The following is a 57671-nucleotide window of genomic DNA, read 5'->3' as shown; positions in this document are numbered from 1 at the left end:
GGGCCTCTCGTCTCGCTCAGCGCCTACCTGTTCATGACGGTCCTTTCGGTGCTCAAGCCCTGGGGCCTCACCCGCCGCGGCCAGAAGCAGCATGACCAGAGGCAGCGTGATCAGAAGCAGCGTGAGCAAATGCGGCGTGCTTCTGCCCACAAACGGGTGGACGCCGAGGACGTACGTCGGACAGCCTGACCCGGGTGTCGACACCTTCCCTCTCCGCGCTCCCCATCCGCCGGCTCACCCCCCGCGATCTGACGTCCTGCGCCGATCTGTCCGAGGACCGGGGCTGGCCCCGTGAAGAACACAAATGGGGCCTCCTGCTGTCGGCCGGTACGGGCTACGGCATCGACGACCCCGACGGCAACGGCCTCATCGGTGTGTACGTAGTGACCCGGTACGGCCCGCTGGAACGCCCCGGCCTTGAGGCGATCGGCATGGTCCTCGTCGCCGAGCGGTACGCACGCCGGGGCATCGGCCGCCGTCTGATGCGGCACGCCATCGAGCAGGCGGCCACTGTCCCGCTGACGCTCCACGCCACACCCAACGGCCGTCCCCTCTACGAACAGCTCGGCTTCAAGGCGATCGGCCGTGCCGAGATGGTCAGCGGACACTTCACGCCCTCGGGTCCGCTACCCGACATCGCCACCCGTCCGGCCACCGCGGAGGACCTGACCGCCATCCTCCGCCTCGACACCGCGGTCTTCGGCCACGACCGGACGCACATCATCACCAGGCTCCCCGCCTTCACCGACCAGCTCCGCGTCGCGGAGGCCGCCGGCGAGATCATCGGGTACGCGGGTGCCTGGCCGAACATGGACACCCATGTCGTCGGCCCGCTCATCGCCCGGGACACGGCGGCCGCGAAGGCGCTCATCGCCTCCCTCGCCGCTCACACCGACCGCCCGCTGCGCACCGACATCGACGTACGGCACGAAGAGCTGCTGGCCTGGGTGAAGGCGAGCGGCCTCGAAGCCGTCGCCTTCAACGCGGTGATGGCCTACGGCACGCCCGAGCTGCCCGGCGACTGGACCCGCCGCTTCGCACCGCTGACGGTCGCCGCGGGCTGACACGGTCATGGGGCACGGGGCCAGCCTGGGACGACCCTGGAATCCCGCCGCCTCCGTAAGCGCGCGTTACGCGAGGACCTTCACGGCCTCCGTCGCGAACCCGTGGTCCTGCTCGGGCGCACCGCCGCCGACGCCGATCGCACCGATCAGACGGCCGTCGCGGTGGACCGGCACGCCACCCGCGATGAAGAGCAGCGGCCGGTCGAGAGCGGTGGGCAGGGTGTGGAAGAGGCCACCGGGCTGCACGGCGTCGACCAGATCGGCCGTCGGGGCGTTCAGCTGGAGGGCGGTGTACGCCTTGCGGGTGCTGGTCTCGCCGGAGATCAGCACGGCCCTGTCGTCACGCCGGAAGGCGAGAAGGTGGCCGCCCGCGTCCAGGACGGTGACGCTGACCGTGACATCGGCGGCCTCGGCGGCGCGGCGAGCCGCGGTGACGAGCGCTTCCGCGTCCTCGATGGTGAGCGGGGCGACGACCGTGGTGGTGCTCATGAGAGGTGCTCCTTGCGGGTGGTTCCGTTGAGTCGGGGGAGAGGTCAGTGGTGGACGGGCGTGGCCTTCTCGACGGGCGCCCCGCCGGTCACGACGAGGCTCGGGGCTGCCGCGGTGGCGCGGCGCTCCAGCGCGGCCGAGAGGATGGCCAGGACGAGGGCGGATGCCGCGAGGGCCGCGCCGACCCAGTTCGGGGCGGTGTAGCCGAGGCCGGCGGCGATGACGATGCCGCCGAGCCAGGCCGAGAGCGCGTTGCCGAGGTTGAAGGCGCCGATGTTGACGGCCGAGGCGAGGGTGGGGGCACCGGAGGCCTGGTCGAGGACGCGCTTTTGCAGCGGCGGGACGGTCGCGAAGCCCAGCGCGCCGATCAGGACGATGGTCACGGCGGCCGCGATCTTGTTCTGTGCGGTGAGCGTGAAGAGGGAGAGCACGACGGCCAGGGCGCCCAGGGAGACGTAGAGCAGCGGCATCAGCGCGCGGTCCGCGAGCTTCCCGCCGACCAGGTTGCCGGCGACCATGCCGAGACCGAACAGGACGAGCAGCCAGGTGACGGAGGAGTCCGCGTAACCGGCGACGTCCGTCATCATCGGGGCCAGGTAGGTGACGGCGGCGAAGACCCCGCCGAAGCCGAGGACGGTCATCGCCATGGCCAGCAGCACCTGTACGTTGCGGAAGGCGGCCAGTTCATGGCGGAGCCGTACGCCTTCGGGCTTGGGCAGGTCCGGAACGAGCTTGGCGACGCCCGCCAGACCGAGGACGCCGAGCGCCGCGACGAGAGCGAAGGTCGTCCGCCAGCCGAGCGTCTGCCCGACGAAGGTGCCGAGCGGCACACCCACCACGTTGGCCACGGTCAGGCCCGTGAACATCATCGCGATCGCGCCGGCCTTCTTCTCGGGGACCACCAGCTCGGCCGCGACGACCGAGCCGATCCCGAAGAAGGCACCGTGGGCGAGGGAGGCGATGACACGGCCCGCCAGCATCACGCCGAAGACGGGGGCTACGGCGGAGAGCAGATTGCCCGCGATGAACAGGCCCATCAGCAGCATCAGCATCCGCTTGCGCGAGATCTTGGTGCCGAGGGCTGTCATCAGCGGGGCACCCAGGACGACACCTAGGGCGTAGCCGGTGACGAGGAAGCCGGCCGTGGGGATGGAGACGCCGAAGTCACCCGCGACCTCGGGGAGCAGCCCCATGATCACGAACTCGGTGGTTCCGATTCCGAAGGCCCCGATCGCGAGGGCCAGGAGCGCGAGAGGCATGGATCTACCTTCCAAACGATTGCAGGTGCGCTTAGCGTGCGTCCACAATAGTTGCAGGCGCGGGTTACTTGCAAACGCTGGATATTGCGTATGTGGCCTATCCTGGTCGTAGTCACTCCGGGACGGAGGCACCAAGAGCCATGACAGCGACGGATCCCGCACTCACCGCCCTTTCGCAGGGTTGGTGCGCCCTCTCCCTGCTTCACGGGCAGATCGAGACCCACATCGAGCGCGCCCTTCAGGCCAAGCACGGCTTGAGCGTGCGCGAGTACTCCCTGCTCGACGTCCTCAGCCGCCAGCACGACGGCGAGGGCGGCCACCTTCAGATGAAGCAGGTCGCGGATGCCGTGGTGCTGAGCCAGAGCGCCACCACACGGCTGGTCACCCGCCTCGAGGACCGCGGACTGCTCTCGCGCTACCTGTGCCCCACCGACCGTCGCGGCATCTACACGGACGTGAGCGAGGCCGGCGCCACGCTTCTCGGCGAAGCGCGCCCCACCAATGACGCGGCTCTGCGCGAGGCACTCGACGAGGCGGCGCGGAATCCCGAACTCGCTCCGCTGGTCAGGGCCGTCGAAACGCTGCGCGTTCCCGCCTAGGCTGCTGCCATGGGAGACCTTGAGATACGCCCTGCCGTCGCCGCCGACCTGCCTGCCATCGTGGAGATGCTCGCCGACGACCCACTGGGAGCCTCACGCGAGTCGCCTGACGACCTCACCCCGTACGTGACCGCGTTCCAGCGCTTGGCCGATGACCCGAACCAGCATCTGGTTGTCGCCGCGCGCGAGGGGCGCGTAGTCGGCACGCTCCAGCTCACCATCATTCCCGGGCTCTCTCGTCAGGGCGCCACACGGTCGCTCATCGAGGGCGTCCGCGTGCATGCCGATGAGCGCGGCAGTGGGCTCGGGAAGCGGTTCATGGAGTGGGCCGTCGAGGAATCCCGGCGCCAGGGCTGCCAGTTGGTGCAGCTGACCTCCGACACCTCCCGCGCCGACGCCCACCGCTTTTACGAGCGACTCGGGTTCACCGCGTCCCATCTGGGCTTCAAGCTCCAGCTCTGAGGCGGCTCTTGACGGGGAGCCCAGCCCTTGGGTCATGGGGGGCATTCCACGCGAAACAAGCCTTCTTGTTCCACGTGAAACAAGCCTCCCTGTTTCACGTGAAACATGCCCCGTGTTTCACGTGAAACGTGCCCCCCTCGTCGCTAGCTCCTAAAAGGCGCGCCACCCCTGCGGGTCCACCCCGCCAGGAACCGGCGCGTCCTCGTCGTAGGGCCGCCGTGTGAGGACGAACGATCCCACGTCGAGGTGGCTCACCGAGCCGTCCGTCCGCCGCACCGCCCGCAGCGGCTCCCCTGCGTAGTAGCCATCGAGCCCCGTCCACGTGCCGTCCCCGTTGGCCCGGAACCGTGCCGCTCGGCCCGCCCCAGCCAGCGGGCCCAGTTCGACACCACCGTCCGCCGACAGCCGAAGAGCGAGAACCTGCGTGCCCCAGTACCAGGGCCCGGTCAACTCCAAGACCTTCGCGTCGATTTCCGCGAGAGGCCGCCACGGCTCGGGAATGCGCGGCTCGGCCTCCGCCACGATCTTCACCAGATCCGCGGCCAGAGCCACGATCGGTGGTCCCGAGGTGCAGTTGGCGAGGGCGACCGCGGCCACCCCCTCGCGCTCGCTCACCCACAGGCCGGCCAGGAACCCCGGGAGTGATCCCGTGTGGCCTGCCAGGCTCAGCCCCTCCCACCGCAGCAGGTCCATTCCCAGGCCGTACGTCGAGTCCCAGCTCCCCGCCTGCGAGGGCGCTGAGGGCGTCCGCATCTCCCGTAGGGTCTCCGCGCCGAGGACCCGCTCATCACCCTTCGCGAGGAAACACGCGAACCGCGCCAGGTCCGCCGTCGTGGACCACAGCTGACCTGCCGGAGCCATCAGCCCCAAGTCCTCGACGGGCTCCGGCATCATCACGTCCGCCCAGGGGTGCACGGCCCACCCGCCCGCATGCGGGTCCCGGGGCTGCGCGCTCGTGCGGGTGAGCCCGAGCGGCTCCAGCACCTCGCGGCGCAGCACCTCCTCCCACGGCTCGCCCCTCATCGCCTCCACCAGTGAACCGAGCAACGTATAGCCAGGGTTGGAGTAGTGGAAGCGGCGGCCGACCGGATGTCTGAAGGGTTGATCACCGAGAACATCGGTGATGTCCGGGCGCGTCGTCCCCGGGGTGCGCTCCCACCACTCACCAGGCGTCTCGGCCGCCAACCCACCGGTGTGCGAGAGGAGTTCGGCGATCGTGGCCTCCCCCGCGCCCGTGCCCGGCAGATGCTTCTCAAGGGGGTCCCCCAAGTCCAGCAGACCCTCGTCCCGCAGCCGCATCACCAGGACGGCGGTGAAGGTCTTCGTGATGGAGCCGATGCGGTACTGGACGTTCTCGTCCGGCGCGTGTCCGTCCACCATGCTGCGGCCGGCAGTCCACACCACCTCGCCGTCCCGGGCCACCGAGGCCACCACCGAGGGGGCCCGGCCTTCCGCCTGAGCGGTCGCGACGCGGTGCAACAGGGCTCGACGGGTGGAGGGGAGCAATTCTTCATGGGGTTTCGTCATGGGCCCTACTCCACCTGGAAGGCGCCTGCACGTCGAGCGAATTCGAGTGTGTCCGCCACCCGAGTGATTGCTCTAGCGCGCACTCCAAGTCCTAGCGTCCCCCACATGATCACGAAGCAGCAGAAGCTCGGCACCCCGTTCGGTGCCCACAGCACCGCCGACGACGTCCTCGCGGGTATCGACCTCACGGGTACCACCGCCCTGGTCACGGGCGGCTACTCGGGCCTCGGCCTGGCGGCCACCCGCGCTCTCGCCCGCGCGGGCGCCCACGTCGTCGTCCCCGCCCGCCGGCCCGACCTCGCCGAGGACGCCCTGCGTGACGTCCCCCGGACAGAGGTCCACGCCCTCGACCTGGCCGATCTGGACAGCGTGCGCGTCTTCGCGGAGCGTTGGCTGGAGACGGGCCGTACCCTCGGCATCCTCATCAACGGCGCGGGCGTCATGGCCTGCCCGGAGACGCGTGTCGGCCCCGGCTGGGAGGCGCACTTCGCCATCAACCATCTCGGCCACTTCGCCCTTACCCAGCGCCTGCGCCCGGCCTTCGCCCCCGGTGGAGCCCGGGTAGTGGCCGTGGCCTCCTCCGGGCACTTCCTGTCCGGCATCCGATGGGATGACATCCACTTCCGGACCGGTTACGACCGATGGCTGGCCTACGCGCAGTCCAAGACCGCGAACGCCCTCTTCGCCCTGCACCTCGACCGCCTGGGAGCCGAGCACGGCCTGCGCGCCTTCGCCGTGCACCCCGGCAGCATCCTCACACCCCTGCAACGCCATATCCCCCGCGAGGAGTGGCTGGACCAGGGCTGGACCACGGAGGACGGCTCACCGGCCGACGGTTTCAAAACGCCGGAGCAGGGCGCGGCGACAGCGGTCTGGGCGGCGACTTCACCCCTGTTGAACGGCTGTGGAGGCGCGTACTGCCAGGACTGCGATGTCGCCGAACCGGCCACCACTGACGACATGCTCGTCGGTGGGGTGAAGCCGTGGGCCAGGGACCCCGAAGCGGCGTCCAGGCTCTGGGACCTCTCCTGCGAACTGACCGGGCTCAGCGCCTTTTGACGACGCGTACGCCGTCCTGTGGCGAGGCGAGTCGCGACTTCCTGAGCAAGGATCTGGCACTTTCGGGTCGCTGACTCAGGGGTGTCTCAGGGTCGTTTCGGGGTTCGTTCAGGGGCGGGGCCGCGGCAGAGCGTCAACCCGCAGCGGCGGTCAGGGCGTCCTCCCGAATGCCGCATCCGATGAGAGACGGAGAGCCTTCATGGCCGCGCACGCCTTACCTCGCACTCTGGTCGTCCTGGCACTGGCGGGAGCGGTCGCCGCGACAGCCGCCGTCCCTGCCACCGCTGCACCACCTACCGCCTCACACCACCCCACTCACTCCGCGACGCAGGACGCCCTCCATGCGATCACCCGTACGGGAACCCCGGGAGCCCTGGCCCGGGTCGACCGCCCGAACGAGGTCTGGCACGGCACTTCCGGCGTGGCCGATCTGCGCACCGGCCGCCCGCGCCTGCCGCAGGACCGGTTCCGCGCCGGCAGCCTGGCAAAGCCCTTCATCGCCACCGTCCTGCTCCAGCTCACCGCAGAGCCCGAGTACGGCCTGACGCTCGACGACACGGTGGACAAGTGGCTGCCCGGCCTGGTGCGCGGCAACGCCAACGACGGGAGCCGGATCACCCTGCGCCAGCTGCTCCAGCACACCAGCGGGCTCTACGACTACATCGACGATCCCGGATTCCGCGCCAAGTTCACCGGCGATGCGTTTTTCGCCCACCGGTACGAGGGGGCCACGCCGGAGGAGCTGGTGCGGGTCGGGCTCGCTCACGAGCCGGACTTCAAACCCGGTCGCGAGTGGTCCTACTCCAATACCAACTACATCCTGGCCGGCATGGTCATCGAGAAGGCCACCGGCAACAGCTACGCCTCCGAAGTGGAGCGGCGCATCATCAAGCCCCTCGGCCTGCGCGGGACGTCTCTCCCCGGCACGTCGTCGACGGTGCCCGGCCCGCATGGGCGGCATTACTCCAAGCTCTTCGTGGACGGCCCCGCCGCTCGGTTCCACGACGTCACCGACTTCAACCCCTCGGTCTCCGGAGCATCGGGCGAGATCATCTCGACCACCCGCGACCTGAACGTCTTCATCCGTGCCCTCCTGCGTGGCGAGCTGCTTCCCCCCGCCCAGCAGAAGGAGATGTTCACCGGCCGCGACCTGGGAGACGGCAGGTCGTACGGCCTAGGGATCAGGTCGCAGACGCTCAAAGCCTGCGGCGTGAAGGTGTGGGGGCACTCAGGCGACACCTTTGGCTCCTCGACCCGGACAGCGGCCACCGCCGACGGCGAGCATGTCATCACGCTCAACCGGAACAGCGAATGGGGCGACCACGCACTCGAGCAGGCGGCCATCGAAGCGGAGTTCTGCGGATCTCGGCACCGTTGATATGAGGCGACGGTTCGCACCTACTTGGCGTCACCGATGCTCGCGACCGCCCGGAATTGCTCGGACAGTGCTCATGATCACGCGGAATTCGTTACTACCCCGGGAACGGCCTCTGTAGAGTCCGCGATTTTGACCCAGGATCAGGTCTGCGCCATGTCCACGAACCGCGAGTAGTGACCCTGGAACGCCACCGTGATCGTCGCCGTCGGGCCGTTACGGTGCTTGCCCACGATGATGTCCGCCTCGCCCGCGCGGGGCGACTCCTTCTCGTACGCGTCCTCGCGGTGCAGCAGGATCACCATGTCCGCGTCCTGCTCGATCGAGCCGGATTCACGCAGGTCGGAGACCATCGGCTTCTTGTCCGTACGCTGCTCGGGGCCACGGTTCAGCTGCGAGAGGGCGATCACCGGCAGCTCCAGCTCCTTGGCCAGGAGCTTCAGGTTTCGCGACATGTCCGAGACTTCCTGCTGCCGGCTCTCGGCCCGCTTGGAGCCGCCCGACTGCATCAGCTGGAGGTAGTCGATGACGACGAGCTTCAGGTCATTGCGCTGCTTGAGGCGACGGCACTTGGCGCGGATCTCCATCATCGACAGGTTCGGGGAGTCGTCGATGTAGAGCGGCGCGGCCGAGACGTCCGGCATACGGCGGGCGAGCCGCGTCCAGTCCTCGTCCGTCATCGTGCCGGACCGCATGTGGTGCAGGGCCACGCGCGCCTCGGCGGACAGCAGACGCATCGCGATCTCGTTGCGCCCCATTTCGAGCGAGAAGATCACGCTCGGCATGTTGTGCTTGATCGAACAGGCCCGCGCGAAGTCCAGCGCCAGCGTCGACTTACCCATCGCGGGACGGGCCGCGATGATGATCATCTGGCCCGGGTGCAGGCCGTTGGTGAGCTGGTCGAGGTCGGTGAAGCCGGTCGGCACACCGGTCATCTCCCCTGACCGCGAGCCGATCGCCTCGATCTCGTCGAGGGCGCCCTCCATGATGTCGCCGAGCGGCAGATAGTCCTCGGTGGTCCGCTGCTCGGTGACCGCGTAGATCTCCGCCTGGGCGCTGTTGACGATCTCGTCGACGTCGCCGTCGGCCGCGTACCCCATCTGGGTGATGCGGGTGCCTGCCTCGACGAGGCGGCGCAGCACCGCGCGCTCGTGGACGATCTCCGCGTAGTACTCGGCGTTCGCCGCGGTCGGGACCGTCTGGACCAGTGTGTGCAGATACGATGCGCCGCCGACCTTGGTGATCTCGCCGCGCTTGGTCAGCTCGGCCGCCACGGTGATCGGGTCGGCGGGCTCGCCCTTCGCATACAGGTCGAGGATCGAGGCGTAGATCGTCTCGTGCGCGGGCCGGTAGAAGTCGTGGCCCTTGAGCACCTCGACGACATCGGCGATGGCGTCCTTGGAGAGCAGCATGCCGCCGAGCACGGACTGCTCCGCGTCGAGGTCCTGCGGGGGGACGCGCTCGAAGGACGAGCCTCCGCCGTCCCAGCCGCCCTCGCGGCCTCGCTCGTGCTGCTCGTCACGGCCCCGACCTCCGTCGCGGCGCTGACGGGAGACGGGCAGACGGTCACTGGGACCGCTGTCGGCCCAGGGGTCGTCCAAAGGCTCGGAAATACTCACCGGGCCACCTCCTCCCGTCCGCCGCGCGGACCTCGCCGTGCCCCTCTTTCCTACGGCACGACACTGACAAATAAGGGGGCCCAACTCCGGTTCTGACGCGTCGGTTTTGCAGGGTTTCCGAGGTCGTACGACGAGGCGGGCGCCGGACCACGGTAGGCCTGTGGGCACCGTCAGCCAATCTGGTTATCCACAGGTGGTGTGGATGACGGGCCCGATGCTGTGGAGAACTCCGCCAAACCTGTGCACGGGCCGGTGGACAGTCCTGTGAACAAGCACTCAGCCGCCGCATGACACCGCCTGTGACCTGCGTCTTTCCCATCCACCGGCTGTGCAGAAGAAAAACTTTTCCCATGGGGCCAAGATCACGACAAACGGCACCCCACCGAGCGTCCGACGCGACCCGAAGTAAGGGTCACTAGAAGCTTGCATCTCTTACCTGTGGAAGATTAGATTGATGCCCATGACACAGGCTTCCGCCGCACCCAAGGCCGACCGACGCAGACATGACCGAGAGATCATCGCGCTCGCTCTCCCCGCCTTCGGCGCACTGGTGGCCGAGCCCCTCTTCGTGATGGCCGACAGCGCCATCGTCGGCCACCTCGGCACCGCGCAACTGGCCGGGCTCGGCGTCGCCTCGGGCCTTCTCGCCACCGCGGTGAGCATCTTCGTCTTCCTCGCCTACGCCACCACCGCCGCGGTCGCCCGCAGAGTGGGAGCCGACGACCTTCCGGCCGCCATCCGCCAGGGCATGGACGGCATCTGGCTCGCGCTGATCCTGGGCGCCGCCGTCATCGCCGTCTTCCTGCCCGCCGCACCGTCGCTCGTGGACGTCTTCGGCGCCTCGGACGCCGCCGCCGGTTACGCGGTCACATACCTGCGGATCTCCTCGCTCGGCATCCCCGCCATGCTCGTCGTCCTCGCCGCCACCGGCGTACTGCGCGGCCTCCAGAACACCCGGACACCGCTCTACGTCGCCCTTGGCGGCTTCGTCGCCAACGGCCTCCTCAATGTCGGCCTGGTCTACGGCGCCGGCTTCGGTATCGCGGGTTCCGCCTGGGGCACCGTCATTGCCCAATGCGGCATGGCTGCGGTCTACCTCTTCGTCGTCGTACGCGGTGCCCGGCGGCACGGTGCCTCGCTGCGCCCCGACGCCGCCGGCATCCGGGCCTGCGCCCAGGCGGGGGCACCGCTCCTGGTCCGTACGCTCTCGCTACGGGCCATCCTGATGATCGCGACAGCCGTGGCCGCGCGTCTCGGTGACGCCGAGGTGGCCGCCCACCAGATCGTGCTCTCCCTGTGGAATTTTCTCGCCTTCGCACTGGACGCCATCGCCATCGCCGGGCAAGCGATCATCGCCCGCTACCTCGGAGGCAACGACCCGTCCGGGGCCCGTGCTGTCTGTCGGCGCATGGTGCAGTGGGGCATCGCCTCGGGAGTCGTGCTCGGCCTGCTGGTCGTCCTCGCACGGCCCCTGTTCATCCCGCTCTTCACCGGTGACCCCAGCGTCCAGGACACCGCGCTGCCCGCTCTCGTGGTCGTGGCGCTCGCCCAGCCGATCTGCGGCATCGTCTTCGTACTCGACGGTGTCCTGATGGGCGCGGGCGACGGGCCCTATCTCGCGTGGGCGATGCTGATCACGCTGGCGGCCTTCACCCCGGTCGCCCTGCTGGTGCCGGCCCTCGGGGGCGGGCTGACCGCCGTATGGGGGGCGATGACGGTGATGATGATGGTGCGGATGGTGACCCTGTGGCTGCGCTCCCGCTCCGGCCGCTGGATCGTCACGGGCGCCACGCGCTGAGCGGCGTTCCTCCATGTTTCACGTGAAACAGGGAACCAAGGGGGGACCAGGAGGGCAGGAGCACAGGCTCCACGGCAAAGGGGCCGCACCCGATGGGTGCGGCCCCTTCACTCAGTCCAGCCAAGCGGAACGCTTAGGCGGAGACGACCTCGACGTTGACCTTCGCGGCAACCTCGGGGTGCAGACGCACGGACGTCGCGTGGGCGCCCAGCGTCTTGATCGGCGAGCCCAGCTCGACGCGGCGCTTGTCGATCTTCGGACCACCGGCAGCCTCGATCGCCGAAGCGACGTCAGCCGGGGTGACGGAACCGAAGAGACGACCGGCGTCGCCGGAGCGGACGGCCAGACGGACCTTGACGCCCTCGAGCTGGGCCTTGATCTCGTTGGCCTGCTCGATCGTCGCGATCTCGTGGATCTTGCGAGCACGACGGATCTGCTCGACGTCCTTCTCGCCGCCCTTGGTCCAGCGGATCGCGAAGTTCCGCGGGATCAGGTAGTTGCGGGCGTAGCCGTCCTTGACGTCTACGACCTCGCCGGCGGCACCGAGGCCGGAGACCTCGTGGGTGAGGATGATCTTCATTAGTCGGTCACCCTTCCCTTATCGCGCGGTGGACGTGTAGGGCAGCAGCGCCATCTCACGGCTGTTCTTCACGGCCGTGGCGACGTCACGCTGGTGCTGCGTGCAGTTGCCGGTCACGCGGCGGGCACGGATCTTGCCGCGGTCGGAAATGAACTTCCGCAGCATGTTCGTGTCCTTGTAGTCCACGTACGTGACCTTGTCCTTGCAGAAAGCGCAGACCTTCTTCTTAGGCTTGCGCACAGGCGGCTTCGCCATGGTGTTTCTCCTGTGTGATCAAGAAGTGGGGGTACGACCCACCCTCGGCCCGGAGGCCTGAAAGCCCTGAGGCTTAGAAGGGGGGCTCGTCCGAGTAGCCGCCACCGGAGCCGCCGGAGCTTCCGCCCCAGCCGCCTCCGCCGCCGCCCTGCTGCTGGCCGCCGCCGGCCGGCGCACCGGTCGCCCAGGGGTCGTCGGCGGGAGCCCCGCCGCCACCCTGCTGCTGACCGCCGCCGGAGCCACCGCCCCAGCCGCCGCCCTGCTGGCCGCCACCGCCGCCGCCGTAACCGCCCTGGCCACCTCGGCCGGTGGTCTTGGTGACCTTGGCCGTGGCGTTCTTCAGGCTGGCGCCGACTTCCTCGACGTCCAGCTCGTAGACCGTGCGCTTGACGCCCTCACGGTCCTCGTAGGACCGCTGCTTCAACCGGCCCTGCACGATGACGCGCATGCCTCGCTGGAGCGACTCCGCGACGTTCTCCGCCGCCTGACGCCAGACCGAGCAGGTCAGGAACAGGCCTTCGCCGTCCTTCCACTCATTGGTCTGCTTGTCAAAGATGCGGGGGGTGGACGCGACACGGAACTTCGCGACCGCCGCACCGGAAGGGGTGAAGCGCAGCTCGGGGTCGTCGACAAGATTGCCGACGACCGTGATGACGGTCTCGCCTGCCATGGGGGAACCTCTCGGCGGGTTTGCTGCTGGCTGCTTGTTGCTGCTACTCGATTCCCGGGTGCCGCTGAGCTAGAAAGCTCAGTGCATCTCGGGACGGAGGACCTTGGTCCGGAGGACCGACTCGTTCAGGTTCATCTGTCGGTCGAGCTCCTTGACGACCGCAGGCTCGGCCTGGAGGTCGATGACCGAGTAGATGCCCTCGGGCTTCTTCTTGATCTCGTAGGACAGACGACGACGGCCCCAGGTGTCGACCTTCTCGACCTTTCCGTTGCCCTCACGGACGACGGAGAGGAAGTTCTCGATCAGCGGGGAGACAGCGCGCTCCTCGAGATCGGGGTCGAGGATGACCATCACTTCGTAGTGACGCATGTGGAACCCACCTCCTTTGGACTCAGCGGCCACGGTCGTTCCGTGGCAGGAGGGTCGTGATGCGTACGCAACCGTATCGGCCGCCACTGACAATCGGCTTCCGCGAACGGAAGCTCCTGCCGTGGCCCGGGCAGACACGGGTGCAGACGGTACAGACTACCCGCACCGAGGCTTCCGGTTGAAATCCGGCGGCGGACGGGCAGAATCTGTACACATCGGGTGTGTATGGCGCTACGATGCGCCGCTTTCCGCAGGAGGTGCCTCACATGGCACAGACGATGCGACACAACACCACTACCTCGCTCCTCGCCTCGGACGGCAAGGCCCATCCGCTCCAGGACACGCTGGTCGGCGTGACGCTGGTGCTGGGTGCGATCGCCTTCGTGACGGCGATGTTCCACAACCTCCATCTGCTCAGCTCGTGGACGGGCCTGGTCGGGATCATCACCGGTGCGTACGGCCAGTTCATCTCGGTCACGACCCGAGAGCGCTTCGGCCTGATCCTGGGCATGGGCGCCTCAGCGATCGGGTTCTTCCTGGGCATGGCGCACGGCGGGCTCTTCGGCGGAATCGTCGGCTGACCGCCGCACGGCACCTCGTCCCGGTCCGGGGCCAGGGACCGGGCCAGGGACCGGGCCAGGGGCAGGGCCAGGGGCAGGGCCGAGGGCGTAGGTTCCGTACGGCCAGACGGGGCGCTCGCAGGGCGCAGTAGGCTTCGGCGCGAGAGCCGGAGCCCCTGAACCCATGGGGACACACCAGCCCGAGGAGCGCCCCGAATGAGTCTGACCCTGAGGACCATCAGCCGCGAGCAGCATCTGGCGTACATCCAGACACTGCCGTCGGCGAGTCATTGCCAGGTCCCGGCATGGGCTGACGTGAAGAGCGAATGGCGCTCGGAGAACCTGGGCTGGTTCGACGACACGACCGGCCAGCTGGTCGGCGCCGGCCTGGTGCTCTACCGACAGCTGCCCAAGTTGAAGCGGTACCTCGCGTACCTTCCCGAGGGCCCGGTCATCAACTGGTACGCCCCGAACCTCGACGAGTGGCTCCAGCCGATGCTGGCGCACCTCAAGCAGCAGGGCGCCTTCTCCGTGAAGATGGGCCCGCCCGTCGTGATCCGCCGCTGGGACGCTCCGGCGATCAAGGCAGGCATCCAGAACCCGGACGTGAAGCGGCTGCGGGACGTTGAGGCGACGTTCATCGAGCCGCGTGCCTTCGAGGTCTCCGACCGGCTGCGCCGCATGGGCTGGCAGCAGGGCGAGGACGGCGGCGCCGGCTTCGGTGACGTGCAGCCCCGCTTCGTCTTCCAGGTGCCGCTGGCCAACCGCTCTCTGGACGAGGTCCAGAAGGGCTTCAACCAGCTGTGGCGGCGCAACATCAAGAAGGCCGAGAAGGCGGGCGTCGAGGTCGTCCAGGGCGGCTACCAGGACCTTGCCGAGTGGCAGCGCCTCTACGAGATCACGGCCGTGCGCGACAAGTTCCGCCCGCGCCCGCTCGGCTACTTCCAGCAGATGTGGCAGGCCCTCAACTCGGAGGACCCCAACCGCATGCGGCTGTACTTCGCCCGGCACAACGGCGTGAACCTGTCGGCCGCCACGATGCTCGTCGTCGGCGGGCACGTCTGGTACTCCTACGGCGCCTCGGACAACATCGGGCGCGAGGTCAGGCCCTCGAACGCGATGCAGTGGCGGATGCTCCGCGACGCGTACGCCATGGGGGCCACGGTCTACGACCTGCGCGGCATCTCCGACTCCCTGGACGAGACGGACCACCTCTTCGGTCTGATCCAGTTCAAGGTGGGTACCGGCGGCGAGGCCGCCGAGTACATCGGCGAGTGGGACTTCCCGCTCAACAAGCTGCTGCACAAGGCCCTCGACATCTACATGTCGCGCCGCTGATCCCGCACAATTCGTTTCATCACTCTGATACACCGCAGACACGAGAAAGGTTCCGGGATCCAGCCATGGCGCTCACGCTCTATGTCGACACCGCGCGCTGGCGGGCACATCACAAGCACGTGCTGGAGCAGTTCCCGGGCATCGTCCCGGTCTGCAAGGGCAACGGCTACGGCTTCGGTCATGAGCGCCTGGCCGAGGAAGCCACGCGTTTCGGCTCCGACATCCTCGCCGTGGGCACCACCTACGAGGCGGCCCGGATCAAGGACTGGTTCAGCGGCGACCTGCTGGTCCTGACCCCCTTCCGGCGGGGCGAGGAGCCCGTGCCGCTGCCCGACCGCGTGGTCCGCTCCGTGTCGTCGCTGGACGGCGTGCACGGCCTGGTGGGCGCCCGCGTCGTCATCGAGGTCATGTCCTCGATGAAGCGCCACGGCATCAGCGAGCAGGAGCTTCCGCAGCTGCACGCCGCCATCGAGGACGTACGGCTGGAGGGCTTCGCGCTCCACCTGCCGCTGGACCGCACCGACGGCTCCGACGCCGTCGAGGAGGTCATCGGCTGGATGGACCGGCTGCGCGCCGCCCGCCTGCCGTTGCACACGATGTTCGTCAGCCACCTCAAGGCACACGAACTCGCCCGTCTCCAGCAGCAGTTCCCGCAGACCCGCTTCCGGGCACGCATCGGCACGAACCTCTGGCTCGGCGACCACGAGGCCACCGAGTACCGCGGCGCCGTCCTGGACGTCACCGCCGTCGCCAAGGGCGACCGCTTCGGCTACCGCCAGCAGAAGGTCGCGTCCGACGGCTGGCTGGTCGTGGTCGCCGGCGGCACCTCGCACGGCGTCGGCCTGGAGGCCCCGAAGGCGCTGCACGGCATGATGCCGCGGGCCAAGGGCGTCGCCCGCGCGGGCCTCGCGACCGTCAACCGCAACCTCTCGCCGTTCGTCTGGGCGGGCAAGCAGCGCTGGTTCGCGGAGCCGCCGCACATGCAGGTCTCCATCCTCTTCGTGCCCTCCGACGCACCGGAGCCCAAGGTCGGCGAGGAACTGGTAGCCCATCTGCGGCACACCACCACGCAGTTCGACCGCATGGTGGACCGCTAGCCCTAGCGGAAGGGCCGGACGCGACGCGTGTCGTGTCCGGCCCTTCCGTCGTCAGCGGGTCCGTGAGCAGGCCTGTTCGCTCAGGGCGAAACCCCGTCGGTGGCCGTCCCCCACTTCACGTACGGCCCCTCACTGGAGTGCGCCACGGGCCGCCCGGGGAGTGCCGCCGTCCCCAGAACGAAGACATCCTCGGCCCCGTCCAGAACACCGCCCGCGGGGTCGTCGTCCCCGCCCCGTCGCACCACGTCCCGCTCCGGCATCAGGATGTCGCGTACGACCACGGCGCACAGGTACAGCGTCCCCAGCAGGTGGACGACGATGGCTCCTTGGTAGCCCTCGGTGGGCAGTCCCTTGTGAGCGTCACCGCTCGTCGTGTACGCCAGGTACATCCAGATCCCGAGGAAGTACGCGACCTCGCACACCTGCCAGATCAGGAAGTCCCGCCAGCGCGGCCTCGCGAGCGCGGCGAGGGGAATCAGCCACAGGACGTACTGCGGTGAGTACACCTTGTTGGTGAGGATGAAGGCGGCGACCACCAGGAAGGCCAGCTGCGCGAAGCGCGGACGGCGTGGCGCGGTGAGCCCGAGCGCGCCGATGCCCAGACAGGCGAGGAACATCAGCGCCATCGCCAGGGTGTTGACGGTGTCGGTGGCCAGCGGGGAGTCCATGCGCTGGTTGAGGATCAGCCAGAAGGAGCCGAAGTCGACGCCGCGTTCCTTGCTGAACGTGTAGAACTTCGACCAGCCGTCGCCCGCCAGCAGTATCACCGGGAGGTTGACGGCGAGCCAGGTGACCGCCGTGCCGAGCAGCCCGATCCCGAACTCCCGCCCCCGGCCCGCCCGCCAGCACAGGATCAGCAGCGGTCCGAGCAGCAGCACGGGGTAGAGCTTGGCGGCTGTCGCGAGCCCCAGGAGGACACCGAAGGCGAGGACGCGCGCGCGGGACCACATGAGCATCGCGGCGGCCGTCAGGGCGACGGCCAGCAGGTCCCAGTTGATGGTGGCCGTCAGGGCGAAGGCCGGTGCGAGAGCGACGAGCAGCGCGTCCCAGGGGCGGCGCCGGTGTGTGCGGGCGACGCAGACGGCGGCGACCGCTGTGCAGGCCATCAGTATCCCCGCGTTGACCATCCAGTAGATCTTCTCCTGGTGCTGCATGGATCCGCTGCCCGGCGTCACCCAGGAGGCCATCTCCATGAACATCCCGGTCAGGACCGGGTATTCGAGGTACTCCATGGTGCCGGGCAGCTTGTCGAAGTACGGCACGAGACCGTCCGCGAAACCGCGGCCCTGGTAGAGGTGCGGGATGTCCGAGTAGCAGGCGTGCGTGTACTGCGAACTCGCGCCGACGAACCACGCGCCGTTGTAGCACGGCATCTTCTGGACCATTCCGAGCGCGAACATCCCGATCGCAACGAGCGCGATGATGCGTACGGGAGACCACCAGGTCGAGGCGGACAGCGCTCTGCGGCCGAGCGGACCGCCGAGCAGCTCGCTGCCGGCCCGGGCGACCTCGTCCTCCTTCGTCGGCCGCACCGCGGGCGGTTCCTGCGGGGTCACGGGCTCGTGCACGCGCGTGCTCGGCGTCTCTGCGCCGGGGGCGGCGCTGCGGTCTGCACTAGGCATGCCCGCCATCCTGCCGTACGCGACTGAGAACACGGAGAGGGCCGCCACACCGGTCGGTGTGGCGGCCCTCGTTTCACGTGAAACATCCGGTCGGCTCAGCCCGTCGGGCCGCCGAAGATCCCTCCGCCGTTCTGGTTCCCGTTGCTGTTGCCGGGCGGGTCAGCCGTGGGAGGCGGTGATTCCCCGCCCGGACCACCGTCGGCGCCACCGTCCTCGGAACCGCCGTTGGCGCCACCGTCGGCGTTGTTGCACTCCCAGTCCCACTGGGAGCAGGACTCCTCGGGCTCGGGTGACTGCGTCGTGGGAGGCTTCGTCGTCTCCGTCTCCGTGGGTGTCGGCGACGACGGCTCGTCCTCCGGCTCCTCGGTCACCGTCGGGCTCGGCGCCGGAGGCGGCGTCTCACCGACGACCCTGCCGATCGGGTCCGGCTCGGGGAAGGCCATCACGCGCTCGCCCCGGAGCGCCTTCGACATGTAGTCCTGCCAGATCTTCGCCGGGAACGAGGCGCCGTGGATCTTCTCCTCGCCGCCCGTGCCGAACATCTCCAGGAACTCGCGCTTCTTGTTGGCCTCGTTGTCGTCGAGCCGGTACATGCTGATGGCCGTCGACAGCTGCGGGGTGTAGCCGACGAACCAGGCGGACTTGTTGCCGTCGGTCGTACCCGTCTTGCCCGCGACCGGACGGCTGCCCAGCTGGGCCGAGGTGCCGGTGCCCTTCTCGACGACGGTCCGCAGCACGTCGGTGACGTTGTCGGCGACCGCCGACGAGAACGCCCGCTTGGTCTTCTTCGGATGCGTGTAGACCGAGTCGCCCTCGTGCACGACCTCGGTGACCGAGTACGGATCGTTCTGCTTGCCGCTGGCGGCGAACGTGGAGTACGCCCCGGCCATCCGGATCGCGCTCGGCGAGGAGGTGCCGAGCGAGAAGGACGGGTAGTTGGAGCTGGCCATGGAGTTGTCGTCCTTGAGGCCGGCGAGCATCGCCGCCTCCTTCACCTTGCTCAGGCCGACGTCCATGCCGAGCTGCACATAGGCCGAGTTGACCGACTCCCTCATCGCCTCACGAAGGTCGATCTGGTAGGTCGGCGGGTTGTAGGACTGGTCCCCGTCGTTCTTCTGGTTCCACTGCTTGCCGTCGCGGTCGGTCCAGACCGTCCTGTTGTAGTTCTTGATCTTGAGTTCGTTCTTGCCGCTGTACAGGCTCTTCGGGTTGACGACCGTGCGCTGGGCCTCGCTCTGGATCTCCGGCCCGCCGGGATCGCGCACGCCGTACTTGAAGGCGGCGGCCAGCACGAACGGCTTGTACGTCGAACCCACCTGGGCGCCGGTCTGGTCGGCGTTGTTGGTGAAGTGCTTCGTCGCGTCGACACCGCCGTAGATCGCCCTGATCGCCCCGTCCTTGGGATCCACCGACGCCCCGCCGAACTGGACGTGCGTGTCCTTCTCGGGACGCAGCTTCGGGTTGATCTTGTCCTTGCGGACCTTGTTCACGGCCTTCTCGAGCTCGTCGACCTTCTTCCTCTGGAAGGTCGTGTGGATCTCGTAGCCGCCCTGCTGAAGCTGCTCGGCGGTGATGTCCGTGTTGCGGATGACGTACGCCTTCGCCAGGTCCACGAGGTAACCGGTCTGACCGGCCAGCTGGGTGTTGGACCGCGGGTTCTCCAGCTTCGGAAAGTCCCGGTACTTGTTCCGGTCCTCGGCGGTGAGGCGGCCGTCCTTGACCTCCTCGTCGAGGATCCACTCCCACCGCTTCTTGGCACGCGCGCGGTTGTCTTCCGGGCTGGCCGCAGGGTCGATCTCGGGGTAACCGGCCGGGTCGTAGTACGTGGCGCCCTTGAGCACCGTCGCGAGAAGCGCGCACTCGCTCGGGTCCAGCTCCCTGGCTTCCTTGTCGAAGTACGCCCGCGCCGCCGCCTGGATGCCGTAGGCCCCACGGCCGTAGTAAGCGGTGTTGAGGTAGCCGGCCATGACCTTTTCCTTGGGTTCGGTCCGGCCGACCTTTATGGAGATGAAGAGTTCTTTGAACTTCCGGCTGAACGTCTGGGACTGGTCGCCCAGGCGCGCGTTCTTCACATACTGCTGGGTGATCGTGGAGCCACCCTGGGTCTGCCCGCCCTTGGCCATGTTGACCACGGCACGCGCGATGCCCATCGGGTCGACGCCCTTGTCGCTCTCGAACGTCTTGTTCTCCGCCGACATGACGGCGAAGCGCATCTCCTTGGGGATGTCGTCGTAGTCGATGATCTGGCGGTTGCGCTCACCGCCGGTGGCGACCATCTGCTTGCCGTCGGCCCAGTAGTAGACGTTGTTCTGGGCCTCGGCCGCCTTGTTGACGTCCGGCACCTCCACCAGCGCGTACGCGATGCCGGCGACCGCCATCAGACTGCCGACGAAGCTGAGGAAGAGGCCGCTGACCAGGCGCCACGACGGAATCCAGCGCCGCGCGCCACGCCTGCCCGCGCGCGGGTAGTCGATGAACCGCTTCTTGCCGGACGGTTCGGGGCCACGGCCCCTGCCGCGCCCGGCACCACCCGAACCCCCGGAACCGCCCCCACCACGGCGCCCGCCACCACCGGCGCGCCCGCCGCCGGCGGCCTCGGCGGATCTGCGGCGACCGCCGCCCGCGCCGACCGAGCCGCTGCGCTGCGCGGCACGACGAGCCTCGGCCCGGCCGCCGTAGGGCCTGCCCTCCTCGTCCGGGGCACCGGATCCCTGCGCCCCATAGGAGGTCCCATGAGAGGTCCCATGGGAGGGCCCATATGAGGAAGAGGACGGTTCAGTGGCATCTCGCGGCGCCGCACGGCGGCCCGACGGCGCCCCTGGGGCGCCACGCCTGGCCGCGGCGCGTCCGCCGCCCTGCGGCTGCGGCGGTTTGCGACGGTGCTCGCTCATCGAACGATTACTCCTCGGGCAGGCGCAGCTGTCCGCGCCTGGAAACGGCGGCTGGTTTCCGGTCCCCCCGAAGTACGGATGCGCGCGATCCGGCGCTCACCCGCACTACACCGGGGACGACGACGCTCCCTGGCGTCACTTGGTTCCCGGCGGCATGCATGGCGCACAGACTACGCACCGTCAAAACCCTCTTAGAGCCGAAGTTCACCCCAAATCAGGCAACTTACTTCCTACGAATCGGTGATGTGACGCCGTTCACCGTGCCCCCTCTTGTCTCAACCCGATCACCGTTCTATCGTCTCGATGTATCGAGTCGATACATCAGCTCGGCATAAAGGCCGTACTGAGGGGACCTCGGCAGACGGGAGGCGAAGATGAGCAGGCGCTCCGGCATCCTGGAATTCGCCGTCCTCGGCCTCCTCAGAGAGTCTCCGATGCACGGCTATGAGCTGCGGAAACGGCTCAATACGTCGCTGGGGGTGTTCCGCGCCTTCAGCTACGGAACGCTCTACCCCTGCCTCAAGACGCTGCTCGCCAACGGCTGGCTGATCGAGGAGGAGGGCAGCACCTCCGAGGACGCCCTCGCGGCTCCGCTCACCGGGCGACGCGCCAAGATCGTCTACCGGTTGACGGCGGAAGGCAAAGAGCACTTCGAGGACCTGCTCTCGCAGACCGGCCCCGACGCGTACGAGGACGAGCACTTCGCGGCCCGCTTCGCCTTCTTCGGACAGACCTCACGGGACGTACGCATGCGGGTGCTGGAGGGCCGCCGCAGCCGCCTCGAGGAGCGTCTGGAGAAGATGCGCGCCTCCCTGGCCCGTACCCGGGAGCGCCTGGACGACTACACGCTTGAGCTACAGCGGCACGGCATGGAGTCCGTGGAGCGCGAAGTGCGCTGGCTGAACGAGCTCATCGAGAGCGAGCGAGCGGGACGGGACCAGCAACGGCCCGCCCCCGGAAGCTCCGCTCAGCAGAACAGCACATCTGGGGAGTCGGCGGGCCTGCCCCGGCGGCGGGACAACGACCCGCCGCCGGATCCGTCCGATGACCCCGCCAAGTGAGACCCAGCGTTCCGCGGGGTTTCAACCGGAATACCGAGAACACACAGGGAGCAACCGGAATGGGTTCGGTTCGCGTAGCCATCGTCGGCGTGGGCAACTGCGCCGCCTCGCTGGTCCAGGGCGTCGAGTACTACAAGGACGCCGACCCGGACGCCAAGGTCCCGGGCCTGATGCACGTCCAGTTCGGCGACTACCACGTCGGTGACGTCGAGTTCGTCGCCGCCTTCGACGTCGACGCGAAGAAGGTCGGCCTCGACCTCGCGGACGCGATCGGCGCCAGCGAGAACAACACCATCAAGATCTGCGACGTGCCGAACACCGGCGTGCAGGTCCAGCGTGGCCACACCCTCGACGGCCTGGGCCTGTACTACCGCCAGACCATCGAGGAGTCCGCCGAGGCCCCGGTCGACATCGTCCAGGTCCTCAAGGACCGCGAGGTCGACGTCCTCGTCTGCTACCTGCCGGTCGGGTCCGAGGACGCCGCGAAGTTCTACGCGCAGTGCGCCATCGACGCCAAGGTCGCGTTCGTCAACGCCCTGCCGGTCTTCATCGCCGGCACCAAGGAGTGGGCGGACAAGTTCACCGAGGCCGGCGTCCCGATCGTCGGCGACGACATCAAGTCGCAGGTCGGCGCCACCATCACGCACCGCGTCATGGCGAAGCTGTTCGAGGACCGCGGGGTCCGTCTTGAGCGCACGATGCAGCTCAACGTCGGCGGCAACATGGACTTCAAGAACATGCTCGAGCGCGACCGCCTCGAGTCCAAGAAGATCTCGAAGACGCAGGCCGTCACCTCGCAGATCCCCGACCGCGAGATGGGCGAGAAGAACGTCCACATCGGCCCGTCGGACTACGTCGCGTGGCTCGACGACCGCAAGTGGGCGTACGTCCGCCTCGAGGGCCGCGCCTTCGGCGACGTCCCGCTGAACCTGGAGTACAAGCTCGAGGTCTGGGACTCCCCGAACTCGGCGGGTGTCATCATCGACGCCCTGCGCGCCGCGAAGATCGCCAAGGACCGCGGTATCGGCGGCCCGATCCTCTCCGCGTCCTCGTACTTCATGAAGTCCCCGCCGGTGCAGTACTTCGACGACGAGGCCTACGAGAACGTCGAGAAGTTCATCAAGGGCGAGGTCGAGCGCTAAGCGCCCTCTCCTTGTGGTGTGTTGAGGGTCCCCGGGCATTTCGCCCGGGGACCCTCCTCGTATGTGAAGGTGGGGGCCATGGCTGTCGTCGGTGACCTGCGAGTCCTCCTGCGTCTGCGGGATTTCCGGCGACTGCTCGCCGTACGGCTGATCTCCCAGAGCGCGGACGGCGTCTACCAGGTCGCGCTCGCCACATACGTCGTCTTCTCACCGGAGAAACAGACCTCGCCCGGGGCGATCGCCTCCGCGATGGCGGTACTGCTCCTTCCGTACTCGCTGATCGGCCCCTTCGCGGGCGTTCTCCTGGACCGCTGGCAGCGCCGGCAGGTCTTCCTCCACGGGAACCTCCTGCGCGCCGTGCTGGCGGCGCTGACCGCCCTGCTGATGCTCGGCGGCGTCCCCGACTGGCTCTTCTACGCCTCAGCGCTCTGCGTCACGGCCGTCAACCGCTTCGTCCTCGCCGGTCTTTCGGCCGCGCTGCCGCGGGTGGTGGACGCCGACCGCCTGGTCATCGCCAACTCCCTCTCGCCGACCGCGGGGACGCTCGCCGCGACTATGGGCGGTGGCCTCGCATTCGTCGTCCGCCTGTCGGGGTCGGACTCGGACGCGGCGGTGGTCCTCCTCGGGTCCGCCCTGTACCTCTGCGCGGCGCTCGCCTCGCTCCGCATGACCCGCGAACTGCTCGGTCCGGACCTCGACTCGGTGCGGCCCCGGCTCGGGGAGGCGCTGGCCGGCACCGCGCGCGGCCTGGCAGGGGGAGTACGGCACCTGTCGGAGCGTCCCGCGGCGGCCCGCGCGCTGGCCGCGATGACGGTGCTCCGGTTCTGCTACGGCGCGCTGACGGTCATGGTCCTGATGCTGTGCCGGTACGCCTGGACGTCGTCGGAGTCCGAGGGGCTCGCGCTGCTCGGGCTCGCCGTGGGCATCTCCGGGGCCGGGTTCTTCGCCGCGGCCGTGGTGACGCCGTCGGCGGTCGGGCGGTTCGGAGCGGGCGGATGGATCGCCGCCTGCGCGGGTACGGCGGCGGTGCTCGAACCGGCCCTCGCCCTCTCCTTCGCACCGGTCCCGCTGTTGGTCGCCGCGTTCGTGCTCGGTCTGACGACCCAGGGCGCGAAGATCGCCACGGACACGGTGGTGCAGTCGGCGGTGGACGACGGCTTCCGTGGCCGGATCTTCTCCCTCTACGACGTGCTGTTCAACGTCGCCTTCGTGGGTGCGGCGGCAGTAGCAGCCCTGATGCTGCCGCCTGACGGCCGATCCGTTCCGCTGGTCGTCACCGTGGCATTGCTCTACGCAGCAATTGCAGTGGTTATGGCCCGTTTTGACGTGCAGTAAGTGTCACATCAGTGCCACAGAGCCGCTCTGGGCTTCAGAGATGTCAGTGGACCCCGATAACTTACGGGCGTCTTATCCGGCCATCGCGCTCTCGTTCGAGGGGACCCTCAAAAGTGACCACTCCGCCGCCCCAGGGCCAAGCTCCGTACCCGCCCCAGGGCCAGAACCCGTACGGCCAGCCCCCGGCCGGTGCGCCGTACCCCCCTCAGCCGGGCCAGCAGGGCGTCCCGCAGCAGCCTTACCCGGCGTACAACCAGGGCGGGCCGGTTCCTCCGCCGGCTGCTCCGAGCCGGGGCGGCCGCGCCAAGAAGTTCGTCCTGCGCATCGTCGGCTTCATTCTCGTCGCCATCCTCATAGCCGTCGGCAAGTGGTACTTCGGACAGAGCGATGCCGAGACGACCTCCGTGGGCAGTTGCATGCACAACAAGGGCACACAGGGCGTTCCCGACCTGGAAGAGGTCGACTGCTCCTCGAGCGACGCCGAATTCAAGGTGGTCGAGAAGTTCGACGGCACCAGCGACAGCACCAAGTGCGAGACCGTCAAGACCTCCGAGATCGCCTACTACCAGCAGGGCAAGGGTCACAACCTGGTGCTCTGCCTGAAGAAGACGAAGTAGGGGACAGCCGAGGGGCGCTGCTTCACGGTTTCACGTGAAACAGCGCCCCTCGGCGTATACCGGTCAGGTGGTGTGTTTCACGTGAAACACACCTGACGACCGGCTCTCAGTCCTGCGCCTCCCACCACTCCTTGAGCGCCGCCACCGCCGCGTCCCGCTCCATCGGGCCGTTCTCCAGCCGCAGTTCCAGCAGGAACTTGTAGGCCTTGCCGATGGCCGGTCCAGGGCCGATGTCCAGGACCTTCATGATGTCGTTGCCGTCCAGGTCGGGGCGGATCGAGTCCAGCTCCTCCTGTTCCTGGAGGCGGGCGATGCGCTCCTCCAGGCCGTCGTACGCGCGCGACAGGGCGTTCGCCTTGCGCTTGTTGCGCGTCGTGCAGTCCGAGCGGGTCAGCTTGTGCAGGCGCTCCAGGAGGGGGCCCGCGTCGCGCACGTAGCGGCGTACGGCCGAGTCCGTCCACTCGCCCGTGCCGTAGCCGTGGAAGCGCAGGTGGAGTTCGACGAGGCGCGAGACGTCCTTCACCAGCTCGTTGGAGTACTTGAGCGCGGTCATGCGCTTCTTGACCATCTTGGCGCCCACCACCTCGTGGTGGTGGAAGGAGACCCGGCCGTCGCTCTCGAAGCGCCGCGTCTTCGGCTTGCCGATGTCGTGCAGCAGCGCCGCGAGCCGCAGGGTCAGGTCGGGGCCGTCCGTCTCCAGCGCCATCGCCTGCTCCAGGACGATCAGCGAGTGGTCGTAGACGTCCTTGTGCCGGTGGTGCTCGTCCCGCTCCAGACGCAGCGCAGGAAGCTCCGGGAGGACGCGTTCGGCGAGCCCCGTGTCGACGAGCAGGGCGAGGCCCTTGCGCGGGTACGCGGAGAGGATCAGCTTGTTCAGCTCGTCCCGTACGCGCTCCGCGGACACGATGTCGATGCGCTCGGCCATCGCCTTCATCGCGGCGACCACCTCGGGCGCCACCTCGAAGTCCAGCTGCGCGGCGAACCGCGCTGCCCGCATCATCCGCAGCGGGTCGTCCGAGAAGGACTCCTCGGGGGTACCGGGAGTGCGCAGGACACGCTCGGACAGGTCCTCAAGGCCGCCGTGCGGGTCGACGAACTCCTTCTCGGGGAGCGCCACGGCCATCGCGTTCACGGTGAAGTCACGGCGGACGAGGTCTTCCTCGATGGAGTCGCCGTAGGAGACCTCGGGCTTGCGCGAGGTCCTGTCGTACGCCTCCGACCGGTACGTCGTGACCTCGATCTGGTAGCCCTCCTTCTGGCAGCCGACCGTCCCGAAGGCGATCCCGACCTCCCACACCGCGTCGGCCCACGGCCGGACGATCTTCAGTACGTCCTCGGGGAGGGCGTCGGTCGTGAAGTCCAGGTCGTTGCCGAGCCGGCCGAGGAGTGCGTCCCTGACCGAGCCACCGACCAGGGCGAGAGAGAACCCGGCCTCCTGGAAACGGCGGGCGAGGTCGTCCGCGACAGGGGACACGCGCAGCAGTTCGCTGACCGCGCGGCGCTGCACCTGGCTCAGTGCGCTGGGATTGTCTTCGTTGGCGTTCGGCACAACAGAAAAGGGTACGTGCCCCGGGCGCCGGGAGCCGACCCGATTCCCGCGCGCCCGCTCACGGCCCGTGACGCCGTCCACCCACGACCCGTGACGCCGCCCGCCCACAGCCCGTGACGCCCGTCACCCACGACCCGTCGCACCGCCCCGGCCGGGTCTTCCGATCCCGTGGAGCAGTCCGCGGCACTTCGCCCCAGCGCGCATCGTTACCATGCGTGGACGCACAACCGACGACCACTGACGACGAGGGACGGGCGAACGCGTGGCCGAGGCGGCAGACTTCCCGGGGACAAGCCCCTCACCTGCCCGCCGGTGGCTGCGGCGCACCGCCGCACTGCTGGTGGGCACTCCTTTGCTGGCAGGCCTCCTCCAGGCCCCGGCAGGCCCTGTCGCGCATGCCGCCGTGCCGGGCGCGATGGCCGACGCCACCGGTTCCAGGACCGTCGACGTGTCGCTGGACGCGCTCACCCCCACCGCCCCCGATGAGGGGGACACCCTCACCGTCTCCGGCACCGTCACCAACAACGGCAAGCAGACGGTGACCGGCGCCCAGGTCGGACTGCGGGTGGGACCGACCGTCAACGGCCGGAGCGAGATCGACCGCGCCTCGAAGCGCACGGGCTTCCAGCCGGGGGCCGACGGCACCGAGGTCGGCGGCAAGTACGTCGACAAGTTCGCCAAGCTCGCGCCGGGTGTCCGGCAGGACTTCAGCATCTCCGTGCCCGTCAAAGCCCTGGACCTCGGCGCGGACGGCGTCTACCAGCTGGGCGTCGCCCTCACCGGTCAGAGCGCCGCACAGCCCTATCCCCAGGTCCTCGGCATCGAGCGCACGTTCCTTCCGTGGCACCCCGGGGCCGCTGACACGAAGACGAAGACGACCTATCTGTGGCCGCTCATCTCCGACACGCACCTCACGGCGAAGACGGAGTCCGACGAACAGCAGACGGCCGTCTTCAAGAACGACGACCTGGCGGACGAGCTGGCCTCGGGCGGGCGTCTACAGCAGCTTCTGTCCCTCGGCAGCGACCTCGACGTCACCTGGGTCATCGACCCGGACCTGCTCGCGTCCGTCGAGGCGATGACGAAGGGCTACCGGATCCAGAACCCTGGCGGGAAGACCACCAGGGCGGGCAAGCACCAGGCGGTGGCCAACGAATGGCTCAACGACCTGGAAGCCGCCGTCAAGGGCAAGAAGGTCGTCGCACTGCCCTTCGCCGACCCCGACCTCGCCTCCCTCGCGCACAACGGCAGGGCGGTCACCGGCTCCCTCAGTCACCTCAAGGAGGCCACCGACGCCGGGTCCAAGGCGGTGGACACGATCCTGCACGTCAAGCCGAGCACGGACTTCGCGTGGCCCGCCGAGGGCGCGATCGACCCATCCGTCGTCGACGTCTCCACCTCCGCGGGCGCCCACACGGTGATCGCCCGCAGCGACAGCATGCGCGAGACCAGCGGCCTGACGTACTCGCCGACCGCGGCCCGGCCCATCGGCGGCGGCACGACCGCCGTGGTGGCCGACGCACGGCTCTCCACGGTCTTCCAGGGCGACATGACGGAGGCCGAGAACTCGACGCTCGCCGTCCAGGAGTTCGTCGCCCAGAGCCTGATGATCAACCTTCAGAACCCCTCCAAGCAGCGCAGCATCGTAGTCGCCCCGCAGCGGATGCCCTCCGCCAGCCAGGCCCAGACCATGGCGAAGGCGCTCACGGCCCTCCAGAAGGCGCAGTGGTCGCAGTCCGAGCAGCTGACCGCCGCGGCGAAGGCGAAGCCGGACCCGCAGGCCACGACCCGGGTCCCGTCGGCCGCGGCCTACCCCGCCTCGCTGCGCAAGCAGGAGCTGCCCCAGTCGGCCTTCGAGTCGATCCGGGACACCCAGAGCATGCTCGAACGCTTCCAGGTGATCCTCACCGAGAAGGACCGCGTGGTCACGCCCTTCGGGCGGGCCATAGACCGTGAGATGTCCACGTCCTGGCGCGGCAACGCGCAGGAGGCGGACAGGTACCGGGGTGGCGTCGGGAGCTATCTGCGGGAGCTGACCGGACAGGTGGCCCTGATCCAGCGGTCCGACGCGAAGCTCTCCGGACGCAGCGCGACCATCCCGGTGTCGGTGCAGAACAACCTGGTGCAGGGCGTCGACCATCTCGTCCTGCGCCTGTCCTCGCAGAACCCCACGCGTCTGAAGATCGGCGACGGGCAGTACGAGGAGCACCCGGTCAAGATCGCGGGCGGTCACTCCCAGTCGGTGAAGTTCACCACCACGGCCAACGCCAACGGCCCGGTCCCGGTCTACGCCCAGCTCTACACGGAGGACGGGGAGCCTTACGGCGATCCCGTCCGCTTCGAGGTCAATGTCACCGAGGTCACGCTGACAGTGATGCTCGTCATCGCCGGCGGCCTCCTGCTGCTCGTACTCGCCGGTTTCCGGATGTACACCCAGCGCAAGCGCGCGGCGCGCAGGCAGGCCGCTCAGGAAGGCCCGGACGGGGGTCCCGACGGCGGGTCCGGCACCGAGTCGGGGGAAGGTGAGCCCGGGCAGCCGAGTGACCCGACACCGGACACCGCACCGGAAAGCACCGACCCTTCTGACACGGGTGAGAGAGTGGACCGTTGAGCGATGTCGTGGCCGGTGGGCCCGGGGACGATGAGGTGGGGTAAACCATGAACGCGCCGTACGACGGTGACCGTGGCCAGGGCTCGGGCGGCTCTGCCTCGCCCGAGGGCCCTCCTGCGGGCTCTGCCGACCACGAGCAGCAGATCCCGCCGCAGCCCGCGCCCGACATGTACCTCCAGGACGCCTACGACCAGGATCCCTACCGGGCGCAGGACCTCTCCGCCCAGGATCCGGTGACCGAGGCGCTCTACGACCGCGCGGCACACCCCCCGCCGCCGCCCGGCACCTATCAGCACCAGCCGCTGTACGGGCAGCCGCCCAGCCCCGAGCACGCCCCCGACCCCCGCGTGTGGGCCCAGACCCCGGCCCCCGAGCCGGAGGGCCCGACCCGCCACCTCCCCTACGGCGACGACGTCCGCACGACACAGTTCGTGGGCGTCGACGACCTGGTGACCCAGGCCGGCGAGGAGTACCACGAGCCGGACGCCTTCGCGCATCTCTTCCGCGATCAGCAGCCCGGCGGCTACCACGGCCAACAGGTCGGCTACCAGCAGGGCGGCTACGCGCAGGACAGCGGCTATCCACAGGGCAACGGCTACTCCCAGGGCAACAGCCACCCGCAGGACAACGGCTACCCCCAGGACGGCGGCTACCAGCAGCCCGTCAACGGCGGCTACACACCCGCCGACCAGCCGATCGTGCCCGCCCCCGCCCCGGCGCCGCCCGCTCCCGCACCCGCTGCCGCCGCGCCGGTCCCCGCCCCCAAGTCGGGCGGCCGAGCGGCTGGCCTGCTGAAGTCCAGCGCCGTCATGGCGGCGGGCACGCTCGTCTCACGCCTCACCGGCTTCATCCGCTCCGCCCTGATCGTCTCGGCGCTCGGCGTCGGTCTGCTCGGTGACACCTTCCAGGTCGTCTACCAAATCCCGACGATGATCTACATCCTCACCGTCGGCGGCGGCCTCAACTCCGTGTTCGTCCCGCAGCTGGTCCGCTCCATGAAGGAGGACGAGGACGGCGGCGAGGCCTACGCCAACCGCCTGCTGACCCTCGTCATGGTGGCGCTCGGAGTACTCACCGTCCTGGGTATCGTCCTGGCCCCGCAGCTGGTACGCGTGATGTCCGTCCCGGTCGCGGACAACGCCGACGCCACCGCGGTCGGCACGACGCTGCTGCGCTACTTCCTGCCCTCGATCTTCTTCATGGGCATCCACGTGGTGATGGGCCAGATCCTCAACGCCCGCGGGAAGTTCGGCGCCATGATGTGGACCCCGGTCCTCAACAACATCGTCATCATCGCCACCCTCGGCATGTTCATCTGGGTCTACGGCACCGCGGCGACGTCCGGCATGACCGTCACGAGCATCCCGCCGGAGGCGGAGCGCCTCCTCGGCGTCGGAGTCCTGCTCGGGCTCGTCGTGCAGGCGCTGGCGATGATCCCGTATCTGCGCGAGACCGGCTTCAGGCTCCGTCCGCGCTTCGACTGGAAGGGCCACGGCCTGGGCAAGGCCGCCAAGCTCGCCAAGTGGACGATCCTGTTCGTACTCGCCAACCAGGCGGGCGCCCTCGTCGTCACCCAGCTGGCCACCGCCGCCACCGTCGACCTGCCCTCGGTGAGCGGCATCGGCTTCGCCGCCTACGCCAACGCCCAGCTCATCTGGGGCCTTCCGCAGGCGATCATCACGGTGTCCCTGATGGCGGCCCTGCTGCCCCGGCTGTCCCGCTCGGCACAGGACGGGGACACCGGATCCGTCCGCGACGACATCTCCCAGGGGCTGCGCACGACGGCGGTCGCGATCGTCCCCATCTCCTTCGGGTTCGTCGCGCTCGGGATCCCGATGTGCACGCTCATCTTCGGCTCCTCGGGCAGCGACCAGGCCACGAACATGGGCTTCATGCTGATGGCCTTCGGTCTCGGCCTGATCCCCTACTCCGTGCAGTACGTCGTGCTCCGCGCCTTCTACGCCTACGAGGACACGCGCACGCCCTTCTACAACACGGTCATCGTGGCAGCCGTGAACGCCGCCGCCTCCGGGGCCTGCTACCTGCTCCTGCCCACCCGCTGGGCGGTCACCGGCATGGCGGCCGTCTACGGCCTCGCGTACGCCATCGGCGTGGGCGTCGCCTGGCGGCGGTTGCAGAAGCGGCTCGGCGGCGACCTGGACGGGGCCCGTGTGCTGCGTACGTACGCACGGCTCGGCATCGCCGCGTGGCCCGCGGCGGTGCTCGGCGGCGGCGCCGCGTACGCCATCACCAAGGCGCTCGGCCAGGGTGTCCTCGGTTCGCTCGCGGCACTGGTCGCGGGCGGCGCCGTACTGATCGGCGTCTTCTTCGTCGCGGCCAAGCGCATGCGTATCGAGGAGATCAACTCCATGGTCGGCATGGTCCGCGGCCGTCTCGGTCGCTGAGATGGGGAGTACCGCACAACCATCGCCAGGCACCGCGTGTCGTGCATAGCACTGGACTGTGGGCACAATTGGCTTTGGCGTCTGACGAAGCGCAATGGATGGGGAGGCAGGAACGACGGTGGCGGAACGGAGCACGGCTGCCGTCGACGTGGCAGACAACAGCGGTGATGAGCCGCTGACCGCCAAGGCGGAGCAGCCCACGGCCGACGGGGTGGCCCAGACCCGGGAGCGGGACACGGCAGCGGACGAAGAGGCGGCGGAGAACGAGAAGCCCATGAGCCGTGGGGCCTCCTCACCCCCGGAACTGCACAGTGGCCACAAGCTCGCCAGGCGCTATCGCCTTGAGGAGTGCGTCACCCGTCTGGACGGTTTCAGCAGTTGGCGGGCGGTCGACGAGAAGCTTCGCCGCGCCGTCGGCGTGCACCTGCTGCCGGCGGACCACCCGCGGGCCCGCTCGGTGCTGGCGGCGGCCCGTTCCTCGGCCCTCCTCGGCGACCCGCGATTCGTCCAGGTCCTGGACGCGGTCGAGGAGAACGACCTCGTCTACGTGGTCCACGAGTGGCTTCCGGACGCCACAGAACTGACGGCCGTCCTCGCGGCGGGCCCTCTTGAGGCGCACGACGCCTACCAGCTCGTCAGCCAGATCTCCCAGGCCATGGCGGCGGCACACCGCGAAGGACTCGCCCATCTGCGGCTGACGCCGAGCGCCGTGCTGCGCACCTCCTCCGGCCAGTACCGCATCCGCGGCCTCGCGGTGAACGCCGCGCTGCGCGGCATCAGCTCCGACACCCCCCAGCGCACGGACACAGAAGCGATCGGTGCCCTCCTGTACGCCTCGCTGACCCAGCGCTGGCCGTACGAGGACGGCGCCTACGGCCTCTCCGGGCTGCCCAAGGACATCGGCCTCATCGCCCCCGACCAGGTGCGGGCGGGCATCCACCGGGGCCTCTCCGAGCTGGCCATGCGGGCGCTGGTCAACGACGGCGCGACCGCGTCCCGGCAGGACCCGCCGTGCACGACTCCGGAGGAGCTGGTCAAGGCCATCGGCGAGATGCCCCGCATCCGCCCGCCGGAGCCCGTCTTCGCCGCCCCGCCCGAGTACCAGCGCACGACGTACCAGCAGGGCAGCTACGGCCGCCCTACGGCTCACCCGGGCGTGCCCCAGCCCGTGGCCGCCCCGCCGCCCCCGCTCCAGAGCCGCACCGGCAAGGCCCTCAAGTGGGCCGTGTCCGCGCTCCTCATCGCCGCCCTCGGCCTGGGCAGCTGGCAGCTCGCGGACGCTCTCATGGAGCGCGAGAAGTCCGGGGACGCCAACGAGACGCAGACCACCCCGGGCAACGACAAGAACCGGCCCAAGCCCAAGAAGCCGGTCAGCATCAAGGGCGCCCAGGAGTACGTACTGAAGGGCTATCCCCAGGACCCGGATGACGTCGACAACACCTACGACAAGGACCCGTCCTCGCTCTGGCGCACCATGACGTTCAAGGGCGGCCCGCGGCTCGCCCCCTACAAGCCCGGTGTCGGTATCGTCTACGACCTCGGCTCGAAGCAGGATGTCTCGGCGGCGTCGATAGCCCTTGAGTACAGCGGACCCCACACCACGGTGTCGCTGTACGCCGCTGATTCGCTCTCGCCGACGACAGCGATCGACTCCATGAAGAAGATCGGCACCACCACCACTTCGGGCACCACCGCGAAGATCGAGGCCAAGAAGCCCGTGAAGTCGCAGTACGTGCTCCTGTGGATGACCGCCGTGCCGTACTCCGGCATCGACGGGTACAACCGGGCAGGATTCAAGCAAGCCATCACGGACGTGAAGTTCAAGGGCTGAAGGATCGGCTCGGCCAAGCGCACTGGGGGGAGGGGTCCGACGGTGGACAGCACCGCGCTGGGTGACATGAACGACCAGGACCTCCTCGCCCGCCACGTCGCGGGGGACGAGGACGCCTTCGGTGAGCTTGTCCGACGCCACCGCGACCGGCTGTGGGCCGTGGCGCTGCGCACCCTCGGGGACCGCGAGGAGGCCGCTGACGCGGTGCAGGACGCCCTTGTCTCCGCCTATCGCGCGGCGCACACCTTCCGTGGTCAGTCCGCCGTGACGACCTGGCTGCACCGCATCACCGTGAACGCCTGTCTCGACCGGGCCCGCAAGGCGGCCTCCCGCAAGACCTCTCCGATCGACGACACCGAGCGCCTCGAACAGCTTCTGGAGCCGGAGGAATCGGCGGCCGCCCCCGCCGAGCGGAACGATCTGCACCGGGAGCTTCTGGAAGCCCTCGGCACACTCCCTCACGACCAGCGCGCCGCTCTCGTCCTGGTCGACATGCAGGGCTACCCCGTCGCCGAGGCCGCCAGCGTCCTGGACATCCCCACCGGCACGGTCAAGAGCCGCTGTGCCCGCGGGAGAGCCAGACTGCTGCCGCTGCTCACCCATCTGCGCACAGAGACTCGTACGCAGACGCGTAAGGAGCCCCGTAAGCGGAAAGAGGACAGCGGCGAGGACGACGAAAGCAGGAAGCCCGGCTCGGGAAGGAACCGGACGCAGGGGACATCCGTCCCACCGGCAGCAGGGCCACGAGATGCAGGACCAAGCGATTCAGCTGCTGTGAAGGGCGGAGGTGGGCGAGCGTGACAGCCACGACCGACTCGGCCGGGCATCCGGAGGTCGCGGAGATCTCCGACCTGACCGAGGGTCTGCTCTCCCCGTCGCGCACGAGCGAGGTGCGTCGGCATCTGGACGGCTGTGAGCTGTGCGCCGACGTCTACGCCTCCCTGGAGGAGATCCGCGGCATGCTCGGCACCCTGCCCGGCCCGCCGCGCATGCCCGCCGATATCGCGGGGCGCATCGACGCCGCCCTGGCGGCTGAAGTCCTGCTGAGCGCCACCGCTCCGGAAGAACTGCCCTCACCGGACGAAGCACCCGAGCCCGCGACCTCCACTCAGGCCTCCGCCTCGTCGCGTGTTTCACGTGAAACATCGCCCGAATCCACCCCCGGGGCGACCACCGACCGCCCCGCTGGGCGCCCCCGAGGGGCCACCGGCCCGGGGCGCGGCCCCCGACTGCGGCGCACCCGCCGTCGTACCGCCGTGCTCGGTGCCGTCTTCACCGCGGCCGCCATCGGCCTCGGCTCTCTGTTGATGCAGACCATGGGCAGCGGCTCGGACGGCACAGCCGTCGGCCACCGGGATACCGCGAACTCGTTCTCCGAGGCAAAGCTCGAGCGCCAGGTCGCCGATCTGCTCGCCAAGGGCCCCGTCAGGGAGCCGCGCGGCGAAAAGTCGGACGGGTTCAAGGAGACGGACGGACCCACACCGACCTTCGACACCCGCTCCAGCCCGGAGTCCCCCACCGCGAACTCCCGGCTGCGCGGGGTGGCGATCCAGGTCCCCGAATGCATCCAGCGCGGCATCGGCGACAGGACACCGCTCGCCGCCAAGCAGGGTTCATACGAGGGCAAGCGCGCGTACCTCGTCGTCGTGCCCCACGATTCCGACGCCGATCAGGTGTCCGCATACATCGTCGACGCCACGTGTGTGGGCAAGTCCTCACCGAGCGCGGGCAAGGTTCTGCTGACGCATTCCTACCCTCAGGGCTGACACGCTTCCGTACGCACGGACCCGGCGGGGAATGCACGCCCCGTAGGATCCGTTGGGTGGGGTGAGAGACCTGAGACAGGCACCCGCCAGCAGTACGCAGCAGTCTCCAGAGACAAGGAATCAAGCCGTGACCGACGTCCGTAACGTGATCATCATCGGCTCCGGGCCCGCCGGCTACACGGCGGCGCTCTACACCGCGCGCGCGTCGCTGAAGCCGCTGGTGTTCGAGGGCGCCGTCACCGCAGGCGGTGCGCTGATGAACACCACCGAGGTGGAGAACTTCCCCGGCTTCCAGGACGGCGTCATGGGTCCCGAGCTGATGGACAACATGCGCGCCCAGGCCGAGCGCTTCGGCGCCGAGCTGGTGCCCGACGACATCGTCGCCGTCGACCTCAGCGGTGAGATCAAGACGGTGACGGACACCGCGGGCACCGTGCACCGTGCGAAGGCCGTGATCGTCACGACCGGTTCCCAGCACCGCAAGCTCGGCCTGCCGAACGAGGACGCCCTCTCCGGACGCGGCGTCTCCTGGTGCGCCACCTGCGACGGCTTCTTCTTCAAGGACCAGGACATCGCCGTGATCGGCGGCGGCGACACCGCGATGGAGGAGGCGACCTTCCTGTCGCGCTTCGCCAAGTCCGTGACGATCGTGCACCGCCGTGACAGCCTGCGCGCCTCCAAGGCGATGCAGGAGCGCGCCTTCGCCGACCCGAAGATCAAGTTCGTCTGGGACAGCGAGGTCGCGGAGATCAAGGGCGAGCAGAAGCTCTCCGGCCTGACGCTGCGCAACCTCAAGACGGGTGAGACGTCCGAGCTGCCGGTGACCGGCCTGTTCATCGCGATCGGCCACGACCCGCGCACGGAACTGTTCAAGGGTCAGCTCGAGCTGGACGACGAGGGCTACCTCAAGGTCGAGGCTCCCTCGACCCGCACGAACCTGACCGGTGTCTTCGGTGCGGGTGACGTCGTCGACCACACGTACCGCCAGGCGATCACGGCAGCCGGCACCGGCTGCTCCGCCGCCCTCGACGCCGAGCGTTTCCTCGCTGCCCTCGCTGACAGTGAGACCGCCGCGGCTGCCACCGTCTGACCCCCATCTTCCCCACTGCACCAAGTTAAGGAGACTGCCGTGGCCGGCACCCTGAAGAACGTGACCGACGCCTCCTTCGAGGAGGACGTCCTCAAGAGCGACAAGCCCGTACTGGTGGACTTCTGGGCCGCCTGGTGCGGCCCGTGCCGCCAGATCGCCCCGTCCCTCGAGGCGATCGCGGCCGAGCACGGCGACAAGATCGAGATCGTCAAGCTCAACATCGACGAGAACCCCGGCATCGCGGCCAAGTACGGCGTCATGTCCATCCCGACGCTGAACGTGTACCAGGGCGGCGAGGTGGCCAAGACGATCGTCGGCGCCAAGCCGAAGGCCGCGCTGGAGCGCGACCTCGCGGACTTCATCGCCGAGTAATTCGCGACCACGTTTCACGCGCGACGGACGATGTTTCACGTGAAACACGAATGGACCAGTCCCTCCCTGGAGGGCTGGTCCATTCTGCTGTCCGGGGTCAGAGCGGCCGGAGCACAGGCTCCTTCTGTACGGCCCCAAGAAGGCGATCGATCGCCAACTCGACGTCTTCCTTCCAAGAAAGCGTCGTCCGCAGCTCCAGTCTCAACCGCGGATAGGCGGGGTGCGGGCGGACCGTCTTGAAGCCCACCGCCAGGAGGTGCTCCGCGGGCAGCAGACACGCGGGCTTCTCCCACCGAGCGTCCCCGAAGGCCTCGATCGCCTTGAAGCCCCGGCGCAGCAGATCCTTCGCCACCGTCTGGACGATCACCCGGCCGAGCCCCTGCCCCTGGTACTCGGGCATGATCCACGCTGTCATGAGCTGAACGGCATCCGGAGACACCGGGCTCGTGGGGAACGCGGTGGAACGCGGAACGTACGCGGGGGGTGCGTAGAGCACATAGCCCACCGGCACATCGTCGACGTACACGACCCGGCCGCAGGAGCCCCACTCCAGCAGGACCGCGGAGATCCACGCCTCCTTCTCCAGCTCTGGAGTCCCCGCCTTTACCGCGGCTTGGCCGCTGACCGGGTCCAGCTCCCAGAAGACGCACGAGCGGCAGCGCGTGGGGAGGTCCGGGAGGTTGTCCAGCGTGAGCGGTACGAGCCGACGCCCCATGAAGGCGGTTCCTCACTTTCCTCGCCCGCCGCGCTGCGGGCGGCTGTCAGAGCGCTGCGTTCCCGAAGCAGGCTGCCGACGAATCCGCCGACCGCTCCCAGCCCCAGGCCCGCGGTCATCAGTCCGGTGCGGCTCATCGATCGCATGGCCCCCGCCTCCCCAATGAGGTGCCGTCAGGTGGATGCGCCATACCCGATCGCATCGTATCCACGAAGTGATTCCATCGATACCGCAGGAAAGCAAAGAGCGGGCCGTGTTCCGGTGCAGACCGGACACGGCCCGCTCTCGCGAGTCCCGTCGTTTGTTGCTCAGGCCTTGTCGTCCTCAGCGGCGTCTTCCGAGGCATCCTCGGCCTGGCCGTTCTGAAGGACAGGTCCCTCGCCCGGAGCCAGCGTGCTGAGAATGCGCTCCAGGTCCTCCAGGGAGGCGAAGTCGACGACGATCTTGCCCTTTTTCTGGCCCAAATCCACCCGCACCCGGGTCTCGAACCGGTCCGAGAGCCGGGTGGCGAGGCTGCTCAGCGCCGGCGAGAGCCGGGCACCGGCACGCGGCCCCTTCGCCTTAGGAGCGCTCTGCGGTCTCGACCCCATGAGGGTCACGATCTCCTCGACGGCACGCACCGAAAGGCCTTCGGCCACGATCCGGTGTGCCAGCCGGTCCTGCTCCTCCGAGTCCTCGACGGAGAGCAACGCGCGGGCGTGCCCTGCGGAGAGAACCCCGGCGGCCACCCTGCGCTGCACGGCCGGCGAGAGCTTCAGCAGGCGCAGCGTGTTGGAGACCTGCGGGCGGGACCGGCCGATGCGGTCCGCCAGCTGGTCGTGCGTGCAGTTGAAGTCCTTGAGCAACTGGTCGTAGGCGGCTGCCTCTTCCAGCGGGTTCAGCTGGGCGCGGTGCAAGTTCTCCAGCAGCGCGTCCAGCAGGAGCTTGTCGTCGTCCGTGGCCCGCACGATCGCCGGGATACGCTCCAGGCCCGCCTCACGACAGGCCCGCCAGCGCCGCTCACCCATGATGAGTTCGTAGCGCGCGGGGCCCAACTGCCGTACGACGACCGGCTGGAGAAGCCCGACCTCCTTGATGGAGGTGACCAGCTCCGCGAGAGCGTCCTCGTCGAAGACCTCACGCGGCTGCCGCGGGTTGGGCGAGATGAAGTCGAGCGGCAGCTCGGCGAAGTGCGCACCGGCCACCGGAGCGTTCTCCAGAGCTTCCACGGACCGCTGGACCGGCTCCGCCGTTTCATGTGCAACAGGGCTCTGCGGAAGCGCGGTCACCTTCGCCGCGGCCACCCCCCGCTCGGCGGTGAGTACCGGCACGGCCGTGGGGGATGTCGAGGCGCCAGCCGCGCTCTGCGACACCTGCTTCTCTGTCGGGGCCGCAGGGATCAAGGCACCGAGGCCTCGCCCCAGTCCCCTCCGTCGCTCGCTCACTGCATCCCCTCCGTCATGCTGTGCTGGTCGTTCTGAGCGCCCGCGTGGGCGTGTTGGACGTCGTAGCGCACTCCGACTCCGCGCAACGCGATCTCGCGTGCCGCTTCGAAGTAGGAGAGGGCGCCGCTCGATCCGGGGTCGTACGTGAGCACCGTCTGGCCGTAGCTCGGTGCCTCCGAGATGCGGACCGAGCGCGGGATGCTGGTCCGCAGCACCTCGCTGCCGAAGTGGTTGCGCACCTCGTCCGCCACCTGGGAGGCGAGCCGGGTCCTGCCGTCGTACATGGTGAGCAGGATCGTCGAGACGTGCAGGTTCGGGTTGAGATGGCCCCGCACGAGGTCGACGTTGCGCAGGAGCTGGCCGAGCCCTTCCAGTGCGTAGTACTCGCACTGGATGGGGATCAACACCTCCGCGCCGGCCACCAGGGCATTGACCGTCAGCAGTCCGAGGGACGGCGGGCAGTCGATGAGGATGTAGTCCAGCGGCTGCTCGTAGGCCTGGATGGCCCGCTGAAGCCGGCTCTCCCGCGCCACCAGGGACACCAGCTCGATCTCCGCACCGGCGAGATCGATCGTGGCCGGGGCGCAGAAGAGACCCTCGACGTCCGTCACCGGCTGAACGACGTCGGAGAGCGGCTTGCTCTCGACCAGGACGTCATAGATGGACGGCACTTCGGCGTGATGGTCGATACCGAGAGCGGTGGAGGCGTTGCCCTGCGGGTCGAGGTCGATCACCAGGACGCGGGCGCCGTGCAGAGCGAGCGAGGCGGCGAGATTGACGGTTGTCGTCGTCTTGCCCACCCCGCCCTTCTGGTTGGCGACCACCATGACACGGGTCTGCTCGGGGCGTGGCAGGCCTTCGCCCGCGCGGCCGAGTGCTTCCACCGCCAGTTGGGCAGCACGACCGATGGGGGTGTCGTCCATCGGGGTCGGTGTTTCACGTGAAACATCCTCCCCCGCCGACTCGGTACGGGGACCGGGGACCGGATCGGTCATCGGTCCCGCGATGTTGGCGTCGGACCGCAAGGATTCACTCTCCTCGACATCAGGCTCGCAATGAACAGAGCCTCCCATGCTTTGAGGGTCGTGAACCAGCGAGGCCCGGTCTTCTGTGGACGAATCCCCCTCTGTGGACAACTCCGTGCCCTTATCGAGGGACCCAAGTGGTCGACGTTCGCGAGGTTCCGCGGCGCGGCCGCGACTGATGATGCCATGCAGCAGTGAGCGACGTTTCACGTGAAACACGATGCACGGCAGCCGGGGTGCCGCTGGCGCGACACCCCGGTATGCGTACGTTTGGCAGCTTTTGTGGAGTACAGCTTGCCGGGCAGTTCGCCGCAGCGCTCGCCGGGCGGTCAGCCGCGGCGGCGCCTCGCCCGCCCGGTGCGCGCGGCCTTGGCCCGCTTCGCGGCGAAGCGCACCCCTCCCGGGCTCTCCCCGACCTCGACCCGCACGACGGTGGACAGCGGATCCACCACGCCCTCACCGACATGCAGGACCGAGGTGCCCACCGCACCGAGCTTGCTCAGCGCGGATCCAGCGGCCTTGACCTCTTCCTCGGCGGTGTCGCCCTTGAGGAGGAGCATCTCCCCATAAGGGCGCAGCAGCGGGACGCCCCAGGCAGCCAGGCGATCCAGCGGCGCCACGGCCCGCGCGGTCACCACATGGACCGGAGGCAGCTTGCCGAGAACCTCCTCGGCGCGACCCCGCACCACCGTCACATGGTCGAGGCCGAGCAGCTCCACGACCTCCGTGAGGAAGTTCGTACGCCGCAGCAGCGGTTCGAGGAGCGTGATCTTCAGGTCGGGGCGCACCAGGGCCAGGGGGATGCCGGGCAGCCCGGCACCGGAGCCGACATCGCACACCGTGACGCCCTCGGGCACGACCTCGGACAGCACCGCGCAGTTCAGCAGATGCCGTTCCCACAGGCGGGGCACTTCCCGGGGGCCGATCAGGCCTCGCTGCACTCCCGCATCGGCGAGCAGCTCCGCGTACCGGACCGCGTCCGTGAAGCGATCGCCGAATACCGTCCGGGCCTCTTCAGGCGCCGAGGGGAGCTCCGCATCCTCCGTCACGGGGACCGTCCTTCCGTACCGCACTGGGGTGGCTAACTATCAGGCTGACAAAGACCGGCCCCGCCTGCGAACAGACGGGGCCGGGCGTACGCGGGGCCGCTCAGGCGGGGAGTACGACGACGAAGCGCTGCGGCTCCTCGCCCTCGGACTCACTGCGCAGGCCGGCGGCCTTGACCGCATCATGCACGACCTTGCGCTCGAACGGCGTCATCGGCTTGAGCTTGGCCGGCTCACCGGAACTCTTGACCTCGGCCGCGGCCTGGGCGCCGATCTCCGACAGCTCCTCGCGCTTCTTGGCGCGGTAGCCCGCGATGTCGAGCATCAGGCGGCTGCGGTCACCGGTCTCGCGGTGCACGGCGAGACGCGTCAACTCTTGGAGTGCCTCCAGGACCTCTCCGTCGCGGCCTACCAGCTTCTGGAGGTCACGGCTGGCGGTGTCGCTGATGATCGAGACAGCGGCCCGGTCGGCCTCGACGTCCATGTCGATGTCGCCGTCGAGGTCGGCGATGTCCAGCAGACCCTCGAGGTAGTCCGCAGCGATCTCGCCCTCCTGCTCAAGGCGGGTGAGCGTGTCGCCGGCCTCGGCCTCGGCTGCGGCGGAGGTGGTGCCTTCCGTCACGGGATGGACTCCTTCTACTTCTTGGAGGACGGGTGCTTGGGCCGCTGCTGGCCCTTGCGCTGCTGTCCCGACTTGGCTTTGCTGCGCGTTCCGGAGCCGGGCTTGTTGCCCGTCGTGCTACCGCCTGCCGGCTTGGCCTTGGGGGCGGCGTCCTCAGGCTGGTCCTGAGCCTTCTCCAGCGACGTCTTGGGTCCTTCTTCGCCCTCCGCCTTGGCGCCCTGCGCGATGGCGGACTGGCGCTTGGCCTTGCTCTGGCGCTTGGGCTGCTGGCGCCTCGGAGCCCCGGCGGCCGTGGCCCCGTCCTCGGTCAGCGTGGCGACGGCGCTCTCGCTCTCCACCACGGAGCCGTCGGCCTGGGCCGCGAGACCCGCCTTGGTCAGACCGTTGATGAACTTGCGCTCGAACTCGTTGCGGTCCCGGCCCTTGGCGACGATCGCCTTGATGACGTTCGCGTTGCCGCGGCCCCGCACCTTCTTGTGGTGGGTGACCTGCTTCTGCAACCGCTCCAGGAAGGCGGCCTGCGCCTTGGAGCCCGGCGTGGGGTTCCGGCGGATCACGAACATCTGCTGGCCCATGGTCCACACGTTGGTGGTCAGCCAGTAGACGAGGACACCGACGGGGAAGTTGATGCCGAAGATGGCGAACATGATCGGGAAGACGTACATGAGCATCTTCTGCTGCTGCATGAACGGCGTCTTGACCGTCGTGTCCACGTTCTTCGTCATCAGCTGGCGCTGGGTGAAGAACTGCGACGCCGACATCAGGATGATCATGACGGCGGTGATGACGCGGACGTCGGTGAGCGTGGCACCGAGCGAGGAGACCTTGTCGGCGCTGTCCATGAACTTCGCGGCCAGCGGGGCACCGAAGATGTGCGCGTTACGCGCGCTCTCCAGGAGCGGGCCGTCGATGACGCCGATCTCCTTGCCCGTCGCGATGCCGTTCAGCACGTGGTACAGGGCGAAGAAGAAGGGCGACTGCGCCAGGATGGGAAGGCACGAGGAGAGCGGGTTGGTACCCGACTCCTTGTACAGCTTCATCATCTCTTCGGACTGGCGCTGCTTGTCGCTCTTGTAGCGCTCCTGGATCTTCTTCATCTCGGGCTGAAGCGTCTGCATGGCCCGAGTGGCCTTGATCTGCTTCACGAAGAGCGGGATCAGGCAGATACGGATCAGGATCACCAGGGACACGATGGACAGGCCCCAGGCCCAGCCCGTGTCGGGACCGAAGATCTTCCCGTACACCGAGTGGAACTGGACGATGACCCACGAAACTGGTGTCGTGATAAAGCTGAAGAGACTGGCAATCGTGTCCACTAATCAGGCTCCTTGAGCATGGGACGGGGTCTCGGTCTCGGCAGCCGTGCTCGGGGGAGGAGCCCCGGTCGGCCCGCCTGCGGCGGAGGGCCCGCCCTTGCGTTCGCGCCAGGCGGCGCGCAGCATCTCGTGCCACCGCGGACGCTTGCGCGGCGGAACATGGTCGACACCACCGAGCGACCACGGGTTGCACCGCAGGACGCGCCAGGCAGTGAGCGCCGTTCCCTTGATAGCGCCGTGCCGGTCGATGGCCAGATAGCCGTAGCGGGAACACGACGGGTAGTACTTGCACACCGGGCCCAGAAGTGGACTGATCGTCCACTGGTACAGCTTGATCAGGGCCAGCAGCGGGTACTTCATCGCGCGCCCCCTCCCAGCAACCGCTGCAAGGCGGCGTCCAGGTCTCGGGCCAGCTGTGCATGGTCGGCGTCACCCGCTCCGGGCAGCGCTCGTACGACTACCAGGCTACCGGGGGGCACGGAGGCCAGCCGGTCACGCATGAGGTGGCGAAGCCTGCGCTTCACCGTGTTGCGTACGACTGCTCCACCCACGGCCTTGCTGACAACGAAACCCGCACGTGTCGGGGGAAGGGTCTCCCCAGGCACGTGCGGGTCCATTGCACCGCTACGTAGATGGACGACGAGGAGCGGGCGACCAGCCCGGCGCCCTCGTCGTACCGCGGTCGCGAAGTCTTCGCGCCGCCTCAGCCGATGCTCGGTAGGCAGCACGACGTCATGACCTGACTGAGATCAGGCGGACAGGCGGGCGCGACCCTTGCCACGGCGGGACGCGAGAATCGCGCGGCCGGCACGGGTGCGCATGCGCAGCCGGAAGCCGTGGGTCTTGGCGCGACGACGGTTGTTCGGCTGGAAGGTGCGCTTGCTCACTCGGGGGCTCCAGAAATGATCGTGTGGTGGCGGGACATCGCCTGGCTGTCACCGTGCGCCCACGAGAAGCTCGCGAATACGCACCGAGTGCACCGCTTCACAATCACAGATCGTGATCTTTGCCCATCGGAGGCAGGCGGCAGCAGCCATCGACAACTCGACCTGGTCACGGTACGCGGGACTACGCCATCCGGTCAAACCGACCGCTGAAGGGAGACACTGTGCACAGCCTGTGGACAACAACTTGAACCGCAGCCGTCGCCCTGACTACCTTGGCTGAACTCCGATTCGTTCCCTTCCCCCTCCCCATCCCGATTTCCGTCCCAAGAACCACACCTTCGTGGGACCCCGTGAGAGAGCGTGCCCTGTGGCTGACGTACCTGCCGATCTTGCCGCAGTGTGGCCACGAGTTCTGGAACATCTGCTGGGTGAGGGGCGGGGTCAGGGCGTCGAGGCGAAGGACGAGCGGTGGCTCAGGAGCTGCCAGCCCCTGGCGCTGGTCGCCGACACCGCGCTGCTCGCCGTCCCGAACGAATTCGCCAAGGGCGTACTCGAAGGGCGTCTCGCGCCCGTGGTCAGCGAGACCCTGAGCCGCGAGTGCGGCCGCCCGATCCGCATCGCCATCACGGTCGACGACTCCGTCGGCGAGCCGCCGGGTCCGCCCGCGCCGCCGATGCAGCACCAGAACGGCCAGCAGCAGCAGTCGCACCAGCAGCGCTACGAAGAGCCCGAGCTGCCCTCCGGGTCCGGTCAGGGGCGCGACTCGTACGACGGCTACGGGCGCCGCTCCTCGGACGAGCACCAGGCGGGCTCCCGCTCCGATCAGATGCCGTCCGCCCGGCCCGCCTACCCGGACTATCAGCGGCCGGCCCCGGGCGCCTGGCCGCAGCAGCAGCCGCCCCAGGACGACTACGGCTGGCAGCAGCCGCGGCTCGGCTTCCCCGAACGCGATCCCTACGCGAGCCCGGCCCAGCAGCCGCAGCACGACTACCGCTCGCAGCCGCCGCAGGAGCGCTCGCCGTACGAGCAGCAGCGCTCCGAGCAGCAGGACCGGCGCGAACGCCACGACATGCCCGACTCGTCCGGCGATCACCGGGGCCATCGCGATCCCCGCGATCCCCGCGATCACCGTGACCCTCGGGACCCTCGTGACCACCGGGGCAATGCCGGGCACGGCGGCCACGGAGTGCACCGGGGCGGTCCGGTGGGCCCCACCTCGTCGAGCGGCGCCCCCGGGCCGCTGGCCGCGCAGCCGGCGCCCGCGACGGGCCCCGGCGAGCCGACCGCGCGGCTCAACCCCAAGTACCTCTTCGACACCTTCGTCATCGGTGCGTCCAATCGCTTCGCGCACGCGGCCGCGGTCGCCGTCGCCGAGGCGCCCGCGAAGGCCTACAACCCGCTCTTCATCTACGGGGAGTCCGGGCTCGGCAAGACGCATCTCCTGCACGCGATCGGGCACTACGCCCGCAGCCTGTACCCCGGCACGCGCGTGCGGTACGTCAGCTCCGAGGAGTTCACCAACGAGTTCATCAACTCCATCCGCGACGGCAAGGGCGACAGCTTCCGCAAGCGCTACCGCGAGATGGACATCCTGCTGGTCGACGACATCCAGTTCCTCGCGGACAAGGAGTCGACGCAGGAGGAGTTCTTCCACACCTTCAATACGCTCCACAACGCGAACAAGCAGATCGTGCTCTCCAGCGACCGGCCGCCCAAGCAGCTGGTGACCCTGGAGGACCGGCTGCGCAACCGCTTCGAGTGGGGACTGATCACCGACGTCCAGCCGCCCGAGCTGGAGACGCGTATCGCCATCCTTCGTAAGAAGGCGGTGCAGGAGCAGCTGAACGCCCCTCCGGAGGTGCTCGAGTTCATCGCGTCGCGGATCTCGCGGAACATCCGTGAGCTGGAGGGCGCGCTGATCCGGGTCACGGCGTTCGCGTCGCTGAACCGACAGCCTGTGGACCTGGGGCTCACGGAGATCGTCCTCAAGGACCTGATCCCGGGCGGTGAGGACGCGGCTCCGGAGATCACGGCGACGGCCATCATGGCCGCGACCGCCGACTACTTCGGGCTGACGGTGGACGACCTGTGCGGATCCTCGCGCAGCCGCGTCCTGGTGACGGCCCGCCAGATCGCCATGTATCTGTGCCGCGAGCTGACCGACCTCTCCCTGCCGAAGATCGGGGCGCAGTTCGGCGGCCGGGACCACACGACCGTCATGCACGCGGACCGCAAGATCCGCGCGCTGATGGCCGAGCGGCGCTCCATCTACAACCAGGTCACCGAGCTGACCAACCGCATCAAGAACGGCTGACAGCCGCCGCGACACGCCGCTGAGGGCGCCCCGGGACAACTCCTGGGGCGCCCTTTTTCGTTGCCCACGCGCGCGTGGAGCCCGGCCTTTTCGTTGCTCACGCGCGCGTAGAGCCCGTTCCGAGCGCGCGGGGACCGGTCAGGAACCGCACAGGGATGTCGTACGAGCAGGCCTATCTGTTCGATTCCCCCTGTTCAGACGGGGGTTCTCCACAGATGTTCGAACTTTTTCGCTTCCACACCCTGGGGACTGGAAAGTTGTCCAGACGCTGTCCACAGGGGACGCTGCTGAGAGATCATCAGGCCTGGTCAGCTGGTTGTGGATTCGTGGACGAAGACTGTCCACAGGGTGTGGATGAAAATTTCTTCCACAAGGTGTGCACGACGTTGTCCACCGGCGGCCCACAGGATCGGGCGCGTTGTCCCCAGCTTTCCCCAGCTTCTCCACACGGCTGTCCACTGTTCGGCAACGTGACGCGCCCACTCACCGGGTCGAGTGAAAGGCGTCACACCAAGGTGGTCGGTTGGCCTGTGGGGAAGCTGGGTAAAGCTGGGGACAGCGCTGGGGAGAAGTGACCCCTGCCTGTGCATCGGGTGTGCAGAACTTTCGCCCGTCCACAGAAACACCCGGTTGTCCACGGGCTCCGCCCACAGGCTCAGTGGATAAAAAACCGGCACTGACCAGCGCATTCGCGGTTATCCACGGTTTCCACAGCCCCTACTACTACTCCCAACTAGAGAGACCGGGGAAATGGTTTCGAAGCTGGGGCTGTGCACAACTCTCGCTCCGGGCCTCCGAGACCGCTCGCCACGACTTGACCCCGACAGGCACCGACTGTCAGTGCCGTGCGTCAGACTGGACCCCGGTGTCCCTCCCACGGCATGGCTGAGAGGCACCGAGTCAGACGACGAGGGCCACAGGCCCAGCGGGCGAGAGCAGCCAGCAACAGCAGGAGGGCGGCTTAGGTGAAGATCCGGGTTGAACGCGACGTACTCGCGGAGGCGGTGGCCTGGGCGGCGCGCAGCCTCCCGGCCCGGCCGCCTGCGCCCGTCCTCGCAGGCCTGCTGCTGAAGGCCGAGGAAGGCGCACTGAGCCTGTCGAGCTTCGACTACGAGGTCTCGGCGCGCGTCTCGGTGGACGCCGAGGTGGACGAGGAAGGCACGGTCCTCGTGTCCGGCCGGCTCCTCGCGGACATCTGCCGCGCGCTCCCCAACCGCCCGGTGGAGATCTCCACAGACGGTGTACGGGCGACGGTGGTCTGCGGCTCCTCGCGATTCACACTCCACACGCTTCCTGTGGAGGAGTACCCCGCGCTGCCGCAGATGCCGACCGCCACCGGCACCGTCCCCGGTGAGGTCTTCGCCTCCGCCGCCTCCCAGGTGGCCATCGCCGCGGGCCGCGACGACACGCTGCCCGTGCTGACCGGCGTACGCATCGAGATCGAGGGCGACACGGTCACCCTGGCCTCCACCGACCGCTACCGCTTCGCGGTCCGCGAGTTCCTGTGGAAGCCGGAGAACCCCGAGGCGTCCGCGGTCGCCCTGGTCCCCGCCAAGACGCTCCTGGACACCGCCAAGGCGCTCACGAGCGGCGACACGGTCACCCTGGCGCTGTCCGGCTCGGGCGCGGGCGAGGGTCTGATCGGTTTCGAGGGCGCGGGCCGGCGTACGACCACGCGTCTCCTCGAAGGCGACCTGCCGAAGTACCGCACGCTGTTCCCGACCGAGTTCAACTCGGTGGCCGTCATCGAGACCGCCCCCTTCGTGGAGGCCGTCAAGCGCGTGGCCCTGGTCGCCGAGCGGAACACCCCGGTGCGGCTCAGCTTCGAGCAGGGCGTGCTGATCCTGGAGGCCGGCTCCAGCGATGACGCACAGGCTGTGGAAAGGGTCGACGCCCAGCTCGACGGCGACGACATCTCGATCGCCTTCAACCCGACGTTCCTGCTCGACGGCCTGAGCGCGATCGACTCCCCGGTCGCCCAGCTGTCGTTCACGACCTCCACGAAGCCCGCGTTGCTGAGCGGCAGGCCGGCCGTGGACGCCGAGGCGGACGACGCCTACAAGTACCTGATCATGCCGGTACGTCTGAGCGGCTGAGCCCACAGGTGTGTGCGTGCGTCCGGGCGTAGGCTCGGACGCAGGTACGAAAGTGCCGTAACGCCACGTCGCTAGTGAAGGAACCACTGATGGAGCTCGGTCTCGTCGGCCTCGGCAAGATGGGCGGCAACATGCGCGAGCGCATCCGCCGCGCAGGTCACACCGTCATCGGATACGACCGCAACCCGGACCTCGCGGATGTCCACAGCCTGGAAGAGCTTGTGGGCAAGCTCAAGGGCCCGCGGGTGGTGTGGGTGATGGTCCCCGCCGGGGCCGCGACGCAGTCCACCGTCGACGAGCTGTCCGAGCTGCTCCAGCCCGGCGACGTCGTCGTCGACGGCGGCAACTCCCGCTGGACGGATGACGAGAAGCACGCCGAGGAGCTGAGGGCCAAGGGCATCGGCTTCGTCGACTGCGGTGTCTCCGGCGGCGTCTGGGGCCTGGAGAACGGCTACGCGCTGATGTACGGCGGCGACACGGACGACGTTGCCAAGGTGCAGCCGATCTTCGACGCGCTGAAGCCCGAGGGCGACTTCGGCTCGGTGCACGCGGGCAAGGTCGGCGCGGGCCACTTCGCGAAGATGGTCCACAACGGCATCGAGTACGCGATGATGCAGGCCTACGCCGAGGGCTGGGAGCTGCTGGAGAAGGTCGACTCGGTCACGGACGTCCGTGAGGTCTTCCGCTCCTGGCAGCAGGGCACGGTCATCCGCTCCTGGCTGCTCGACCTCGCGGTCAACGCCCTGGACGACGACGAGCACCTGGAGAAGCTGCGGGGCTTCGCGGCCGACTCGGGAGAGGGCCGCTGGACCGTCGAGGCGGCCATCGACAACGCCGTGCCGCTGCCGGCGATCACCGCCTCCCTCTTCGCCCGCTTCGCGTCCCGCCAGGACGACTCGCCCCAGATGAAGATGATCGCCGCGCTGCGCAACCAGTTCGGCGGCCACGCGGTCGAGAAGAAGTAATCCACAGCCTGTGCGTCGAGCACGGGCTTGCCGGGGGAGGTCGGCGCACACCATGCACGTCACGCATCTGTCGCTGGCCGACTTCCGCTCCTACGCCCGGGTCGAGGTCCCTCTCGATCCGGGCGTCACCGCGTTCGTGGGCCCGAACGGACAGGGCAAGACGAACCTCGTCGAGGCCGTCGGCTATCTCGCCACGCTCGGCAGCCACCGGGTCTCCTCGGACGCCCCGCTGGTGCGCATGGGTGCCGAGCGGGCCGTCATCCGGGCCAACGTCAGGCAGGGCGAGCGGCAGCAGCTGATCGAACTGGAGCTGAACCCCGGCAAGGCCAACCGCGCCCGCATCAACCGGTCCTCGCAGGTCAGGCCGCGAGACGTGCTGGGGATCGTCCGTACGGTGCTGTTCGCGCCCGAGGACCTCGCGCTGATCAAGGGCGACCCCGGGGAACGGCGGCGCTTCCTCGACGAGCTGATCACCGCGCGTTCCCCGCGCATGGCGGGTGTCCGGTCCGACTACGACCGTGTCCTCAAGCAGCGCAACACCCTCCTGAAGTCGGCCGCCCTCGCCAGACGCCACGGCGGGCGCTCCATGGACCTGTCCACACTCGACGTCTGGGACCAGCACCTCGCGCGCGCGGGCGCCGAGCTGCTGGCTCAGCGGCTCGACCTGATCTCGGCGTTGCAGCCGCTGGCGGACAAGGCGTACGAGCAGCTGGCGCCCGGCGGCGGGCCGGTCTCCCTGGAGTACAAGCCGTCCGCGCCCGGTGACGGTCACACGCGCGAAGCGCTGTACGCACAGCTGACCGCCGCCCTGGAAGAGGCCCGCAAGCAGGAGATCGAGCGGGGGGTCACGCTGGTCGGCCCGCACCGCGACGATCTGCTGCTCAAGCTGGGCCAGCTCCCCGCGAAGGGGTACGCCAGCCACGGTGAGTCCTGGTCCTACGCACTGGCGCTGCGCCTGGCCTCGTACGACCTGCTCAGGGCCGAGGGCAACGAACCGGTGCTCGTCCTCGACGACGTCTTCGCGGAGCTGGACGCGCGCCGCAGGGAGCGGCTCGCGGAGCTGGTGGCCCCCGGAGAGCAGGTGCTCGTCACGGCGGCCGTGGACGACGACGTCCCGGCCGTGCTCGCCGGTGCGCGGTACGCGGTGGCGGAGGGCGCGGTGGAGCGCGTATGAGCGCCGAGGAGCCCGCCCAGAACAATCCCAAGGACGCGGGGCCGCCGAAGACGCCCGAGCCGTCCGGCGTCGACCTGGCGCGGGTCGCCCTGCGTGCCGCCAAAGAACAGGCACGCGCGCGTGGAGACGCCGCTCAGCAGAAGAAGCAGGCCCGTCGTGGCGGGCTGCGGTCCGGCGCGCGGGCCGATGGGCGCGATCCGCTGCCGCTCGGCTCCGCGATCAACCGGCTGATCACCGAGCGCGGCTGGGAGACCCCGGCCGCGGTCGGCGGGGTGATGGGCCGCTGGCCGCAGATCGTCGGCGACGACCTGGCCAAGCACTGCGTCCCGCAGAAGTACGACGAGGACGAGCGCGTCCTGACCGTGCAGTGCGACTCGACGGCCTGGGCCACGCAGCTGCGCCTCATGGCCCCGCAGCTGGTCGCCCGCCTCAACGAGGACCTGGGCCACGGCACCGTGCGCCTCATCAAGGTGCTCGGCCCCGGAGGCCCCCCGCGCCGCTTCGGACCCTTGCGCGCCCCGGGCAGCACGGGCCCCGGCGACACCTACGGCTGAGACCGCCGACGACGGTCGCTGGGGGTTGACGGCTCGAAGCGCTGAGTGCCGCTGTGAGCCCTCTGGAGCCCCGTTCCGCATATGGGGAGTCGGCCGAGTCCGGTTCAGGGCGGCACATGAGGACTCAGGTACCGGCAAGCCCCCATCAATGTCAGTGCTACCGGTAGACTGGAAGCTAATCCCGCCTCATTCGTGGGACGCACCGAGCAACGCTGACTATCGCTGAACGACGCAGCCGCTCCGGCACCGCCGGGAGCTTGGCTTGTGCTGTGCCAGAAAGGGCGCTTCGTGGCCGATTCCGGCAACCCCAACGAGAACATCCCGTCCACCGCCGCCGGCGAGAACGGCGAGGTCAACGCCTCGTACGACGCCAGCGCGATTACCGTCCTCGAGGGTCTGGACGCGGTCCGCAAGCGACCGGGCATGTACATCGGCTCGACCGGTGAGCGTGGCCTGCACCACTTGGTGCAGGAAGTCGTCGACAACTCCGTCGACGAGGCCCTCGCCGGGCACGCGGACTCGATCGACGTCACGATCCTCGCCGACGGCGGCGTGCGCGTCATCGACAACGGCCGAGGCATTCCGGTGGGCATCCACCCCGTCGAGAAGAAGCCGGCCGTCGAGGTCGTGCTCACCGTGCTGCACGCGGGCGGCAAGTTCGGCGGTGGCGGTTACGCCGTCTCCGGTGGTCTGCACGGCGTCGGTGTCTCCGTGGTGAACGCGCTCTCCACCAAGCTCTCCGTCGAGATCAAGACGGACGGCTACCGCTGGACGCAGGACTACAAGAGCGGCGCCCCGACCGCGCCCCTGGAGCGTCACGAGGCCACCCAGGAGACCGGCACCTCGGTCACCTTCTGGGCCGACGGCGACATCTTCGAGACCACCGAGTACTCCTTCGAGACGCTGGCGCGGCGTTTCCAGGAGATGGCGTTCCTCAACAAGGGTTTGACGATCAAACTCACTGATGAGCGCGAGTCGGCCAAGGCCACGGCGGGTGCGGACTCGGCGGAGGCGACCGACGACGAGGCCGCCGAGGCCCGCACGGTCACGTACCACTACGAAGGCGGCATCGTCGACTTCGTGAAGTACCTCAACTCCCGCAAGGGTGAGGTGATCCACCCGACCGTCATCGACGTCGAGGCCGAGGACAAGGAGCGTCTGCTCTCGGTCGAGATCGCGATGCAGTGGAACTCGCAGTACACCGAGGGCGTGTACTCCTTCGCGAACACGATCCACACGCACGAGGGCGGCACCCACGAAGAGGGCTTCAGGGCCGCGCTGACGGGCCTGGTCAACCGCTACGCGCGCGAGAAGAAGCTGCTGCGCGAGAAGGACGACAACCTCACGGGTGAGGACGTCCGCGAGGGTCTGACGGCGATCATCTCGGTGAAGCTGGGCGAGCCCCAGTTCGAGGGCCAGACCAAGACCAAGCTGGGCAACACCGAAGCGAAGACCTTCGTACAGAAGGTCGTGCACGAGCACATGACGGACTGGTTCGACCGGCACCCGAACGAGGCCGCGGACATCATCCGCAAGGGCATCCAGGCCGCCACGGCCCGTGTCGCCGCCCGCAAGGCGCGTGACCTGACCCGCCGCAAGGGCCTCCTGGAGACGGCTTCCCTGCCGGGCAAGCTCTCCGACTGCCAGTCGAACGACCCGACGAAGTGCGAGATCTTCATCGTCGAGGGTGACTCCGCCGGTGGCTCGGCGAAGTCCGGCCGCGACCCGATGTACCAGGCGATCCTGCCCATCCGAGGCAAGATCCTGAACGTCGAGAAGGCGCGCATCGACAAGATCCTGCACAACCAGGAAGTCCAGGCCCTCATCTCGGCCTTCGGCACCGGTGTGCACGAGGACTTCGACATCGAGAAGCTCCGCTATCACAAGATCATCCTGATGGCGGACGCCGATGTCGACGGCCAGCACATCAACACGCTGCTCCTGACGTTCCTCTTCCGCTTCATGCGGCCGCTGGTCGAGCACGGGCACATCTACCTGTCGCGCCCGCCGCTGTACAAGATCAAGTGGTCGCGGGACGACTTCCAGTACGCGTACTCCGACCGCGAGCGCGACGCCCTGGTGGAGATCGGCCGACAGGCCGGCAAGCGCATCAGGGACGACTCGGTCCAGCGCTTCAAGGGCCTCGGCGAGATGAACGCCGAGGAGCTGCGCATCACGACGATGGACCAGGAACACCGCGTGCTCGGCCAGGTCACCCTGGACGACGCGGCACAGGCCGACGACCTCTTCTCGGTGCTGATGGGAGAGGACGTGGAGGCACGGCGCTCGTTCATCCAGCGCAACGCCAAGGACGTCCGCTTCCTCGACATCTGAGTCGGCCCGTACAAGCCGCACCTCGAAAGGACTTTGACCAGCAATGGCCGACGAGAACACCCCTGTGATGCCCGAAGAGGAACCCACCGTTCCCGGTGTGGGCATGCGCGTCGAGCCCGTCGGGCTCGAGACGGAGATGCAGCGCTCCTACCTCGACTACGCGATGTCCGTCATCGTGTCCCGCGCGCTGCCCGACGTACGGGACGGCCTGAAGCCCGTCCACCGCCGCGTCCTGTACGCGATGTACGACGGCGGCTACCGCCCCGAGAAGGGCTTCTACAAGTGCGCCCGCGTCGTCGGCGACGTCATGGGCACGTACCACCCGCACGGCGACTCCTCCATCTACGACGCCCTGGTGCGCCTCGCCCAGCCGTGGTCGATGCGGATGCCGCTGGTGGACTCCAACGGCAACTTCGGCTCCCCGGGCAACGACCCGGCGGCCGCCATGCGGTACACCGAGTGCAAGATGGCGCCGCTGGCCATGGAGATGGTCCGTGACATCGACGAGGACACCGTCGACTTCACGGACAACTACGACGGCCGCAACCAGGAGCCGACGGTCCTCCCGGCCCGCTTCCCGAACCTGCTGATCAACGGCTCGGCGGGCATCGCGGTCGGCATGGCCACCAACATCCCGCCGCACAACCTCCGCGAGGTCGCGGCGGGCGCGCAGTGGGCCCTGGAACACCCCGACGCCTCGCATGAGGAGCTGCTCGACGCCCTCATCGAGCGCATCAAGGGCCCCGACTTCCCGACCGGCGCCCTCGTGGTGGGCCGGAAGGGCATCGAGGAGGCCTACCGCACGGGCCGCGGCTCCATCACGATGCGCGCGGTCGTCGCGGTCGAGGAGATCCAGAACCGCCAGTGCCTGGTGGTCACCGAACTCCCCTACCAGACCAACCCCGACAACCTCGCGCAGAAGATCGCCGACCTCGTCAAGGACGGCAAGGTCGGCGGCATCGCCGATGTCCGCGACGAGTCGTCCTCGCGCACCGGCCAGCGTCTGGTCATCGTCCTCAAGCGGGACGCGGTCGCCAAGGTCGTCCTGAACAACCTCTACAAGCACACCGACCTCCAGTCGAACTTCAGCGCCAACATGCTGGCCCTGGTCGACGGCGTGCCGCGCACCCTCTCGCTGGACGCGTTCATCCGCCACTGGGTCACGCACCAGGTCGAGGTCATCGTCCGGCGTACGAAGTTCCGGCTGCGCAAGGCCGAGGAGCGGGCGCACATCCTGCGCGGCCTGCTCAAGGCCCTGGACGCCATCGACGAGGTCATCGCGCTCATCCGGGGCAGCCAGACCGTCGACATCGCGCGCGAGGGCCTCATGGGCCTGCTCGCGATCGACGAGATCCAGGCCAACGCCATCCTCGAGATGCAGCTGCGCCGCCTCGCCGCTCTGGAGCGCCAGAAGATCGTCGCCGAGCACGACGAACTCCAGGCGAAGATCAACGAGTACAACTCGATCCTGGCCTCCCCGCTGAAGCAGCGCCAGATCATCAGCGAAGAGCTGGCGGCGATCGTCGACAAGTTCGGCGAGGACCGCCGGTCCGCGCTCGTGCCCTTCGACGGCGACATGTCCATGGAGGACCTGATCGCCGAAGAGGACATCGTCGTCACCATCACGCGCGGTGGCTACATCAAGCGCACCAAGACGGAGGACTACCGCTCGCAGAAGCGCGGCGGCAAGGGCGTGCGCGGTACGAAACTGAAGCAGGACGACATCGTCGACCACTTCTTCGTATCGACGACGCACCACTGGCTGCTGTTCTTCACCAACAAGGGACGCGTCTACCGCGCCAAGGCGTACGAGCTTCCCGACGCCGGACGCGACGCCCGCGGCCAGCACGTGGCGAACCTCCTCGCCTTCCAGCCGGACGAGCAGATCGCCGAGATCCTCGCGATCCGCGACTACGAAGCGGTGCCCTACCTGGTGCTCGCCACCAAGGGCGGCCTCGTCAAGAAGACGCCCCTGAAGGACTACGACTCGCCCCGCTCGGGCGGTGTCATCGCCATCAACCTGCGCGAGACGGACGACGGTTCGGACGACGAGCTGATCGGCGCCGAGCTGGTCTCGGCCGAGGACGACCTGCTGCTCATCAGCAAGAAGGCCCAGTCGATCAGGTTCACCGCGACGGACGACGCGCTGCGCCCGATGGGCCGCGCCACATCGGGTGTGAAGGGCATGAGTTTCCGCGACGGCGACGAGCTGCTCTCGATGAATGTCGTCCGGCCCGGTACGTTCGTGTTCACCGCCACCGACGGTGGGTACGCGAAGCGGACCAATGTCGACGAATACCGCGTCCAGGGTCGCGGTGGCCTCGGTATCAAGGCTGCCAAGATCGTGGAGGACCGCGGCGAACTCGTGGGCGCTCTGGTGGTCGAGGAGACGGACGAGATCCTCGCCATCACGCTGAGCGGTGGTGTGATTCGTACGCGAGTCAACGAGGTCAGGGAGACGGGCCGTGACACCATGGGCGTCCAACTGATCAACCTGGGCAAGCGCGATGCCGTTGTCGGCATCGCTCGTAACGCCGAGGCCGGGCGCGAGGCCGAGGAAGTCGACGGGGACATCGTCGTCGACGACCCGGACGGCGGCGAGCCGGCTGCCGGTACGGACGAGGGCACGGATTCCTCGGCCGAGTAGCGCGAGGAGTGAGTCATCGTGAGTGGAGCCACGGGCGCCGGGGCAAAGCGGACCGGCACTACCGGTACGGACGGTGCCCGTGGCTCCGCCACTGATGCACAGGACTCCGAGTCTCATGGATCCCAGGGGGGGACTGTGACGGACACCCGAGACGTCGACACGGAGGGTGGGGCGTTGCCCGGGGAGCGCCCGTCCCAGCAGCAGGCGTCCCAGCCGTATCACCCGCCGCAGGCGTACCAGCAGGGCGCCGGTGGCGCGCAGACGGGCACGGTGCGCAAGCCGCGGACCGGGGTCCGCACGGTGCCGCGTACGCGCAAGGCGCGGCTGCGCGTCGCCAGGGCCGACCCGTGGTCGGTGATGAAGGTCAGCTTCCTGCTCTCCATCGCGCTCGGCATCTGCACGATCGTCGCGGCGGCCGTCCTGTGGATGGTCATGGACGCGATGGGCGTCTTCTCGACGGTGGGCGGCACGATCTCCGAGGCGACGGGCTCGAACGAGTCCAACGGCTTCGACCTCCAGTCCTTCCTGTCGCTGCCGCGCGTCCTGAGCTTCACCGCGATCATCGCGGTCATCGACGTCGTCCTGGCCACGGCGCTGGCGACGCTCGGCGCGTTCATCTACAACCTCTCCGCGGGCTTCGTGGGCGGCGTCGAGCTGACGCTGGCCGAGGACGAGTAGCGGCGCTTTTTCCGGGCCATGGCCCCGGTTCGCCCCTGGCGCTGACCCCGCGCGGGTATCGATTTTGGGACTGGCCCGCAGGTGCGCTAATCTTCAGGGGTCAGCGCGCGGGACACACACCGCAGCGCGGCGGGGCTATAGCTCAGTTGGTTAGAGCGCATCCCTGATAAGGATGAGGCCACAGGTTCAAATCCTGTTAGCCCCACAGTGGCTTTATGCCAGGTCGGAAGGCCGGTAGATCTCCAGGATCTACCGGCCTTCCGCGTTGGGTGACCTTGTTACCCCGCCGCTACCCCGTCTCCCCGTGGCTTGCTGGTGTGCCTGCCCGCGCGAAGGCCCCCAGCCGGTGTGGCTGGGGGCCTTGGGAAGTTCTGGGGGGTGCCGCCCGGGTTACGGCTCCGCGGCGAGTCCTGGCTCATGGGTGGTGGTCCCGGCCTCGGCTTCCGTGTCCGTGGGGGGCAGGTGCCGGCAGCTGGGGGATGAGCCGTGGGCCTCGGCGCGGATGCGCTGCTTCATCGTCGGGGGCAAGGACCGTTCGTACGCCGCCGTCCAGAGGGCCGCCAGGGCCTGTGTGGGCGCGCACTCCGTGGCGTTGCGTGCGTTCGTGGTCTCCTGTACCGCCGTGGCCGCGGTGGCCGTCGTGGTGAGTCCCAGCGCGGCGAAGAGCGCGAGGAAGGCGGTGACGATCGTGGTCCACAGCTTCATGGCCTGGTTGCCGGTCATGACCCCTCAATTCGGGTTGGGCGATTTGCGTACTTTCCTCATGATGTGTATGCGGGACCGAGAGTGGTGGACCGACGCTCGCGTCGCGTCGATGTTCAGATGAACACCACCCGGATGGCCTCAAGGGGGCCGAGAAAGGGCGAGGGCGGCGAAAATCACAGTGGGCGGCCGGGCATGTGGAGCGCCGAGGTCCGTTTCGACTGCTGTGTGAGGGGCCGGAGTTGGGGGCGGATCCAGGTCACCGATCGATATCGATCGGTGTGTATAGTCGGGCGCCAGAAGTCCCCTACGTCAAGGAAAGACGAGGTCGCGCGGTGAAGAAGCTTCTCCTGGTCGCACTGGCCGCCATCGGCGGGCTCCTCGTGTACCGCCAGATCCAGGCGGATCGCGCCGAGCAGGATCTGTGGACGGAGGCGACTGACTCCGTGCCCACGGGTTCGTGAGTCATCGACACCAGTCACTTCACAGGCCCCGGTCGCTTTTGCGGCCGGGGCTTTGTGCTGTTCGGGCGGGGCCTTGTGTTGTGCGGGGCCTTTGGCGGGAGGGGCGCGGTCCGGTCCGTTCGCTTGCGTGAATGATGTGGTTGCGTAAGCGAATGAAGGTGTGGGGGGGCGGTGCGGTTGCGTCGGTGGCCTGTACGTGGTGGTGTCCGCGAGGCGTCGGGCGGGCAGGACGGTCGGGACGGGCGGGACGGGGCAGGACCGCTGGGCTCGCGACGAGGGGTGGCGCGTGATGGGGC

The 57671-nt window shown here is 68.7% G+C and carries 51 protein-coding genes and 1 tRNA gene (1 of these 52 running past the window's edge); 31 read left to right on the top strand and 21 right to left on the bottom strand.

Annotated elements, in window-relative coordinates:
• On the top strand, positions 1-189 hold the 3' portion of the coding sequence (locus IG54_RS0109895; RefSeq protein ID WP_030780126.1) for a hypothetical protein. Its footprint begins 393 nt before the window's first position; only the last 189 of its 582 coding nucleotides appear in the window; its start codon lies beyond the left edge, outside the window; the stop codon is at positions 187-189.
• A gap of 5 nt (positions 190-194) precedes the next feature.
• Complete coding sequence (locus IG54_RS0109890) at positions 195-1064, top strand: GNAT family N-acetyltransferase (protein ID WP_030780121.1); 870 nt, start codon at positions 195-197, stop codon at positions 1062-1064.
• 66 nt (positions 1065-1130) lie between these two features.
• Here the strand turns inward: IG54_RS0109890 and IG54_RS0109885 are convergent, their stop codons facing one another.
• Complete coding sequence (locus IG54_RS0109885; protein WP_030780118.1) at positions 1131-1553, bottom strand: GlcG/HbpS family heme-binding protein; 423 nt, start codon at positions 1551-1553, stop codon at positions 1131-1133.
• Between the two features lie 44 nt (positions 1554-1597).
• Positions 1598-2812, bottom strand: coding sequence for an MFS transporter (locus tag IG54_RS0109880; protein ID WP_030780115.1), 1215 nt, complete (start codon positions 2810-2812; stop codon positions 1598-1600).
• A gap of 140 nt (positions 2813-2952) precedes the next feature.
• On the opposite strand from IG54_RS0109880, the gene IG54_RS0109875 reads away from it, so the two are divergent.
• Both IG54_RS0109875 and IG54_RS0109870 read left to right on the top strand, forming a co-directional pair.
• Positions 2953-3411 (top strand): MarR family winged helix-turn-helix transcriptional regulator, encoded by a 459-nt coding sequence (locus IG54_RS0109875; protein WP_030780112.1) that lies wholly within the window; start codon positions 2953-2955, stop codon positions 3409-3411.
• Positions 3412-3420: 9 nt separating this feature from the next.
• Positions 3421-3873 (top strand): GNAT family N-acetyltransferase, encoded by a 453-nt coding sequence (locus IG54_RS0109870; RefSeq protein ID WP_030780107.1) that lies wholly within the window; start codon positions 3421-3423, stop codon positions 3871-3873.
• 150 nt (positions 3874-4023) lie between these two features.
• On the opposite strand, the gene IG54_RS0109865 is transcribed toward IG54_RS0109870, so the two are convergent.
• Positions 4024-5400 (bottom strand): serine hydrolase domain-containing protein, encoded by a 1377-nt coding sequence (locus tag IG54_RS0109865; RefSeq protein ID WP_030780105.1) that lies wholly within the window; start codon positions 5398-5400, stop codon positions 4024-4026.
• A gap of 105 nt (positions 5401-5505) precedes the next feature.
• Here IG54_RS0109865 and IG54_RS0109860 point away from each other — a divergent pair, with 105 nt between their 5' ends.
• Positions 5506-6459, top strand: coding sequence for an SDR family NAD(P)-dependent oxidoreductase (locus tag IG54_RS0109860; protein ID WP_030780101.1), 954 nt, complete (start codon positions 5506-5508; stop codon positions 6457-6459).
• Positions 6460-6658: 199 nt separating this feature from the next.
• Positions 6659-7837: a serine hydrolase domain-containing protein gene (locus IG54_RS0109855; protein WP_030780098.1), complete on the top strand. Its 1179-nt coding sequence runs from the start codon at positions 6659-6661 to the stop codon at positions 7835-7837.
• 140 nt (positions 7838-7977) lie between these two features.
• On the opposite strand, the gene dnaB is transcribed toward IG54_RS0109855, so the two are convergent.
• Positions 7978-9453 (bottom strand): replicative DNA helicase, encoded by a 1476-nt coding sequence (gene dnaB, locus IG54_RS0109850; RefSeq protein ID WP_030780096.1) that lies wholly within the window; start codon positions 9451-9453, stop codon positions 7978-7980.
• Positions 9454-9913: 460 nt separating this feature from the next.
• Between dnaB and IG54_RS0109845 the strand changes: the two genes are divergently transcribed.
• Positions 9914-11251 (top strand): MATE family efflux transporter, encoded by a 1338-nt coding sequence (locus IG54_RS0109845; protein ID WP_030780091.1) that lies wholly within the window; start codon positions 9914-9916, stop codon positions 11249-11251.
• 133 nt (positions 11252-11384) lie between these two features.
• Here IG54_RS0109845 and rplI read toward each other — a convergent pair whose 3' ends face one another.
• From rplI to rpsF, 4 genes are all read right to left on the bottom strand, one after another.
• On the bottom strand, positions 11385-11831 hold the full coding sequence (gene rplI, locus IG54_RS0109840; RefSeq protein WP_030780089.1) for a 50S ribosomal protein L9: 447 nt from the start codon (positions 11829-11831) through the stop codon (positions 11385-11387).
• 18 nt (positions 11832-11849) lie between these two features.
• Positions 11850-12086 (bottom strand): 30S ribosomal protein S18, encoded by a 237-nt coding sequence (gene rpsR, locus IG54_RS0109835; RefSeq protein ID WP_003949403.1) that lies wholly within the window; start codon positions 12084-12086, stop codon positions 11850-11852.
• A gap of 73 nt (positions 12087-12159) precedes the next feature.
• Complete coding sequence (locus tag IG54_RS0109830) at positions 12160-12756, bottom strand: single-stranded DNA-binding protein (protein ID WP_030780085.1); 597 nt, start codon at positions 12754-12756, stop codon at positions 12160-12162.
• A 78-nt stretch (positions 12757-12834) separates the two neighbouring features.
• The gene (gene rpsF, locus IG54_RS0109825) at positions 12835-13125 is read right to left on the bottom strand and encodes a 30S ribosomal protein S6 (RefSeq protein WP_016644628.1); all 291 of its coding nucleotides are present in this window, start codon (positions 13123-13125) and stop codon (positions 12835-12837) included.
• A 266-nt stretch (positions 13126-13391) separates the two neighbouring features.
• On the opposite strand from rpsF, the gene IG54_RS0109820 reads away from it, so the two are divergent.
• The 3 genes from IG54_RS0109820 (at position 13392) to IG54_RS0109810 (ending at position 16120) form a co-directional block, all read left to right on the top strand.
• A complete protein-coding gene (locus IG54_RS0109820) occupies positions 13392-13706 on the top strand; it encodes a hypothetical protein (RefSeq protein ID WP_030780079.1) in 315 nt (104 codons plus the stop codon).
• A gap of 195 nt (positions 13707-13901) precedes the next feature.
• On the top strand, positions 13902-15023 hold the full coding sequence (locus IG54_RS0109815; RefSeq protein ID WP_030780076.1) for a lipid II:glycine glycyltransferase FemX: 1122 nt from the start codon (positions 13902-13904) through the stop codon (positions 15021-15023).
• A 65-nt stretch (positions 15024-15088) separates the two neighbouring features.
• Positions 15089-16120 carry an alanine racemase gene (locus IG54_RS0109810; protein ID WP_030780073.1) on the top strand — a complete coding sequence of 344 codons (1032 nt, stop codon included), beginning with the start codon at positions 15089-15091 and terminating at the stop codon, positions 16118-16120.
• A gap of 80 nt (positions 16121-16200) precedes the next feature.
• Here IG54_RS0109810 and IG54_RS0109805 read toward each other — a convergent pair whose 3' ends face one another.
• Entirely contained in the window at positions 16201-17751 is a 1551-nt protein-coding gene (locus tag IG54_RS0109805; protein WP_030780070.1) for a glycosyltransferase 87 family protein, read from the bottom strand.
• 86 nt (positions 17752-17837) lie between these two features.
• Complete coding sequence (locus tag IG54_RS0109800; protein WP_078593917.1) at positions 17838-20633, bottom strand: transglycosylase domain-containing protein; 2796 nt, start codon at positions 20631-20633, stop codon at positions 17838-17840.
• A 374-nt stretch (positions 20634-21007) separates the two neighbouring features.
• Between IG54_RS0109800 and IG54_RS0109795 the strand changes: the two genes are divergently transcribed.
• The 4 genes from IG54_RS0109795 to IG54_RS0109780 all read left to right on the top strand — a co-directional run bounded on the left by IG54_RS0109795 (position 21008) and on the right by IG54_RS0109780 (position 24788).
• Entirely contained in the window at positions 21008-21694 is a 687-nt protein-coding gene (locus IG54_RS0109795) for a PadR family transcriptional regulator (protein ID WP_030780063.1), read from the top strand.
• 59 nt (positions 21695-21753) lie between these two features.
• On the top strand, positions 21754-22836 hold the full coding sequence (locus IG54_RS0109790) for an inositol-3-phosphate synthase (RefSeq protein WP_030780060.1): 1083 nt from the start codon (positions 21754-21756) through the stop codon (positions 22834-22836).
• 78 nt (positions 22837-22914) lie between these two features.
• The gene (locus IG54_RS0109785; protein WP_030780057.1) at positions 22915-24171 is read left to right on the top strand and encodes an MFS transporter; all 1257 of its coding nucleotides are present in this window, start codon (positions 22915-22917) and stop codon (positions 24169-24171) included.
• 113 nt (positions 24172-24284) lie between these two features.
• Positions 24285-24788, top strand: coding sequence for an LppU/SCO3897 family protein (locus IG54_RS0109780; protein ID WP_030780055.1), 504 nt, complete (start codon positions 24285-24287; stop codon positions 24786-24788).
• Positions 24789-24894: 106 nt separating this feature from the next.
• Here the strand turns inward: IG54_RS0109780 and IG54_RS0109775 are convergent, their stop codons facing one another.
• Complete coding sequence (locus IG54_RS0109775) at positions 24895-26337, bottom strand: CCA tRNA nucleotidyltransferase (RefSeq protein WP_030780053.1); 1443 nt, start codon at positions 26335-26337, stop codon at positions 24895-24897.
• Between the two features lie 262 nt (positions 26338-26599).
• On the opposite strand from IG54_RS0109775, the gene IG54_RS0109770 reads away from it, so the two are divergent.
• The 7 genes from IG54_RS0109770 (at position 26600) to trxA (ending at position 36412) form a co-directional block, all read left to right on the top strand.
• Positions 26600-28948 (top strand): DUF6049 family protein, encoded by a 2349-nt coding sequence (locus IG54_RS0109770; RefSeq protein ID WP_030780051.1) that lies wholly within the window; start codon positions 26600-26602, stop codon positions 28946-28948.
• Between the two features lie 47 nt (positions 28949-28995).
• Complete coding sequence (murJ, locus tag IG54_RS0109765; RefSeq protein WP_030780049.1) at positions 28996-31353, top strand: murein biosynthesis integral membrane protein MurJ; 2358 nt, start codon at positions 28996-28998, stop codon at positions 31351-31353.
• 118 nt (positions 31354-31471) lie between these two features.
• Positions 31472-33184 (top strand): protein kinase family protein, encoded by a 1713-nt coding sequence (locus IG54_RS0109760; RefSeq protein WP_030780047.1) that lies wholly within the window; start codon positions 31472-31474, stop codon positions 33182-33184.
• Positions 33185-33250: 66 nt separating this feature from the next.
• Entirely contained in the window at positions 33251-33985 is a 735-nt protein-coding gene (sigM, locus tag IG54_RS0109755) for an RNA polymerase sigma factor SigM (protein ID WP_030780046.1), read from the top strand.
• Positions 33982-34950 carry an anti-sigma factor family protein gene (locus IG54_RS0109750; RefSeq protein WP_030780043.1) on the top strand — a complete coding sequence of 323 codons (969 nt, stop codon included), beginning with the start codon at positions 33982-33984 and terminating at the stop codon, positions 34948-34950. Before sigM ends, IG54_RS0109750 begins: the two co-directional genes overlap by 4 nt.
• 127 nt (positions 34951-35077) lie before the next feature.
• Positions 35078-36040, top strand: a complete 963-nt coding sequence (trxB, locus tag IG54_RS0109745) for a thioredoxin-disulfide reductase (protein WP_030780040.1) — start codon at positions 35078-35080, stop codon at positions 36038-36040.
• A 39-nt stretch (positions 36041-36079) separates the two neighbouring features.
• On the top strand, positions 36080-36412 hold the full coding sequence (trxA, locus tag IG54_RS0109740; protein WP_030780037.1) for a thioredoxin: 333 nt from the start codon (positions 36080-36082) through the stop codon (positions 36410-36412).
• A 97-nt stretch (positions 36413-36509) separates the two neighbouring features.
• Here trxA and IG54_RS0109735 read toward each other — a convergent pair whose 3' ends face one another.
• The 9 genes from IG54_RS0109735 to rpmH all read right to left on the bottom strand — a co-directional run bounded on the left by IG54_RS0109735 (position 36510) and on the right by rpmH (position 43447).
• The gene (locus tag IG54_RS0109735) at positions 36510-37127 is read right to left on the bottom strand and encodes a GNAT family N-acetyltransferase (RefSeq protein ID WP_030780034.1); all 618 of its coding nucleotides are present in this window, start codon (positions 37125-37127) and stop codon (positions 36510-36512) included.
• Positions 37128-37435: 308 nt separating this feature from the next.
• On the bottom strand, positions 37436-38551 hold the full coding sequence (locus IG54_RS0109730) for a ParB/RepB/Spo0J family partition protein (RefSeq protein ID WP_030780031.1): 1116 nt from the start codon (positions 38549-38551) through the stop codon (positions 37436-37438).
• The gene (locus IG54_RS0109725) at positions 38548-39624 is read right to left on the bottom strand and encodes a ParA family protein (protein ID WP_078593913.1); all 1077 of its coding nucleotides are present in this window, start codon (positions 39622-39624) and stop codon (positions 38548-38550) included. Before IG54_RS0109725 ends, IG54_RS0109730 begins: the two co-directional genes overlap by 4 nt.
• 281 nt (positions 39625-39905) lie before the next feature.
• On the bottom strand, positions 39906-40625 hold the full coding sequence (gene rsmG / locus IG54_RS0109720) for a 16S rRNA (guanine(527)-N(7))-methyltransferase RsmG (RefSeq protein ID WP_030780025.1): 720 nt from the start codon (positions 40623-40625) through the stop codon (positions 39906-39908).
• Between the two features lie 100 nt (positions 40626-40725).
• A complete protein-coding gene (locus tag IG54_RS0109715) occupies positions 40726-41244 on the bottom strand; it encodes a protein jag (RefSeq protein WP_030780022.1) in 519 nt (172 codons plus the stop codon).
• Between the two features lie 14 nt (positions 41245-41258).
• Entirely contained in the window at positions 41259-42560 is a 1302-nt protein-coding gene (gene yidC, locus IG54_RS0109710) for a membrane protein insertase YidC (protein WP_030780019.1), read from the bottom strand.
• Positions 42561-42563: 3 nt separating this feature from the next.
• Positions 42564-42920: a membrane protein insertion efficiency factor YidD gene (yidD, locus tag IG54_RS0109705; protein WP_030780017.1), complete on the bottom strand. Its 357-nt coding sequence runs from the start codon at positions 42918-42920 to the stop codon at positions 42564-42566.
• On the bottom strand, positions 42917-43288 hold the full coding sequence (rnpA, locus tag IG54_RS40105; protein WP_078593912.1) for a ribonuclease P protein component: 372 nt from the start codon (positions 43286-43288) through the stop codon (positions 42917-42919). The genes yidD and rnpA overlap by 4 nt, the downstream gene beginning before the upstream one ends.
• Positions 43289-43309: 21 nt before the next feature.
• Positions 43310-43447, bottom strand: coding sequence for a 50S ribosomal protein L34 (gene rpmH, locus IG54_RS0109695; protein WP_003949374.1), 138 nt, complete (start codon positions 43445-43447; stop codon positions 43310-43312).
• A 367-nt stretch (positions 43448-43814) separates the two neighbouring features.
• Here rpmH and dnaA point away from each other — a divergent pair, with 367 nt between their 5' ends.
• From dnaA to IG54_RS0109650, 9 genes are all read left to right on the top strand, one after another.
• Positions 43815-45761 (top strand): chromosomal replication initiator protein DnaA, encoded by a 1947-nt coding sequence (dnaA, locus tag IG54_RS0109690; protein ID WP_030780015.1) that lies wholly within the window; start codon positions 43815-43817, stop codon positions 45759-45761.
• Positions 45762-46726: 965 nt separating this feature from the next.
• The gene (dnaN, locus tag IG54_RS0109685; protein ID WP_030780013.1) at positions 46727-47857 is read left to right on the top strand and encodes a DNA polymerase III subunit beta; all 1131 of its coding nucleotides are present in this window, start codon (positions 46727-46729) and stop codon (positions 47855-47857) included.
• Between the two features lie 89 nt (positions 47858-47946).
• The gene (gnd, locus tag IG54_RS0109680; protein ID WP_030780011.1) at positions 47947-48822 is read left to right on the top strand and encodes a phosphogluconate dehydrogenase (NAD(+)-dependent, decarboxylating); all 876 of its coding nucleotides are present in this window, start codon (positions 47947-47949) and stop codon (positions 48820-48822) included.
• 52 nt (positions 48823-48874) lie between these two features.
• Positions 48875-49996, top strand: a complete 1122-nt coding sequence (gene recF / locus IG54_RS0109675) for a DNA replication/repair protein RecF (protein ID WP_030780008.1) — start codon at positions 48875-48877, stop codon at positions 49994-49996.
• Positions 49993-50550 (top strand): DUF721 domain-containing protein, encoded by a 558-nt coding sequence (locus tag IG54_RS0109670; protein ID WP_030780005.1) that lies wholly within the window; start codon positions 49993-49995, stop codon positions 50548-50550. The genes recF and IG54_RS0109670 overlap by 4 nt, the downstream gene beginning before the upstream one ends.
• A 264-nt stretch (positions 50551-50814) precedes the next feature.
• Positions 50815-52884, top strand: coding sequence for a DNA topoisomerase (ATP-hydrolyzing) subunit B (gene gyrB / locus IG54_RS0109665; protein WP_030780002.1), 2070 nt, complete (start codon positions 50815-50817; stop codon positions 52882-52884).
• A gap of 43 nt (positions 52885-52927) precedes the next feature.
• Complete coding sequence (gyrA, locus tag IG54_RS0109660; protein ID WP_030779999.1) at positions 52928-55531, top strand: DNA gyrase subunit A; 2604 nt, start codon at positions 52928-52930, stop codon at positions 55529-55531.
• 18 nt (positions 55532-55549) lie between these two features.
• Complete coding sequence (locus IG54_RS0109655; RefSeq protein ID WP_078593910.1) at positions 55550-56209, top strand: DUF3566 domain-containing protein; 660 nt, start codon at positions 55550-55552, stop codon at positions 56207-56209.
• A 131-nt stretch (positions 56210-56340) separates the two neighbouring features.
• Positions 56341-56414, top strand: a tRNA-Ile gene (locus IG54_RS0109650).
• A 185-nt stretch (positions 56415-56599) separates the two neighbouring features.
• Here IG54_RS0109650 and IG54_RS0109645 read toward each other — a convergent pair.
• Complete coding sequence (locus IG54_RS0109645; protein WP_030779992.1) at positions 56600-56932, bottom strand: DUF6344 domain-containing protein; 333 nt, start codon at positions 56930-56932, stop codon at positions 56600-56602.
• A 314-nt stretch (positions 56933-57246) separates the two neighbouring features.
• On the opposite strand from IG54_RS0109645, the gene IG54_RS42875 reads away from it, so the two are divergent.
• On the top strand, positions 57247-57375 hold the full coding sequence (locus IG54_RS42875; protein ID WP_003999697.1) for a DLW-39 family protein: 129 nt from the start codon (positions 57247-57249) through the stop codon (positions 57373-57375).
• The last annotated feature ends 296 nt before the right edge of the window (positions 57376-57671 follow it).

It is taken from the genome of Streptomyces sp. NRRL S-920, from assembly GCF_000717945.1.
GTDB classification, from domain to species: Bacteria; Actinomycetota; Actinomycetes; order Streptomycetales; family Streptomycetaceae; genus Streptomyces; species Streptomyces alboniger.
The sequence above is the reverse complement of the archived record's forward strand: the minus strand, read 5'-3'. Positions and strand labels throughout refer to the sequence as shown.

Coding starts and splice junctions, on each gene's coding strand:
- IG54_RS0109885 (WP_030780118.1), bottom strand. CDS start 1,553: ATGAGCACCACCACGGTCGTCGCCCCGCTCACCATCGAGGACGCGGAA.
- IG54_RS0109880 (WP_030780115.1), bottom strand. CDS start 2,812: ATGCCTCTCGCGCTCCTGGCCCTCGCGATCGGGGCCTTCGGAATCGGA.
- IG54_RS0109875 (WP_030780112.1), top strand. CDS start 2,953: ATGACAGCGACGGATCCCGCACTCACCGCCCTTTCGCAGGGTTGGTGC.
- IG54_RS0109870 (WP_030780107.1), top strand. CDS start 3,421: ATGGGAGACCTTGAGATACGCCCTGCCGTCGCCGCCGACCTGCCTGCC.
- IG54_RS0109865 (WP_030780105.1), bottom strand. CDS start 5,400: ATGACGAAACCCCATGAAGAATTGCTCCCCTCCACCCGTCGAGCCCTG.
- IG54_RS0109860 (WP_030780101.1), top strand. CDS start 5,506: ATGATCACGAAGCAGCAGAAGCTCGGCACCCCGTTCGGTGCCCACAGC.
- IG54_RS0109855 (WP_030780098.1), top strand. CDS start 6,659: ATGGCCGCGCACGCCTTACCTCGCACTCTGGTCGTCCTGGCACTGGCG.
- IG54_RS0109845 (WP_030780091.1), top strand. CDS start 9,914: ATGACACAGGCTTCCGCCGCACCCAAGGCCGACCGACGCAGACATGAC.
- rplI (WP_030780089.1), bottom strand. CDS start 11,831: ATGAAGATCATCCTCACCCACGAGGTCTCCGGCCTCGGTGCCGCCGGC.
- rpsR (WP_003949403.1), bottom strand. CDS start 12,086: ATGGCGAAGCCGCCTGTGCGCAAGCCTAAGAAGAAGGTCTGCGCTTTC.
- IG54_RS0109830 (WP_030780085.1), bottom strand. CDS start 12,756: ATGGCAGGCGAGACCGTCATCACGGTCGTCGGCAATCTTGTCGACGAC.
- rpsF (WP_016644628.1), bottom strand. CDS start 13,125: ATGCGTCACTACGAAGTGATGGTCATCCTCGACCCCGATCTCGAGGAG.
- IG54_RS0109820 (WP_030780079.1), top strand. CDS start 13,392: ATGGCACAGACGATGCGACACAACACCACTACCTCGCTCCTCGCCTCG.
- IG54_RS0109815 (WP_030780076.1), top strand. CDS start 13,902: ATGAGTCTGACCCTGAGGACCATCAGCCGCGAGCAGCATCTGGCGTAC.
- IG54_RS0109810 (WP_030780073.1), top strand. CDS start 15,089: ATGGCGCTCACGCTCTATGTCGACACCGCGCGCTGGCGGGCACATCAC.
- IG54_RS0109805 (WP_030780070.1), bottom strand. CDS start 17,751: ATGGCGGGCATGCCTAGTGCAGACCGCAGCGCCGCCCCCGGCGCAGAG.
- IG54_RS0109800 (WP_078593917.1), bottom strand. CDS start 20,633: ATGAGCGAGCACCGTCGCAAACCGCCGCAGCCGCAGGGCGGCGGACGC.
- IG54_RS0109795 (WP_030780063.1), top strand. CDS start 21,008: ATGAGCAGGCGCTCCGGCATCCTGGAATTCGCCGTCCTCGGCCTCCTC.
- IG54_RS0109790 (WP_030780060.1), top strand. CDS start 21,754: ATGGGTTCGGTTCGCGTAGCCATCGTCGGCGTGGGCAACTGCGCCGCC.
- IG54_RS0109785 (WP_030780057.1), top strand. CDS start 22,915: ATGGCTGTCGTCGGTGACCTGCGAGTCCTCCTGCGTCTGCGGGATTTC.
- murJ (WP_030780049.1), top strand. CDS start 28,996: ATGAACGCGCCGTACGACGGTGACCGTGGCCAGGGCTCGGGCGGCTCT.
- sigM (WP_030780046.1), top strand. CDS start 33,251: ATGAACGACCAGGACCTCCTCGCCCGCCACGTCGCGGGGGACGAGGAC.
- IG54_RS0109735 (WP_030780034.1), bottom strand. CDS start 37,127: ATGGGGCGTCGGCTCGTACCGCTCACGCTGGACAACCTCCCGGACCTC.
- IG54_RS0109725 (WP_078593913.1), bottom strand. CDS start 39,624: ATGGGAGGCTCTGTTCATTGCGAGCCTGATGTCGAGGAGAGTGAATCC.
- yidD (WP_030780017.1), bottom strand. CDS start 42,920: ATGAAGTACCCGCTGCTGGCCCTGATCAAGCTGTACCAGTGGACGATC.
- gnd (WP_030780011.1), top strand. CDS start 47,947: ATGGAGCTCGGTCTCGTCGGCCTCGGCAAGATGGGCGGCAACATGCGC.
- recF (WP_030780008.1), top strand. CDS start 48,875: ATGCACGTCACGCATCTGTCGCTGGCCGACTTCCGCTCCTACGCCCGG.
- IG54_RS0109670 (WP_030780005.1), top strand. CDS start 49,993: ATGAGCGCCGAGGAGCCCGCCCAGAACAATCCCAAGGACGCGGGGCCG.
- gyrA (WP_030779999.1), top strand. CDS start 52,928: ATGGCCGACGAGAACACCCCTGTGATGCCCGAAGAGGAACCCACCGTT.
- IG54_RS0109645 (WP_030779992.1), bottom strand. CDS start 56,932: ATGACCGGCAACCAGGCCATGAAGCTGTGGACCACGATCGTCACCGCC.